The sequence below is a fragment of the Acinetobacter sp. 228 genome (assembly GCF_048147885.1).
Window position 1 is genome coordinate 1 of the sequence record NZ_JAYWYV010000022.1, and the last position, 49,787, is coordinate 49,787.

The 49,787-nt window shown below is 43.4% G+C and carries 45 protein-coding genes; 21 read left to right on the forward strand and 24 right to left on the reverse strand.

Features of this window, described 5'->3' with window-relative positions:
- Nucleotides 1-483: 483 nt before the first annotated feature.
- Both VXQ92_RS13640 and tyrS read right to left on the reverse strand, forming a co-directional pair.
- Nucleotides 484-753 carry a hypothetical protein gene (locus VXQ92_RS13640; protein WP_416682135.1) on the reverse strand — a complete coding sequence of 90 codons (270 nt, stop codon included), beginning with the start codon at nt 751-753 and terminating at the stop codon, nt 484-486.
- A 485-nt stretch (nt 754-1,238) separates the two neighbouring features.
- Nucleotides 1,239-2,453 carry a tyrosine--tRNA ligase gene (tyrS, locus tag VXQ92_RS13645; protein ID WP_044112806.1) on the reverse strand — a complete coding sequence of 405 codons (1,215 nt, stop codon included), beginning with the start codon at nt 2,451-2,453 and terminating at the stop codon, nt 1,239-1,241.
- 80 nt (nt 2,454-2,533) lie between these two features.
- Here tyrS and VXQ92_RS13650 point away from each other — a divergent pair, with 80 nt between their 5' ends.
- A complete protein-coding gene (locus VXQ92_RS13650) occupies nt 2,534-3,661 on the forward strand; it encodes an anhydro-N-acetylmuramic acid kinase (RefSeq protein ID WP_005094877.1) in 1,128 nt (375 codons plus the stop codon).
- 103 nt (nt 3,662-3,764) lie between these two features.
- Here VXQ92_RS13650 and VXQ92_RS13655 read toward each other — a convergent pair whose 3' ends face one another.
- The 4 genes from VXQ92_RS13655 to VXQ92_RS13670 all read right to left on the reverse strand — a co-directional run bounded on the left by VXQ92_RS13655 (nt 3,765) and on the right by VXQ92_RS13670 (nt 7,952).
- The gene (locus VXQ92_RS13655; protein ID WP_064095277.1) at nt 3,765-5,057 is read right to left on the reverse strand and encodes a lytic murein transglycosylase; all 1,293 of its coding nucleotides are present in this window, start codon (nt 5,055-5,057) and stop codon (nt 3,765-3,767) included.
- Between the two features lie 705 nt (nt 5,058-5,762).
- A complete protein-coding gene (locus VXQ92_RS13660; protein WP_416682138.1) occupies nt 5,763-6,884 on the reverse strand; it encodes a 5-(carboxyamino)imidazole ribonucleotide synthase in 1,122 nt (373 codons plus the stop codon).
- 15 nt (nt 6,885-6,899) lie between these two features.
- Complete coding sequence (gene purE, locus VXQ92_RS13665; RefSeq protein WP_416682167.1) at nt 6,900-7,412, reverse strand: 5-(carboxyamino)imidazole ribonucleotide mutase; 513 nt, start codon at nt 7,410-7,412, stop codon at nt 6,900-6,902.
- 198 nt (nt 7,413-7,610) lie between these two features.
- Nucleotides 7,611-7,952, reverse strand: coding sequence for a DMT family protein (locus tag VXQ92_RS13670; RefSeq protein ID WP_064095281.1), 342 nt, complete (start codon nt 7,950-7,952; stop codon nt 7,611-7,613).
- A 4-nt stretch (nt 7,953-7,956) separates the two neighbouring features.
- Between VXQ92_RS13670 and VXQ92_RS13675 the strand changes: the two genes are divergently transcribed.
- The 3 genes from VXQ92_RS13675 to VXQ92_RS13685 all read left to right on the forward strand — a co-directional run bounded on the left by VXQ92_RS13675 (nt 7,957) and on the right by VXQ92_RS13685 (nt 10,999).
- Nucleotides 7,957-8,133 (forward strand): hypothetical protein, encoded by a 177-nt coding sequence (locus VXQ92_RS13675; RefSeq protein ID WP_016806943.1) that lies wholly within the window; start codon nt 7,957-7,959, stop codon nt 8,131-8,133.
- A 61-nt stretch (nt 8,134-8,194) separates the two neighbouring features.
- On the forward strand, nt 8,195-9,559 hold the full coding sequence (mpl, locus tag VXQ92_RS13680) for a UDP-N-acetylmuramate:L-alanyl-gamma-D-glutamyl-meso-diaminopimelate ligase (protein WP_416682140.1): 1,365 nt from the start codon (nt 8,195-8,197) through the stop codon (nt 9,557-9,559).
- 357 nt (nt 9,560-9,916) lie between these two features.
- Nucleotides 9,917-10,999: a zinc-dependent alcohol dehydrogenase family protein gene (locus tag VXQ92_RS13685; protein WP_064095273.1), complete on the forward strand. Its 1,083-nt coding sequence runs from the start codon at nt 9,917-9,919 to the stop codon at nt 10,997-10,999.
- A 78-nt stretch (nt 11,000-11,077) separates the two neighbouring features.
- Here the strand turns inward: VXQ92_RS13685 and VXQ92_RS13690 are convergent, their stop codons facing one another.
- Nucleotides 11,078-11,551 (reverse strand): BLUF domain-containing protein, encoded by a 474-nt coding sequence (locus tag VXQ92_RS13690; RefSeq protein ID WP_081408796.1) that lies wholly within the window; start codon nt 11,549-11,551, stop codon nt 11,078-11,080.
- Between the two features lie 197 nt (nt 11,552-11,748).
- Here VXQ92_RS13690 and VXQ92_RS13695 point away from each other — a divergent pair, with 197 nt between their 5' ends.
- Nucleotides 11,749-12,096 carry a hypothetical protein gene (locus VXQ92_RS13695; RefSeq protein ID WP_064101903.1) on the forward strand — a complete coding sequence of 116 codons (348 nt, stop codon included), beginning with the start codon at nt 11,749-11,751 and terminating at the stop codon, nt 12,094-12,096.
- Here the strand turns inward: VXQ92_RS13695 and VXQ92_RS13700 are convergent.
- The gene (locus tag VXQ92_RS13700; protein ID WP_064101904.1) at nt 12,089-12,379 is read right to left on the reverse strand and encodes a GNAT family N-acetyltransferase; all 291 of its coding nucleotides are present in this window, start codon (nt 12,377-12,379) and stop codon (nt 12,089-12,091) included. The two genes, VXQ92_RS13695 and VXQ92_RS13700, sit on opposite strands and share 8 nt — an antisense overlap.
- Before the next feature lie 302 nt (nt 12,380-12,681).
- On the opposite strand from VXQ92_RS13700, the gene VXQ92_RS13705 reads away from it, so the two are divergent.
- Both VXQ92_RS13705 and VXQ92_RS13710 read left to right on the forward strand, forming a co-directional pair.
- On the forward strand, nt 12,682-13,875 hold the full coding sequence (locus VXQ92_RS13705) for a sugar transporter (RefSeq protein ID WP_416682143.1): 1,194 nt from the start codon (nt 12,682-12,684) through the stop codon (nt 13,873-13,875).
- Between the two features lie 331 nt (nt 13,876-14,206).
- Nucleotides 14,207-15,172 carry a TerC family protein gene (locus tag VXQ92_RS13710; protein WP_064095280.1) on the forward strand — a complete coding sequence of 322 codons (966 nt, stop codon included), beginning with the start codon at nt 14,207-14,209 and terminating at the stop codon, nt 15,170-15,172.
- Between the two features lie 37 nt (nt 15,173-15,209).
- On the opposite strand, the gene VXQ92_RS13715 is transcribed toward VXQ92_RS13710, so the two are convergent.
- Nucleotides 15,210-15,620, reverse strand: a complete 411-nt coding sequence (locus tag VXQ92_RS13715; protein ID WP_416682145.1) for a nucleotidyltransferase family protein — start codon at nt 15,618-15,620, stop codon at nt 15,210-15,212.
- Nucleotides 15,621-15,882: 262 nt separating this feature from the next.
- Here VXQ92_RS13715 and guaD point away from each other — a divergent pair, with 262 nt between their 5' ends.
- The 3 genes from guaD to VXQ92_RS13730 all read left to right on the forward strand — a co-directional run bounded on the left by guaD (nt 15,883) and on the right by VXQ92_RS13730 (nt 18,395).
- Complete coding sequence (guaD, locus tag VXQ92_RS13720; protein ID WP_416682147.1) at nt 15,883-17,202, forward strand: guanine deaminase; 1,320 nt, start codon at nt 15,883-15,885, stop codon at nt 17,200-17,202.
- Nucleotides 17,203-17,413: 211 nt separating this feature from the next.
- Nucleotides 17,414-17,941 (forward strand): hypoxanthine phosphoribosyltransferase, encoded by a 528-nt coding sequence (hpt, locus tag VXQ92_RS13725; RefSeq protein ID WP_064095267.1) that lies wholly within the window; start codon nt 17,414-17,416, stop codon nt 17,939-17,941.
- A gap of 196 nt (nt 17,942-18,137) precedes the next feature.
- Entirely contained in the window at nt 18,138-18,395 is a 258-nt protein-coding gene (locus VXQ92_RS13730; RefSeq protein WP_144724926.1) for a GlsB/YeaQ/YmgE family stress response membrane protein, read from the forward strand.
- A gap of 106 nt (nt 18,396-18,501) precedes the next feature.
- Here the strand turns inward: VXQ92_RS13730 and VXQ92_RS13735 are convergent, their stop codons facing one another.
- Complete coding sequence (locus tag VXQ92_RS13735; RefSeq protein WP_144724928.1) at nt 18,502-19,203, reverse strand: DsbC family protein; 702 nt, start codon at nt 19,201-19,203, stop codon at nt 18,502-18,504.
- Nucleotides 19,204-19,586: 383 nt separating this feature from the next.
- On the opposite strand from VXQ92_RS13735, the gene VXQ92_RS13740 reads away from it, so the two are divergent.
- The gene (locus VXQ92_RS13740; RefSeq protein ID WP_064095264.1) at nt 19,587-20,732 is read left to right on the forward strand and encodes an MFS transporter; all 1,146 of its coding nucleotides are present in this window, start codon (nt 19,587-19,589) and stop codon (nt 20,730-20,732) included.
- Between the two features lie 33 nt (nt 20,733-20,765).
- Here the strand turns inward: VXQ92_RS13740 and mnmE are convergent, their stop codons facing one another.
- From mnmE to rpmH, 5 genes are all read right to left on the reverse strand, one after another.
- Entirely contained in the window at nt 20,766-22,124 is a 1,359-nt protein-coding gene (gene mnmE, locus VXQ92_RS13745) for a tRNA uridine-5-carboxymethylaminomethyl(34) synthesis GTPase MnmE (protein ID WP_416682149.1), read from the reverse strand.
- A 92-nt stretch (nt 22,125-22,216) separates the two neighbouring features.
- Nucleotides 22,217-23,980, reverse strand: a complete 1,764-nt coding sequence (yidC, locus tag VXQ92_RS13750; RefSeq protein WP_064095262.1) for a membrane protein insertase YidC — start codon at nt 23,978-23,980, stop codon at nt 22,217-22,219.
- 5 nt (nt 23,981-23,985) lie between these two features.
- Nucleotides 23,986-24,306: a membrane protein insertion efficiency factor YidD gene (yidD, locus tag VXQ92_RS13755; protein WP_004281931.1), complete on the reverse strand. Its 321-nt coding sequence runs from the start codon at nt 24,304-24,306 to the stop codon at nt 23,986-23,988.
- Between the two features lie 9 nt (nt 24,307-24,315).
- Nucleotides 24,316-24,708 (reverse strand): ribonuclease P protein component, encoded by a 393-nt coding sequence (rnpA, locus tag VXQ92_RS13760; RefSeq protein WP_416682150.1) that lies wholly within the window; start codon nt 24,706-24,708, stop codon nt 24,316-24,318.
- A 29-nt stretch (nt 24,709-24,737) separates the two neighbouring features.
- Nucleotides 24,738-24,872, reverse strand: a complete 135-nt coding sequence (gene rpmH / locus VXQ92_RS13765; protein ID WP_000831329.1) for a 50S ribosomal protein L34 — start codon at nt 24,870-24,872, stop codon at nt 24,738-24,740.
- Nucleotides 24,873-25,535: 663 nt separating this feature from the next.
- Here rpmH and dnaA point away from each other — a divergent pair.
- The 4 genes from dnaA (at nt 25,536) to gyrB (ending at nt 31,809) form a co-directional block, all read left to right on the forward strand.
- On the forward strand, nt 25,536-26,918 hold the full coding sequence (gene dnaA / locus VXQ92_RS13770; protein ID WP_064101908.1) for a chromosomal replication initiator protein DnaA: 1,383 nt from the start codon (nt 25,536-25,538) through the stop codon (nt 26,916-26,918).
- A gap of 108 nt (nt 26,919-27,026) precedes the next feature.
- Nucleotides 27,027-28,175 (forward strand): DNA polymerase III subunit beta, encoded by a 1,149-nt coding sequence (gene dnaN / locus VXQ92_RS13775; RefSeq protein ID WP_064095259.1) that lies wholly within the window; start codon nt 27,027-27,029, stop codon nt 28,173-28,175.
- A gap of 29 nt (nt 28,176-28,204) precedes the next feature.
- Nucleotides 28,205-29,284 (forward strand): DNA replication/repair protein RecF, encoded by a 1,080-nt coding sequence (gene recF / locus VXQ92_RS13780; RefSeq protein ID WP_416682153.1) that lies wholly within the window; start codon nt 28,205-28,207, stop codon nt 29,282-29,284.
- 56 nt (nt 29,285-29,340) lie between these two features.
- Nucleotides 29,341-31,809: a DNA topoisomerase (ATP-hydrolyzing) subunit B gene (gyrB, locus tag VXQ92_RS13785; RefSeq protein ID WP_416682155.1), complete on the forward strand. Its 2,469-nt coding sequence runs from the start codon at nt 29,341-29,343 to the stop codon at nt 31,807-31,809.
- Nucleotides 31,810-32,990: 1,181 nt separating this feature from the next.
- Here the strand turns inward: gyrB and VXQ92_RS13790 are convergent.
- Nucleotides 32,991-34,154, reverse strand: a complete 1,164-nt coding sequence (locus tag VXQ92_RS13790; protein ID WP_416682156.1) for a zinc-dependent alcohol dehydrogenase — start codon at nt 34,152-34,154, stop codon at nt 32,991-32,993.
- Nucleotides 34,155-34,480: 326 nt separating this feature from the next.
- Entirely contained in the window at nt 34,481-36,412 is a 1,932-nt protein-coding gene (locus VXQ92_RS13795; RefSeq protein ID WP_191731287.1) for an ATP-binding cassette domain-containing protein, read from the reverse strand.
- Nucleotides 36,413-36,627: 215 nt separating this feature from the next.
- On the opposite strand from VXQ92_RS13795, the gene VXQ92_RS13800 reads away from it, so the two are divergent.
- The 4 genes from VXQ92_RS13800 (at nt 36,628) to erpA (ending at nt 40,555) form a co-directional block, all read left to right on the forward strand.
- Entirely contained in the window at nt 36,628-37,632 is a 1,005-nt protein-coding gene (locus VXQ92_RS13800) for a putative solute-binding protein (protein WP_416682157.1), read from the forward strand.
- Nucleotides 37,633-37,886: 254 nt separating this feature from the next.
- Nucleotides 37,887-38,897 carry a putative solute-binding protein gene (locus VXQ92_RS13805; RefSeq protein ID WP_064095253.1) on the forward strand — a complete coding sequence of 337 codons (1,011 nt, stop codon included), beginning with the start codon at nt 37,887-37,889 and terminating at the stop codon, nt 38,895-38,897.
- A 193-nt stretch (nt 38,898-39,090) separates the two neighbouring features.
- Entirely contained in the window at nt 39,091-40,098 is a 1,008-nt protein-coding gene (locus VXQ92_RS13810) for a putative solute-binding protein (protein ID WP_064095279.1), read from the forward strand.
- A gap of 121 nt (nt 40,099-40,219) precedes the next feature.
- On the forward strand, nt 40,220-40,555 hold the full coding sequence (gene erpA / locus VXQ92_RS13815; protein ID WP_004281944.1) for an iron-sulfur cluster insertion protein ErpA: 336 nt from the start codon (nt 40,220-40,222) through the stop codon (nt 40,553-40,555).
- Nucleotides 40,556-40,611: 56 nt separating this feature from the next.
- Here the strand turns inward: erpA and VXQ92_RS13820 are convergent, their stop codons facing one another.
- From VXQ92_RS13820 to VXQ92_RS13845, 6 genes are all read right to left on the reverse strand, one after another.
- Nucleotides 40,612-40,989 carry a hypothetical protein gene (locus VXQ92_RS13820; RefSeq protein ID WP_171254913.1) on the reverse strand — a complete coding sequence of 126 codons (378 nt, stop codon included), beginning with the start codon at nt 40,987-40,989 and terminating at the stop codon, nt 40,612-40,614.
- A 105-nt stretch (nt 40,990-41,094) separates the two neighbouring features.
- Entirely contained in the window at nt 41,095-42,003 is a 909-nt protein-coding gene (locus VXQ92_RS13825) for a matrixin family metalloprotease (protein WP_416682159.1), read from the reverse strand.
- Nucleotides 42,004-42,063: 60 nt separating this feature from the next.
- Nucleotides 42,064-42,903, reverse strand: coding sequence for an OXA-134 family carbapenem-hydrolyzing class D beta-lactamase (blaOXA, locus tag VXQ92_RS13830; RefSeq protein ID WP_129717326.1), 840 nt, complete (start codon nt 42,901-42,903; stop codon nt 42,064-42,066).
- A 145-nt stretch (nt 42,904-43,048) separates the two neighbouring features.
- Nucleotides 43,049-44,989: a molecular chaperone DnaK gene (dnaK, locus tag VXQ92_RS13835; RefSeq protein WP_064095249.1), complete on the reverse strand. Its 1,941-nt coding sequence runs from the start codon at nt 44,987-44,989 to the stop codon at nt 43,049-43,051.
- Nucleotides 44,990-45,108: 119 nt separating this feature from the next.
- Entirely contained in the window at nt 45,109-45,657 is a 549-nt protein-coding gene (gene grpE, locus VXQ92_RS13840) for a nucleotide exchange factor GrpE (RefSeq protein ID WP_064095248.1), read from the reverse strand.
- Nucleotides 45,658-46,422: 765 nt separating this feature from the next.
- Nucleotides 46,423-46,908: a hypothetical protein gene (locus VXQ92_RS13845; protein ID WP_416682161.1), complete on the reverse strand. Its 486-nt coding sequence runs from the start codon at nt 46,906-46,908 to the stop codon at nt 46,423-46,425.
- Nucleotides 46,909-47,125: 217 nt separating this feature from the next.
- Between VXQ92_RS13845 and VXQ92_RS13850 the strand changes: the two genes are divergently transcribed.
- On the forward strand, nt 47,126-48,196 hold the full coding sequence (locus VXQ92_RS13850; protein WP_191731291.1) for an alpha/beta hydrolase: 1,071 nt from the start codon (nt 47,126-47,128) through the stop codon (nt 48,194-48,196).
- 73 nt (nt 48,197-48,269) lie between these two features.
- Here VXQ92_RS13850 and VXQ92_RS13855 read toward each other — a convergent pair whose 3' ends face one another.
- Entirely contained in the window at nt 48,270-48,944 is a 675-nt protein-coding gene (locus VXQ92_RS13855) for an acetoacetate decarboxylase family protein (RefSeq protein WP_416682163.1), read from the reverse strand.
- 103 nt (nt 48,945-49,047) lie between these two features.
- Between VXQ92_RS13855 and VXQ92_RS13860 the strand changes: the two genes are divergently transcribed.
- Nucleotides 49,048-49,620 carry a peptidylprolyl isomerase gene (locus VXQ92_RS13860; protein ID WP_416682165.1) on the forward strand — a complete coding sequence of 191 codons (573 nt, stop codon included), beginning with the start codon at nt 49,048-49,050 and terminating at the stop codon, nt 49,618-49,620.
- The last annotated feature ends 167 nt before the right edge of the window (nt 49,621-49,787 follow it).

A 49,787-nucleotide genomic window follows, 5' to 3' on the forward strand; every position in this document is an offset into this window, starting at 1 on the left:
GGTGCATTCTAGAGGATTTCAGAATCATTGCAACCCCCAATTCACTATATTTTTCACGCATGTATCTTTTTTCTACAAAATTCATTAAAAAATCGTTTTTTTATCTAAATTTTGAGCATTTTTCTGCATTAAAAGCTGTACTCAGTGCAATTTTCTTTAATACCGCCAATCTCATTAAGACCTCCTAGCTATCAAAAATGTCTAAATTTCAAAAAAATGCCTAAACTTCAATCAGACGTTAAGTTTTCCACACTCTATATCCAGAACTTTCTAAAATTTCCTTATATCTATTTATATCTTTTTCTGTTTTCTAACTGACTTATTAGACAAATAGAGGTGGAATGCCAAATTTACTAATTTTTCTATGATCTTTTTTACTAGTAGATTTTTAAAAGCACAAATACCGGCCTGATCCCTACTGGTTCCAGATCAGTTCTAAAATTTCATTAAAGATATTTAACGATAAAAAGGGATTAAAGTAGATTAATTCGTCTTTGATGAACTACGATCTTTTATCCAATACTGCATCACTTCCTGAATAACCTCTTTTTTACCGTTATAGTCTTCAGCAGCGAATAATAATTTAGCCCGATGCGGTAATCGTTCTTTGACTAAGGAAAAAAGCAGATAATGTGAGGCAAGATCTAATTGCTGGAATAAAGCACAAGCATAGTGAAAAGACTTTCGCTTTTGTTCAGAAACGTCATATTCAAATAAAAAACGTAAAATGAAATCAACATCTTCATCAAACATCTGTTCAGTCTGGTAGTGATACACCTTATTTACCTTTCTTTTTTATAAATGAAATGAGGTTTAAAAAAGGATGAAGCTAATTTTGACTTTATTTCATTTGTTGAATACCGAAAATCGCGCTTAGACCACAGCAATAAAAAAGGAAGAGATCTCTCCCAAAATCTCTCCCTTAGAATTGAATCTTTACCCGATCCACGATGTCATTATTATAGTTATTCACTTTAAAGCTTAAAAAGAGTCTCTTTGGAAGGAGACCTTATAAATTGTGGATTTACCTTATTATTACTACCCTCTAGATGTCTAAACAAATTCTCTAGATGAATAAATCCTATACATAATATTCCCGAAAAGCAAGCAATTTGGAAAAAATTACCTATTGTTTTCATAGGGTTTTTTTTGAAGTTACTTATTCGATTTATGAATATAGGACATCAATAAAAAAGCAGGCCGAAGCCTGCTTTTATTTCAATAACTTAGCTCTAAATTTAGTCAACAAAAGTCACTTTAGCGATGGATTTTTTACTCGCTTGAATAATCAAAGTCACGTTCTCTTTCACAGAAAAAGAGGCATCAACTGGCTTCCAGTCCACTTTTACCGCACCACGACCAAGTGCATCTTTGGCTTGTGCTGCATTTTTAGTTAAGCCTGCTTCACGTAAAATTGAAGTAATAAAGATTTCGCCACCGAATTCAGCACGTGAAATGGTCACTTCAGGCGTACCTTCAGGCAATTCACCTTCAGTAATGATATTACCTGCACCTTTATGTGCATTGGCAGCTGCTTCAGCACCATGGAAACGCTCGACCAGCTCTAACGCGAGAATCTTTTTGACTTCTTGCGGATTACGGCCTTCTGCCACTTCTTTTAATAGTTGCTGAATTTCTTCAATTGACTTGAAACTTAACAGGTCAAAATAACGCTCGATCAGAGAATCCGGCATTGAAAGAACTTTTTGGTACATCGCACCTGGTGCATCAAATACACCAATATAGTTACCTAAAGACTTGGACATCTTGTTGACGCCATCCAGACCTTCAAGAATTGGTACAGTAATACAGACTTGTGGTTCCTGATCATAACGACCTTGAAGCGTACGACCCATCAACAGGTTAAAGGTCTGGTCTGTACCACCCAGCTCTACATCTGCTTCCAGTGCGATCGAGTCATAACCCTGAACCAATGGATACAAGAATTCATGAATCGCGATTGGCTGATGATTGTTATAGCGCTTGGTAAAGTCATCACGCTCAAGCATACGTGCAACCGTTTGCTGAGATGCCAGTTGAATCAGATCAGCTGCAGTTTTTTGAGCAAACCATTCCGAGTTGAACACCACTTTGGTTTTGTTTGGATCAAGAATCTTAAATACTTGTTCTTGATAAGTTTTAGCATTTTCTAAAACCTGTTCACGTGACAACGGTGGACGTGTAGCACTTTTTCCGGTTGGGTCACCGATCATCGCAGTATAGTCACCGATCAGGAAGTACACCTCATGACCCAAGTCTTGGAATACTTTTAACTTATTAATGAGAACCGTATGACCCAGGTGTAAGTCAGGCGCAGTCGGGTCAAAACCCGCTTTAATTTTTAATGGGCGATTCTGTTTTAATTTCTTGAGAAGGTCTTCTTCAGAAATAATTTCGTGGGTGCCTCGTTGAATGAGGGCAAGTTGTTCTTCAGCCGGCAGGAAATTTGACATCACAAAATCCAATACATCAGTTACTCAATTTGTGCGATATACTAACACTTTTTCAGCATATTGCAGGCTTAAGAATAACCATGACAGCGATCTATATTGGGGTAATGACCGGCACGAGCATGGATGGTGTCGATATTGTTGCTGCTTCTTTTGATCCACTCCAGCTTCATGCCACACTCACTTTGGCATTTGATCCCGACCTTCGGGATGAGCTGATGGCACTAACCTTGCCAGATGACAATGAAATTGACCGCATGGGTAAGGCCGATGTTGCACTGGCACAAATGATTGGTCATGGTATTAATGCGCTGATTGAAAAAAATAACCTGGATAAATCCAGAATTAAGGCGATTGGCTCGCATGGCCAGACTATCCGGCATCGTCCTGAACATGGTTTTACCCTGCAAATTGGTGACCCGAATATCATTACTGAAATTACCCAGATTCCGGTAATTTCAGATTTCCGTCGTCGTGATCTGGCGGCAGGTGGTCAGGGAGCGCCTTTAGTTCCGGCATTTCATCAGGATATTTTCCAGCATGACAGCATTCACCGGGTCATTTTAAATCTGGGCGGTATTGCCAATGTCAGCCTGCTGCCTGCCGGCAAGCCTGAAGAGGTGTATGGTTTTGATACCGGACCGGCCAATATCTTGATGGATGCCTGGTGTTCCCGTTATACCGGTCAGCCTTTTGATGAAAATGGTAACTGGGCAGCCTATGGCACCCCGATTCGCAGCTTGCTGGATCGCTTGCAGTCACACGAATTCTTCTCCAAAGAGCCTCCGAAAAGTACCGGTCGTGAAGATTTCAACTTGGAATGGCTGGATGAACAGATTGCTGACTGGCGCAATGACCTGCAATACGATGAACTGGAAGATACTCCAGAAAATGTACAGGCGACTTTATTAAAGCTCACCACCCGTGCCATTAAAAAAGCCATTTACCGCTCCGGCATGGATACCGGACAGGTTTTTGTTTGCGGTGGTGGTGCCTACAACTCACATCTACTGGAGCAGTTGCGTTGGCGCCTGCGCAAACATGAATGGAGCGTACAGACTACCGCCGATCTGGGCCTCAGTCCGACCTGGGTAGAAGCTACTGCCTTTGCCTGGCTGGCCATGCGTTTTATGAATCAGCTAAATGGCAACCTGCCTGCAGTCACTGGTGCTGCTGGCTATCGCGTCCTCGGCACCATTACTGCTGTTTAAATTCAGCGAATTACTATTATCTTGCATGACTATATAGCTACTCAAAAACAGTCATCAAAAAAGGTCTGCAAAAATGCAGACCTTTTTCAGTTTTCAATATTCTTTATTGCATCATGCGTTTGGCATTTTCATTTCTAAAGGCCCGCAAAATCTGCTGACCGGCACGACCTGTAGGGCTTAAGCCCAAACGCTGCTGTTCCTGACGAATCGCCTGACGGGTTTTATCTCCAATCAGGCCATCCACCGCACCAATGTCATAACCTCGATTCAATAAAAATTGCTGGATCTCACGACGTTCTGCACGAGAAGTTCCCGGATCATCAGTAGGCCATGTGGCCATAAACGAGCCTTTACCTTGCAGGCGATCGGATAAATGTGCAATCGCCAAGGCATAACTTTCTGCCGCGTTATAGCTATAAATGGCATCAAAGTTTTTAAAGACCAGGAACACCGGGCCATTCGGCCCCGCAGGCGCAAGTAATCCGGCTTGAGAGGATTGTGATAAATTTCCTTGAATTAAAGGCGAACCGTCGGCACGCACCACCCCCTGATTAAGCCAGTTACTCAAGGATTTTTTATTACGACGGCCTTCACCAGAAACCGACATGCCTTGCGGAATCTTGACTTCAAAACCCCAAGGCTGGCCGCTCTGCCAGCCTCGCTTGCTTAAAAAATTTGCCGTCGACGCCAGCGCATCAGGAATGCTTGAAACCAGATCACGTCGGCCATCACCATCAAAATCAACTGCAAGTTCATCATAAGTCGATGGCATAAACTGGGTATGACCAAATGCGCCTGCCCATGAGCCACGCAGCTGCTCTTCACGCACATCACCACGCTGCAGCAGTTTCATGGTGGTAAAGAACTCACCACGGAAATAACTTTGACGACGACCTTCACAGCTCAAGGTACCCAAAGCCTGCAATAAAGGGTAACGACCCGAAATATCACCGAAATTACTTTCTACTCCCCATACCGCCACGATGGTTTCTGCAGGCACCCCATAAACGGCACTAATACGGTTTAACACTTCACGATGCTGCTGCAGTTTTTGCCGGCCCAGTTGGACACGCTCTTCATCAACCAAACCTGACAAATAATCCCAGATCGGTGTTGAAAACTCAGGCTGATAGTTCAGGCGCTCGATCACAGAATAATCGGGTGTTAAATTTTGGGTATAGCGATCATAAGTTGACCCACTTACTCCTTGGGCAACTGCCTGACTGCGTAAATTGGCAAGACAGTTCTGAAAATTATTTTGGGATGCATAATTTGGACTACTTGAACTAGCAGGCAAATTAGTCGGTGTGACACGCTGGCCATTAATAATAAGTTCTGCCTGTGCCTGAGTGACAGCCAAAACCACAGAACCAACAAAAAGTGCAAGCCGTTGCATAAGACCCCTGAATATTTAGATTTCGAATTATGTTTTTACCTTAGCAGCTCATGATGAAAATTAAAGCGCCAATACGTAAATTTAAATTCATAATTTCTACACTTTTGAATTCATTTTGTAGTTTTAAATTTAAATATTTATCCACAGGTTGTTTTTTAAATTCAAAATGTGCGCGGTTTTGAATTTAAAGTTATAACTTGAGTCCAATTTTATGAATTTAAAAATTAATTGTGGATAACTTAAGTTGATAATAGAGTGCTTTAAACCGTCAGAGCTTCTGGCTGACACGATGCTGGTTTTAAATTCATTAAAATGACGAGCCAGTTTTAAATTCAGAAACTTTGAATTTATTTATTGGATTTTAAATTTGAATTCATACTTTTAAATTTAAAAGTACAGATTTGAATTCAAAGTTGTTTTAAATTTGAATTTATTTTTATGAATTTAAATTCAAACCCATATCCTAGTTTTAAATTCAAATATTGATTCAGGCTTATCCATAATTGAATAGTACACAATCCCGCGCAAAATCGGCTTGAATGAGATGATGATATTTATAATCAATTGACCGGTTTATAATCAATTCATCCACAAAATGATCCGACCAATGGCAGGTATTTTTGAAGAGGCGCAATCATGCCTGAAAGCAGGCAAATAAAAAAGCGATCACAGTAGTGATCGCTTTTTTTATCAGCAGGTTACAACTTAGATGGTCATATCTTCGCTCAATGCCAATGGATTCGGTAAAATTTTCGCCAGTTGACGGCAAAGTATAGACAATTGCGTACTGTCATTTGGCATCAGGGTAATATGACCAATCTTGCGGCCTTCGCGCTCTGACTTGTTGTAAAGATGCAAATGCGCACCTTCTAATGCCAGTACATCTTCAGACTTTGGATACTGCCCAATGATGTTCACCAAGACAGTTGGACGGATCACTTCAGTTGAACCTAAAGGTAAACCTGCCACTGCACGTACATGATTCTCAAACTGTGAACATACGGCGCCTTCAATCGACCAGTGCCCCGAGTTATGCACGCGTGGCGCCATCTCGTTGGCATATAAGCCTTTGTCTGTCACAAACAGCTCAAGGGTCAGCACACCAACATAGTTCAGATGATTCAGCAGGCGAGTGATGTAGTCCTGCGCCACAGGCTGCAAATCTGCACTGTGTGGTGCAGGCACAATCGAATGCGACAGGATCCCGTTATGATGATGGTTTTCTGCCAAAGGCCAGGTTTTGACATCGCCATTCTGGCCACGTACTGCAATGATTGAGACTTCACGTGAGAAAGTTACAAAACTTTCAGCAATCAGTTCACCCGCAGGACCCAATTCTGCCCAGGCCTGATCCATCTGGTCTGCCGAACGTAAAACGAATTGGCCTTTGCCATCATAACCGCCACGCGAGGTTTTCAGTACGATCGGCAAGCCCAGTTCCGCTACAGCTGTTTTTAAACTTTCCAGTGAAGTGACCGCTTTATACGGTGCAACCGGAATAGCCAGTTCATCAAACAAGGCTTTTTCAGACAGACGATGCTGTGCAATCGCCAAAGCCTGACGTGGCGGATGCAGTTGCTTGCTTTGCGTCAGTACGTCAACATCTGCAAGGGGCGTGTTTTCAAACTCCAAGCTAAATACATCTGCACTGTTAATAAAGTCTTGCAGACCATTTTCAGCCTGGCTCGAAATCACCGGACCCAAAGCAGCAGAAGGGCAGTCTGTGCTGGCTTCAAAAAATGTACATTGAATATTTAATGGAAGTGCCGCTTGCGCCATCATACGACCCAGCTGACCGCCACCAAAAATACCGATGGTTTTATCCATAATCTGTATCTCGACTTAAACCTGGCCTGGAATATTGTTGCTTGCCACTTTATCTGTTTGCGCCATACGGAAATCTGCAACATTTTTTGCGATCTCTGGACGAGTCAAACCCAGAATTTGCGCCGCCATAATGGCAGCATTCGTGGCACCGGCAGGACCAATCGCCAAGGTACCGACTGCAATACCGGCTGGCATTTGCACAATAGACAACAATGAATCAACACCGTTTAAAATCGAAGATTTCACCGGCACACCCAGTACTGGCAAATCAGTTTTCGCTGCACACATCCCCGGTAAATGCGCTGCACCGCCTGCACCGGCAATAATCACCTGAATACCACGATCACGCGCTTGCTCGGCATATTCAAACAGGCGGTCTGGGGTACGATGTGCAGAAACGACTTCGGCTTCAAATGGGACACCAAGCTGTTTAAGCATATTGGCAGTGTGTTCGAGAGTTGCCCAATCTGATTGAGAACCCATGATAATACCTACGAGAGGAGTATCTTGTGCAGCAGCCGCATTCATTGCAAATTTTCCAGAGATTAAAGTAAGAAAAGATAAATCTCGACGAGAGAGCCAAGCTTGAATAGGAGTACTCATTATAGACTGAAAATTCAGCTTCATAAAATTTAACGGTCAAAGCAAGACTCGATTTTTCTTATTTTTTTATTGAATTCTTAAAAACTGGAATAAAAATAGGGGAGTTGTCGTAGTTACTGCCATTTAGGAACTGCGGAATACAAAATAGATACATCCGCACAGACACAAAGCGGCCCAGAGATAATCCAGTCTAAGCGGCTGTTTAAACATGAAAATCATAAAAGGTACAAATACCAGTAAGGTCACCACTTCCTGGGTAATTTTCATTTGGCCGACAGCCAGTCCTTGCTGTGCCAGTAATTTGGTCGCCGGAATCATCAGGCTATATTCAAACAGGGCAATGATCCAGCTGAATAAAATCGCCTGCCAGAGCGGTGCATCATGTGGCAAAAACTTTAAATGCCCGTACCAGGCCAGTGTCATGAAACAGTTGGCAATCACCAGAAGAAATAGAGCCTGGAGCATCTGCATGCACTCTGCAAAAAAGTCGAACTTATTTTACGGTTTATTTGGCGAAAAGATATTGCATCGCTTTGAAATTTTCTTTGAATTTATCCGTGAAACAGGATTTAAAAAATCCCACAACAAGGCCAGAATTTTCACTATCTTTTCAGCTAAAGCCTTGCTATCGTTGCTTGCAAATTGAATAAATCATGACAACAGCACCAATATAAAGTGATGGGTCAGACAGGAACGGAGTGAAGTAGATGCATCTGCATATTTTGGGTATTTGTGGCACCTTTATGGGCTCGTTAGCGCTACTTGCACGAGATCTGGGCCATCAGGTAACAGGTTCTGACCTGAATGTATATCCGCCGATGTCGACCCAACTTGAAAATGCAGGCATTACTTTAATGCAGGGCTATGATCGTAGTCATTTGCAGCCTCATCCGGATCTGGTGATTGTCGGTAATGCCATGAAGCGCGGCATTGATGCTGTGGAATACATGCTGAATGAAGGTCTGCCTTATATTTCGGGTCCGCAGTTCCTGGCCGATCATGTGCTGCAGGGCAAACATGTTTTAGGTGTTGCCGGAACACATGGCAAAACGACGACGACCACCATGCTGGCCTGGGTCCTGGATCAAGCCGGTCTGGAGCCGGGTTTCCTGATTGGTGGTGTACCCCTTGGCTTTTCGGAAAGCGCACGTCTGGGCGGTGGCAAATACTTCTGTGTCGAAGCGGATGAATATGACTCTGCTTTCTTCGACAAGCGTTCCAAGTTCGTACATTACCATCCTAAAACTGCAATTTTAAATAACCTGGAATTTGACCATGCCGATATCTTCGATGATCTGGCAGCAATTCAAAAACAGTTCCATCATTTAGTCCGTACCATTCCCAGCGAAGGCCGGATTATCGCACCAATTACTGAAAGTAATATTGATGAAGTCTTGGAACAAGGCTGCTGGACACCGGTGGTGCGTACCAGTCTGGATGCCAATGAAAAAGCTGAGCTGTATGCTGAGCAGTTATCGGAAGATGGTTCCCATTTCAAAGTGCTGCAACATGGTGTGGTCAAAGGTGAAGTGCTGTGGAATATGACCGGGCAACATTCAGTTGCCAATGCACTTGCGACAATCGCAGCCGCTGAACATGTCGGGGTATCCATTGCAACAGCCTGTGAAGCGCTATCGAATTTTGGCGGAGTAAAACGCCGTATGGAGCTGCTAGGCACAGTCCGTGGTATCGAGGTGTATGATGATTTTGCCCATCATCCGACAGCGATTGACACGACCCTGGAAGGCGCACGTAAACGTCTGGGTGAACGCAAACTCTGGGCGATTATCGAACCGCGCTCCAATACCATGCGTATGGGCAGCCATAAAGATGGTCTGGCCCATTCTGCTCGTCTGGCGGATGAAGTGATCTGGTATCAACCTGAAGGGCTGGACTGGGATCTGCAACCGGTCATTGATGCTGCACCCAACAAAGCCAAGGTTGCACGCACACTGGATGACATCATTCAGACTGTGGTCGCTGAAGCAGGCGAGGGTGATGCCGTAGTGATTATGTCGAATGGTGGTTTTGGCGGTTTGCATCAGAAGCTAATGACTGTTTTAAAAGCATAAATTAATCTAGATTCAGTAAAAAAGCCCGCTTAGCGGGCTTTTTTAACAGGTTAAAATATTCATTGAGCACAAGTGTATACCTGTGCTGATCTTGAAATACCATGACTTAGATATTGATCCAAACAGCGGATTCCTGCCTAAATCTCCCCTGATGATTTTTTGTTGCAATCTATACATAAGACTCATTGTAGCCCCATAACACGCAAGGCATAATCGGGAAGAATACAGGTATTTATAGACCTGAAAGCTAGATCATGAATCAGCCCATTGCTGCCACTCTAATAAAAGCGATCAAGGCATTCACCATTCTGGCTAAGCCAGGTCATTCTCACTCCTCACTCCCTTAGGAGATGTGTCATGACAAGTATGAAAGCGATGGTCTATTACGGCGAAAATGATATCCGCTTTGAAGACCGCCCTGTTCCCACCCTTTTGCATCCTGGCGATGCCATCATCAAACTAGAAAAAGTCACGATTTGTGGTACCGATCTCGGGATATGGAAAGGTAAAAACCCGGAAATTGAGCAGGAAGCCGTACGAAAAGAAGGTAGTTTTAATGGCCGGATTCTGGGCCATGAAGGCATTGGCATAGTGGAAGAAGTCGGTGCGGCAGTCAAGAACTTCAAAAAGGGTGACCGGGTCATTATCTCCTGTGTCAGCCGCTGTGGAACCTGTGAAAACTGCCAGAAACAGCTGTATGCCCATTGTCGCAATGACGGCGGCTGGATCATGGGTTATATGATTGACGGCACTCATGCCGAATATGTGCGTACTCCCTTTGCCGACACTTCACTTTATCATTTACCTGAAGGCCTGGATCAAGACGTGGCCGTGTTTCTCTCAGATATTTTGCCTACTTCCCATGAAATTGGGGTGCAATATGGCGATGTCAAACCCGGTGACAATGTCGCTGTGGTCGGCGCAGGGCCAATTGGCATGAGTTGCCTGTTGACTGCACAATTCTACTCACCTGCCAATATTATTATGGTGGATACGGATGATAACCGGCTGGAATTTTCCAAAACTATAGGGGCGACTCATACTGTCAACTCCGCCAAGGAAGATGCCATCCAGAAAATTTTAGAGATTACTGATGGGCGCGGTGTGGACTGTGCCATTGAAGCAGTAGGGATAGAACCTACCTGGAATATTTGTCAACATATCGTCAAAGAGGGTGGACATGTCGCCAACGTCGGCGTGCACGGCAAACCTGTCAGCTTTGAACTGAACAAACTCTGGATTAAAAACCTGACGATTACTACAGGTCTAGTCAATGCCAATACAACCGGTATGCTGCTTAAAACCTGCTGTTCCGGCAAACTGCCACTGGAAAAACTGGCAACCCATCATTTTAAATTTGCCGATTTTGAAAAAGCCTATGATGTATTTAAACATGCAGCTGATGAAAAGGCATTAAAAGTCATGATTGACATGAACTGATACCTGTCAGATTAAAAAAGTCCGCCATGCGGACTTTTTTATTTTCTACTTTTATCTACAAATCAATCGATCAATAGATCAGAAGTAGGGGACATACCCGCGTTGCTTATAACCTTTGGGTGATGCCAGACTGGCCTGATTTTCCTCCAGACGATACAGCACTTTCAAAAATTCAGAAATTCCTGACTGCTGTAAAGCATGCGGTTCAAACTGCTTGAAACCTAAACGTGAAAATAAAGAAGAAATTTCACTATGTTTATGCACATATTTCATTGACCATTCCGAGAAATGGGACTGTTCTACAAACGCATCTTCAAAACGCAGGACATTGTGATGGCGGGCATCTCGAGAAATGCGCAGAAATAAGCTTTCCACTATTTCAGTCTGGCCTTCCAGACATTGGAAAAACTTGCCATGGGAATAATATAAAACGCCATGAATTTGATGCTGTTGATTAAAATTCCGGGCAGTCGCCAAAATATCGCTCAACTCTTGTAACAACTCTTGTTCAGATTCTATCCGTTCACTGGCATAGCAAAGTTGTAGCATCATGCGTCTTACTCAGAGGAGGAATTAAAACTGCAGTTTAATCAATTATTTTACCTTAAGTCGACTATTTTTTAAGCAAATATCCGTTTTTGCTTACAAGCATTTCTGTTTGCATTTTAGATTTGAACTTTTAACAATAGCCTCTAAATTATTAAACGAATATTTTCATACACCTACCATAAACATAAGGACACAGCCTGATGTTAAAAGATCTGATCTTAACCCTCGGCTTACTATGTGGGTGTTTTGCCCTGATGATCACTTTAAATAATTTGGCCTTCAGTACTCAAACCAATCTGCTCATCAGTTCGATTTTTATCAGCTGGACCATTTTACAATTTGTCGGTCATCACATTTATTTCCATGCCAGTTATCTGCTGATTATGGCAATTTTGTTGATGCTGCAACAATTTGAAGAAATTTTTTGGGCCATGACCGGTATGATGGCAGGCTTTGGTATATATACCCTGTTACAGGGTGTAGTTCTGCCTGTTTTAAAAGAAAAACTAGGCCGATCTTTTGAAAATTCTCCCTGGATAGTCAAATAGCCGTTGCTGCGACATCGGCCAGACTAGAATCACGTTTAAACATGACATCCACATAGGAACATTGCGGAATAATTTTTAACTGTTTCTGGCGGGCAAAATCCACCAGCACGTCCAGCATTTTGCGTGCAATCCCCTGACCGCGCAAGGAATTGTCTACCCAGGTATGATCGGCCACAATGGTTGACGCATCATGCCACTGATAGGTAATTTCGGCCAGACGTCGACCATTTTCTTCCATAAAAAATACACCGCCGCGTTTTGAATCCTGATGTTGAATATCCATACTGAAAGCTGATCCTGTGTAAAATTGCTGGTTCTTTCAATTTAAAACATCTTGCTGAATTAACAATATGAATTATTGTTAAGTTTTTAATAGGTGATGAAATTTTTTATTTCACTCCCTTATTTATTTTAAATTTTCCTGCCCTCTATCAGGTTTTATTGCTGTCTTAATTGCAGGGATAATCTCGCTTAAATCATCACAGTTTTTTCTACATTTTTTTTCTTTCTTGAATTTTAATTTTTATCTACTTCCTGATTAAGAGACAGGATTAGAATACTGCATCTTTTTACAGGCAATCCCTTATGTCTGATTCAGCTTCTGCTTCTTCTGTCACCCAGCAATGGATTGGGGTAATTGCCTTAGCCTGTGCAGCTTTTATTTTTAATACGACTGAATTTATTCCTGTGGCCTTACTGAGCGGAATCGGCCATAGCTTTGCCATGTCTGCGACCCAGGTCGGCATCATGCTCACTATTTATGCCTGGGTCGTGGCATTACTCTCACTTCCGATCATGCTACTCACTAAAACCGTAGAACGGCGTTTTTTGCTGATGCTGGTCTTTGCAGTATTTATTTTGAGTCATGTCCTGTCTTATTTTGCCTGGAGTTTTAGTGTACTACTAGTTAGCCGGGTCGGGATTGCCATTGCACATGCCTTATTCTGGTCGATTACTGCCTCACTCGCGGTTCGGGTGGCACCTAAAGGCAAAGAATTTCAGGCATTGGGCTTGCTGGCCACAGGAACAGCCATGGCTATGGTACTGGGCATTCCATTTGGCCGGATGATTGGTGAAGCATATGGCTGGCGTAACAGTTTTGCCCTGATTGCCTGTGCTGCACTTATTATTTGTCTGATTCTGGCTAAAGCCTTGCCACTTCTGCCCAGTGTAAATTCAGGCTCCTTGAGCAGCCTAAAAGTCCTGATCCGACGTCCAAGCCTGATGCTGGTCTTTGCTTTGACCATTCTGATGATTACTGCGCAATTTACCGCCTATAGCTATATTGAGCCATTTTCTCTGAATATCGCCGGATTTACTTCTGAACAGACTACGACCTTACTGCTGGTCTATGGCGGAGCGGGTTTTCTGGGTTCATATCTGTTTGGCCGCTTTGCTGCACAATTCCCGAAAATGACAATTCCTGCTTTTAGCTTGGGTATGGCCATTTCAATGTTACTGCTCTTGCCACTCTCTGCTACGGTCACAGGACTGTCTGGATTAACCTTGCTGTGGGGCTTGAGTATTATTGGCTTTAGTTTGGCCTTACAATCCAAAACCCTGAATCTTGCGGCAGATGCTACCGATGTCGCCATGGCCATTTATTCAGGACTATATAATGTCGGTATAGGTGCAGGTGCCTTACTTGGTGGTATCATCACCAGAAAGATCGGTTTAGACAGCATAGGCTGGGTAGGGGCCGGGCTGGCAATGCTTGGATTTCTACTCAGTGTCTATCTGGTCAAACGTCCAGATTTTCTGTCCAAAGCTGCTGATTAAACGCTGCTTTTTTGTAAAATAAATTGTGATTTCCAGTCAGATCTGTCATGCTCCTTGCATATTGAGCAATCGCTCAAACAGAATTGAGTTTGAACAAGGGGAGTAGCCTCCTCCAAACGTTTAAGAATGAAATTTCAGTTTTTGAACGTGTCAGAATATCGTCATTACACTTTGCAAAAAGTCGGTATCTGAGCATCTTTAGGTCACACTTGATATAAAAAAGTGAAACACCAAGATGTAGGCAAGACCTTGATCATGTTGTTATAGATGTTTTTCATCTGGCAGCTGGTCAAGGTTTTTTATGGCCAGTCGTCCGATGTGGAGAATTCACATGGAAACAATTGGTACGCTCTGGCTGTATCTTGTCTTTTTCGCAATTGTCGCCGTCATGCTGGTGATCGATTTTATCGGCTTTAAGCATCAGCATGGCCAGGAAGTAAAAGTCCGCACTGCGGCCTACTGGAGTATCGCGTGGGTCAGTGTCGCCACCTTATTTGGTGGCGGTTTATGGCTGTATCTGGAACAGACTGCAGGTGTGGCAATTGCCAATACCAAGGTCATGGAATACTTTGCCGGTTATCTGCTGGAAAAATCCCTGGCAATTGATAATGTTTTTGTCTGGCTGATGATCTTCGCCGCCTTTGCCATTCCACCGGCACTACAACGTAAATTGCTGTTATATGGTGTACTGGGTGCGATTATACTCAGAACCATCTTCATTTTTATTGGTGCCTGGTTTGTACAGGAGTTCTCCTGGATTCTGTATATCTTCGGTGCGTTCCTGGTGTATACCGGCTTCAAGTTTCTGCGCGGTCAGCATGAAGAAGACAGTAATATTGAAGATATGGCCATCCTGAAATGGCTACGTAAACACATGCGCATTACCCCGAAACTTCAGGGTGACAAATTTTTTGTACGTCAAAACGGATTGCTCTGGGCAACGCCGTTGTTCCTGGTCCTGATTCTGGTCGAAGCCTCTGATGTGATCTTTGCCGTCGATTCTATTCCAGCTATTTTTGCTGTCACTACCGATCCCTTTATTGTTCTCACTGCAAACCTGATGGCGATTTTAGGCCTGCGCGCCATGTTCTTCCTGCTCTCAGGTGCAGCCTCAAAAATGCATTATCTACCTTATGGTCTCGGGATCATTCTGGTCTTTATCGGCTTTAAGATGCTGATGCTGGATGTATTCCATATGCCGATCTGGATTTCCTTAAGCTTTATTGTGCTTGTCTTGACTATCACTGCAATCTTGTCGATTCGACATAGCAAGAAGCATAACGAAACCACCCTGTAAAATTAATCATTAAAAAGCCTGCATCAGCAGGCTTTTTTTATTGTTCTATCAGGGATAATTTGGTCCATTTTTGCAAAAACTGTTTGCTCAATATGCGTTGATCGAACACGGCATAGCTGACTAAATTTGGATTCCAACGCAGCTTTAACTCAAATAAATCGGTCAAACTGAAAGGGGTGATCCACTCTAACGCATTATCATCTTGCAGGCGCAGTGCCAAAGCTATGGCTGTTTCTGGCCAAAGAGATAGTACCTGTTCAATTGAAATCAAAGATGCAATCCTTTTATTTTGATCGCTCTGGTACCACTCATGTACAAAAGCTTGATTGGTCACATCCCAAATAATATCTAGAAAATAGTTCTTTAGCTGATCTGCCAGTTGCCACGCTAAAGGACGGACCTGCTCATTGGGAGCAAAGAAAATCACGTCGACCTCAGTATGATTCATTTCATATTCCCAGCCATGTAAATGCGCCCAGATCACATGAGGTAATCATCTGCTGCGATATAGGTATGGGGATGCAACAGAGCCAATGTCTGCAAAATTTTCATCCATACAGGTTGCGCACGCACACTCTAATAAAATTGATCAAGAGCATTTTGGGAGGTCATGGCAAATTAAGATCACCCTTTAAATATGAATGTTCATACAAACATGGCAATTTTTTCAGCTACAATCAATCGAAAAAATCAAAAAGCGTAGGTTTAAAATGTCTTCTGTAATTGCAACGACAGCGATCCGTGGTCGCTTCCTCGACATTCAGAATACAGTTGCCCAAGCACGTGATATACACGACCAAGTGCGATATGTAGAAGATGGTTTACTCATCATAAAAAATGGAAAAATCCAGTGGTTTGGCTCCTGGCAGGAAGGACAGCATCAACTTGCTGCAGGGCTAACGGTGACCCACTATCCTGAACAGCTCATTATTCCCGGCATGATTGATACCCACATCCATTTCCCGCAAACTGAAATGGTCGGGGCTTATGGTGAACAGCTGCTGGAATGGTTAAATACCTATACTTTTCCCACTGAAATCCAGTTCCAGGATTCATCCTATAGCGAAAAAATTGCCGAATTTTTCGTGCAGGAATTGCTTAAAAATGGCACTACGACGGCATTAGTCTTTTGTACTGTGCATCCTGAATCTGTAGATGCTTTGTTCAATGCGGCGACCACGCGCAATATGCGCCTGATTGCAGGTAAAGTTCTGATGGATCGTCATGCGCCAGATGCCCTGATGGACACTGCAGACAGGGCTTATTCTGAGTCTAAAGCCCTGATCGAGAAATGGCACGGTAAAGGACGAAACCTGTATGCCATCACACCGCGCTTTGCTCCGACCTCAACACCTGAACAACTGCAAAAAGCCGGCCAGCTCAAAAGTGAATATCCGGACGTGTATGTACATACCCATCTCAGTGAAAATAAAAACGAAATTGCCTGGGTAAAAGAGCTCTTTCCAGAACATGAAGGTTATCTGGATGTTTACCATCATTATGGTTTAACCGGCAGCAAATCCATCTTCGCACATTGCGTACATCTGGAAGAGGGGGAGTGGGACTGTATGCAGCAGACCGACTCTGCGATTGCTTTCTGTCCAACCTCCAACCTGTTCCTTGGCAGTGGTTTATTTCCCCTGAAGAAAGCCTGGAGTAAAGGAGTTAAAGTCGGTTTAGGTACAGATATTGGAGCAGGAACATCCTTTAACCAGCTGCAAACCCTGAATGAAGCGTATAAAGTTCAACAGCTGCAGGGAGAAAAACTATCAGCTTTTGAATCGCTGTATCATGCCACTTTAGGTGGTGCTAGAGCTTTAAGTCTGGATGACCGGCTGGGTAACTTCAACATTGGCAAAGAGGCAGACTTTGTGGTTCTGGATCTGAATGCGACTGCCTTACAAACACTGCGGCAGAGCAAGGCGAGGAATATTGAAGATACCTTTTTTGCACTGACCATGCTGGGGGATGACCGTAATATTGCAGCTACTTATGTTGCTGGACAAGCTGTCTATGTCAAAGCCCAATAAACCGCGTCAGCGCCGGATCATTTTGACTGCAATCGTTGCTCTCTGTGCTTTTGCACTGAAACGAGACTCCCGGCAGCCAAAAAAATGATTACATTTACCGCAGGTAAAACAGGTGCATCTCAGCTAAGGATGTATTAAAATTACCGCAATTCAGGTGTTGCAGGTCAACACCTTTTTTATTTTGCTATTTTTACTTTTTAGGTATCTACCCATGACCGTTCAAATGAGCGTAATGATTTCCGCTGAAGAAATTCAAGCTAAAGTCAAAGAGCTTGGTGCTCAAATCGATGCACACTATGCCAATAGTGACAAAGAACTTGTGCTCATCGGTTTATTACGCGGTTCAGTGATTTTTATGGCTGACTTATGTCGTGCCATTAACAAGCCGCATGAACTCGACTTCATGACTGTATCCAGCTACGCGGGCGGTACGGTATCAAGCCGCGATGTTAAAATCCTGAAAGATCTGGACGGTGAAATTCATGGTAAAGATGTACTGGTCGTTGAAGATATTATCGACTCGGGCAATACCTTGAGCAAAGTACTGGAAATCCTGCAGACCCGTAAACCTAATTCTATTCAGTTATGTACGTTGGTAAGCAAACCTTCACGTCGCGAGATTGAACTTGAGGTGAAATTTTTGGGCTTTGAAGTTGAAGACAAGTTTATTGTCGGTTATGGCCTGGATTATGATCAGAAATACCGTCATATTCCTTTTATTGGTGAAATCGGTCTTTAAGATTGGGTTAAATCGATAAGCACTGTTTAGAAAGTGGCCTTGTGCCACTTTTTTTTATTTCTTGAATAATTTCAGTAACACAGGGAACAAAAACACAACAGCCCGTTTCAGGATTCAACTTTTTATCCACCCGACTTTATTTCAATAATATGAGTGAACGATGTAAAACAAAGACATGACAAGAAGGAGTATGCATATGTGGACAATTATTATGGCTATTGTCATCGGTTTTATAGCAGGTCTGATTGCTCGTGCCATTCATCCCGGTAACGATAAGGCAGGTTTTATTATGACGACCTTGCTAGGTATAGCAGGCTCCTTGTTGGCAACTTTTGCTGGCCGTATGCTGGGTTTGTATTCTGCGGACTCAGCTGCCGGTCTGATCGCTTCGGTGATTGGTGCAGTGATTATTCTGTTTATTTATAATATGATCAACAAACGCCATACCGTCTAAAGCAATTTGCTATTCCGGTTAGGCCAGGCTTGATTGCCGGCATATAAAAAAAAGCACCTGATCAGGTGCTTTTTTTATATTGCATAACGGATCACCTGATTGGATATTATAGCTCGAATTCTTTAAAGATCTGTTCAATCTGTTCTGCCGGATAGGCACCCATCACCTTAAAACCATTTGAAAATATAATCGCTGGTGTTCCATTCACACCTAAAGATTGCGCCAGTTTGTTATTACGCTCAATCGGATTGGTACAGCCTTTTTTAGAACCCGGCTGAATTCCTTTAGCAATCAAATCTTCCCAAGCCTGGGCTGGATTGGACTCGCAGTACACCTGTTTTGAAGGAGCCACAGATTGCGATTTTAATGGCAGGATAAAAGTATAAATGGTTACATCATTGAGTTTTTTCAGCTCTAGTTCAAGTTTTTTGCAATACGGGCAATTTGGGTCAGAAAAGATCGCAATCTGACGTTTACCCGTACCTCTTACACTTTTCAGTGCATCCTGAAGCGGTAATTTTTTCCAGTCGATACTATTTTGTTTTAGCATTAAATCGCGGGTCAAATTATGCTGATCCTGAATCCGCAGCATCGGGCCGGCAATTACATGCTTGGCATCTTCATTCAGATAAACCACCTGGCCCTGCATGGAGCCGCTATAAATGCCTTGCATTTCTGTGGTCTGAATATTTTCAATTTTTAAGTTAGGACTGTTTTTGGCCAAATTCGTTTTCACCGTATCAATATTGGCGAATGCAAAGCTTGAAACGAAGGCACTTAAACTCATGATCAGTATTTTTTTTAACATGAATGTTCTACATGAATTAGATAAAAATGTGCTTCGATTCTAGTCGCTCTGCTTTTAAATTTCTCAAGCATTTATGTTACTGCGTATTCTGGCTTAAATGCTCTTGCGATGTTTCACGTGGAACAAAAAAGAAGAATTACATTTAATTCAACCACATCAAAACCAGAATAAAAACAAATAAGTATTTGTATTTTATTATTAAATTATGATTTAAATTATTTCCACCAAAGATCTGGGCAATTCAGCCTTGACCATTTTTCTCTATCCATTCTAAACTGCAGACACTTTCTATATTCCTCGCTATGCCCTGACATGGATTGGCCAAGGATGAATACTAAAATGGCATTTTCATGACAATAACGACCAGCTGGCGACCGTTCTTGATGGTTAGCCTGGCTTTAATGATGGGAACGCTTGGCACAGCTTTGGCGAGCCCTCTTTATCCCATCTATCAGCAACTCTGGCATTTACTGCCCAGTCAGATTACCTACATTTTTGTTGCCTATATGTTGGGCTGTCTCTCGACCCTGTTATTTTTGGGCAGGACCAGCAATAGCATCGGATTTTTACGCACCCTGCAAATTGGTCTGGCACTGATCACACTGGGACTTATTGTTTCGGTCTTTGCCCAGAATGCACTCATACTATCGATTGGCCGTTTTATTATTGGGATTGCCTCAGGCCTGATGACTACTTCTGCCATGATGGGTTTGCTGTATACCATTCCAGAAAGCCATAAACATACAGCACCGCAACTGATTTCAATCATTACCGCAATGGGGTTTGGTTTGGGACCTCTGGTCGGGGGAGTGATTGCACAGTTTTCCGCTGCACCTTTGGTGATGCCATATTTACCGGTTATTCTGGGCGCTATGTTCTGTCTGTTTGGTCTGTTCTGGATCAAGGTGCCCAAGGTTGAGCTGCAGCCCTTTAGTATGGCACCCAAACTGCAACGACCTGAAGCAAAGTTTCATCTGGTGTTTATGATTATTGCAGTAACGGCTTTTAGTGCTTTTGCTGCCTTTAGCCTGTTTGCTTCTCTGTCCCCCTCCTTTGTCCGCAATATTTTACCTTGGCATGGTCCTCTGGTCAGTGGCCTGGCCATTACCAGTATTCTGGTGGTCTCGGTGATCGTGCAGATGATGGCCAAAACGGTCGCAGCTTCAAAATGTCTGAATATTGGCCTGATGATGATGGGTTTAAGCATGATAATTCTGGCGCTCTGTATGTACGCAAAAATCAGCCTGCTTTTTTTTATCAGTGATCTTTGCTTTGGAATCGGCCATGGTTTTGCCCTGATGGGGGCTTTTGCAATGATTCACCAAATCACCAGCATGAACAACCGTGCAGCCGTCATGTCGACCTATCTGTTTATTGCCTATCTGGGCACCATTGTGCCCATTATTGCTGTGGGTTATCTGGCCGATCACTGGGGGCTGGATTTCGCCGTAATCAGCTTTTGTATCGCGATCAGTCTGTTGTGTTCTGCACTGTGGTGGACTTATCAAAAAGCCCCTGTAGCTGCCTAAAAAAATCCCTCAATTGAGGGATTTTTTAAATAATTATTTACCAATACAGAACGATCCGAAGATCTTGCCCAGCAGATCATCGGCACTAAAATCACCCGTGATTTCGCCCAAGGCATTTTGTGCCAGACGCAAGGACTCTGCCACCAGTTCCCCCGCGTTATACACCACCAGCTGTTCACGCGCTTCAGCCAAGTACATTTGAGTGCGCTTCATTGCGTCTAAATGACGGGTACGGGCAATAAAGGTGTCTTCCTCAGGCTGGAAGCCTGCATGCGCTGTAATCGCTTCTATGAGCGCCTGAACGCCGGTTTCCTGTTTGGCGGAGACGGTGATATGGCGAAAGCCATTTAAATCCCCAATCTTGGCTTTAGTACCGGTCAGGTCGCATTTATTGCCAATCAGCATCAAACGTTTCGGTTCGATATATTCGGCAAAATATTCCTGAGCAAGTTGCAGCGGATCTTCCCCCTGGCTTAAATCATAGACCAGTAGTAATAAATCAGCCTGTTCAATTTCTTTAATCGCGCGGCGGATTCCTTCTTTTTCAACAATATCGCCGGTTTCACGCAAACCTGCGGTATCGGTGAGGGTAATTGGCAGACCATTTAAGGTAATTTTTTCATGCAAGACATCACGTGTGGTACCGGCAATATCGGTCACAATCGCACGTTCAATTCCGGCCAGCGCATTCAGCAGAGAGGATTTACCGGCATTCGGTTTACCTGCAATTACGACTTGCAAGCCTTCACGTAATAACTGACCTTGACGTGCAGATTGCTGTACTTGAGTGACTGCACTGGATACGCCATCCAGCAGATTTAAAATCTTGCCATCCGCCAGAAAATCAATTTCTTCTTCCGGGAAATCAATCGCGGCTTCCACATGCAAACGCAGGTGAATCAGCTGCTCAAGCACTGCATTGACTTTGGTCGAAAACGCGCCTTGCAAAGAACGTACCGCAGAACGGGCGGCTGCTTGCGAGCTTGCATCAATCAGGTCGGCAATCGCCTCGGCCTGCACCAGATCCAGCTTGCCATTCTCAAAAGCACGCATGGAAAACTCACCCGCTTTGGCCGCAGTAGCGCCCAGCTCAAGCAAACGGCCGAGCAGGGCATTCTGAATTACCGGCCCGCCATGACCTTGCAGTTCCACCACATCTTCACCGGTAAATGAGTTTGGATTCGGAAAACAGATGACCAGTCCTTCATCCATGACCTCACCGGCTGCATCATAGAACTGGCGGAAACCGGCAAAACGCGCTTTAGGCAGCGCTTTTTGGGTCAGTTGCTGGGCAATCTCATAGGATTTTGGACCAGACAGGCGAATCACCCCAACGCCGCCACGTCCTGGTGGAGTTGCAATCGCAGCAATAGTTGTGGTTCGGTTGAGCATAAAATTCACCTGCAAAGACTCAAAAGTACAGCCAAAAAAAATCCGCCTAAGATTACCATCTTAAGCGGATTTATTCAGCCTATCCGTACAACTTAGTTGACTGGAGTGGCCTCATCACGTTTAGCACGATCTTTGGCAACAGACTTGTTAATCAAAGTTTGTTGCAGAATCGTGATCAAGTTGTTGACGATCCAGTATAAAACCAAGCCTGCCGGGAAGAATAACAAGAATACCGTAAAGATAATCGGCATAAACTTGAAGACTTTCGCCTGCATTGGATCGGTCGGCTGCGGATTTAACGACTGCTGGATATACATGGTCAAGCCCATCAGCAATGGCAGGATGAACCAAGGATCCATTGAAGATAAATCCTGAATCCACAGAATCCATGGGGCATGACGCAGTTCAACCGATTCCATCAATACCCAGTACAAGGCCAGGAAGATTGGCATTTGCAATAATAGCGGTAAACAGCCCGCAAGCGGATTGACCTGTTCACGTTTGTACAATGCCATCATTTCTTGAGAGAAGCGCATCCGGTCTTCACCGAATTCTTCTTTCATGCGCTGCATTTCCGGGGCAATCAAGCGCATTTTCGCCATCGAGCGATAGCTCTTCGACGACAATGGCCACAGGATCAGTTTCACCAGAACGGTCAACAGAATAATTGCCCACCCCCAGTTACCTACCAAGCCATGGAAGAATTCAAGACCCACGAACAGCAATTTTGCAATTGGCCATAACCAGCCATAATCAACGGTCTGGTTTAAACCTGGAGCCAAATCTTTCAGTTCTGACTGGATTTTTGGACCTGAATAGAAAGTCGCATCTACTTCAGCCACGGTACCTGCAGGCACATTGAAAGTCGGTGAAGTAAAACCGATGATGTTCATGTTATCGGTTGATTTGCGTGATTCAAGCTTGGCGCTATAGGCTTCACCATCGCCTTGAGTCAACTTCAGATGACCTGGTACCCATGCACTCACAAAGTAATGCTGCACCATTGCCACCCAGCCGCCTTTGGCTTCAGTACTGACTTTCTCTTCAACAAAGTTGTCGAATTTAAGTTTGTTATACTGCTCGTCCGGAGTACCCCATGCACCGCCCAGGAATGTTCCCAGCGTGAAGATACCCTGATCGGATTTACCCGGATCTTCCGAGTTATCCCGTTTGATCTGACCGAACATCTGACCTTGCCAGGTCTGGCCACTGCGGTTAACCACTTTATGGTTTACCACGACCGGATATTCACCTTCAGTGAAATTGAAGGTCTTGATGATCTCGACACCATCAGCGGTTTTAAACACCAGCGGTACAGACAAGACTTTCAGGTTTTTACCGTCTTTGCTCTTGACTGTCTTTGCATCTGCCAGAGTATAAGCGGTTTTTTCCATTTCATAGGTTGGACGGCCGTTACGGCTGCTGTCCGGTCCATTCAGACCGATCAGGCCAGACTGGGCGACATAGGTCCGTTTCGCATCGCTTTCCAGCATGACGAAAGGTTCATCGCTGTCTTTGTTCTTGTCATGATTGAGTAATTCAACACGAACAATATCACCACCCTTGGGATTAATCCAAAGATGATAAAGGTCAGTTTGTACTGAAATAAGCTGCTGACTTACAGGTGCTGTGGCATCCGTGGCTTGCTGCGCTGGCACATTTGCTTGTGGCAGATCAGAGGCAACTGTAGCCGTCTGACCATTTGGCAAATCTGCAGATACGTCATGCGAAACAACAGCAGTTTCCTGCTGCGGTTTTGTTTCAGCATTTCCATAATCTTTTTGCCACGCCAAAATGAGCAAATATGCGACAACAAACATGGCTCCGAGAATTGCAATCCTGGCCCATTGTTGCATATGTATTACCCCAAGTGGTGAGAGTGATTTTGGTTCAATAAACGATCACGAAAGGGTACAGCAACGTGAAGCGTTTGAGAATCTATTTGCTGAAATGAAATAAAACGAATCGCTTTTGAGGGAACAGGATCATATCCCGAGCCCCCCCACGGATGACAACGGCAAATACGTTTAGTAGCCAGCCACACTCCACGCCCAGCGCCATGCATCTGGACTGCTTCCAAGGAATATTGAGAACAAGTTGGAATATAACGACAGCGCGGTCCAAGAAGAGGACTAATCGCAATCTGATAGAAACGGATCAACCAATGCAGTAAACGTACCATTGGCCAACTCTACTTTTGTGGGAAGGGGGCTATTTTTGAATGCTTTTTGGCAAGACGGTTAAGTTTTTGCCAGGCAAATTGTAATTGCTGGTGCAATTCTGCATTAGGTACTGTCTCAATACCAATTTTCGGCATGATTACAATATCTAAGTCATCTAATTGCTGTTGATGCAGGCGAAAACTTTCGCGAGCAAGTCGTTTTACTCTATTTCTTTCGTGTGCGCGTCGCACTTTCTTCTTGGCAACAACTAAACCCAAACGGCTATTTGGCAGTTCGGAATGTTTTGCAAGAAATAAGAAATGGGGTTGATGCACTTTAAAAAGCGCACCATCAAAGACACCTTTATAATCGGCAGCACAGCGTAATCGCAACTCTGTGCCAAAACTATAAAGTTTTGTCATAACACCCAAAATCGTCTTAGCGTAACTGATTAAACAGTTAAGCTATGACGACCTTTTGCACGACGGCGAGCTAATACTTGACGACCAGCTTTAGTAGCCATACGAGCACGGAAACCATGAACACGCTTACGCTTTAATTCAGACGGTTGGAATGTACGTTTCATATTGAAACTCCAAAAAATGATCTTTCTGTGAAGGTCCGCGATTTTAGTGCTCATTGCTTGAGCTGTCAATGCAAAAGCACTTTTCTTTTCAAATAACAGCAAAAAAGAGAGAAGGTGTATTTTTTATGCAGAACTGGATAACACTATCTCGATTTGAGTTAACCACAAATCAAGTTATTGTTATTTAAATAAATATAAGTTATAAACAACTCTATCAACAAAGTTATCCACATGTTATCCAGAGTTTAAATTTGAACTCCGAGTTTTGAATTTAAATTTAATGCTTTATGAGTTATCCACAAAAACTCGCGATCTTATAAGTAAATTCAAATTTATAAATTTAAATTTATTACTATTAGGGAGCACTTTTTCTATGGATAAGCTATTTTTTATTTATATAAACATTGAGTTATGTTGTGGATAAAACTGTTGTTATTAATTTTATACTTTGTGGATAACTTTGTGATATATTTTATCCACAGCTTGCGGATAAACTTATCCACACCGGGTTTTAAATTTAAATTTATGCACCTTGATTTCTTTTTGCACAATTTTTGTGGAAATTGCCATGACAGATGTGGATAACTTGGTTAGAATGGCGACCCGCTTTTGGTCGCGGGCAGCTTTTTTTCGAATGAACAATGGAATGAATAGGGGATTCACATGCTTTGGACGGACTGCTTAAATCGCCTGCGACAAGAGCTCTCTGGAAATGTCTTTACCATGTGGATTCGGCCATTGGTTGCAGAAGAGCTGGAGGATACCTTGCGTCTTTATGCACCGAATCCTTACTGGACGCGCTACATTCAGGAACATCATCTGGAACTGATTTCAATTCTGGCAGAACAGCTGTCTGAAGGTCGTGTGCGTAAAGTTGAAATTCTGGTAGATTCTCGCCCGGGGGCAATCCTGTCTGCGAGTGAACAGCCGGCCACCACGACTGCTGCACTAGAATCCGCACCTGTTGTCGCGCCATCCCCGCGTCCCAAGAAAGAAAAAGAAGATTCAGGCAAAAATAGCCGTAAACGTCAGTTGAACCCCTTATTCACCTTTTCGCTGTTTGTGGAAGGTCGTTCTAACCAGATGGCAGCAGAAACCTGTCGTAAGGTACTGACCCAGCTGGGTGCTTCCCAGCATAACCCCTTATTTTTATATGGTCCGACCGGTCTGGGTAAAACCCATTTGATGCAGGCAGTCGGCAATGCACTGTTGCAGGCCAAACCGAATGCCCGGGTCATGTACATGACCGCAGAAAGTTTTGTGCAGGATTTTGTCAGCTCTTTGCAGCAGGGCAAGGTTGAAGAGTTTAAAAAGAACTGCCGCTCTCTGGATCTGTTACTGGTTGATGATATCCATCTGCTGGCGGGTAAAGAAGCCAGTCTGGTGGAGTTTTTCTATACTTTTAACGCACTGCTGGACGAGTCCAAGCAGATTATCCTGACCTCGGATCGTTATCCTAAAGAGCTGACCGAACTGGATCCACGTCTGGTTTCACGTTTTTCCTGGGGCTTATCGGTAGGTGTTGAACCACCGGATATTGAAACCCGGATTGAAATTTTGCTGAAAAAAGCAGAAAACACCGGAGTGGATTTACCACGTAACTGTGCGCTGTTTATTGCTCAGCAGGTCGTGGCCAATGTACGTGAGCTTGAAGGTGCGCTGAATAAAGTGGTGGCGATTTCACGTTTCAAAGGCACGCCGATTGATCTGGATGTAGTGCGTGAATCTTTGAAAGATGTGCTGGCGATTCGAGCGCGTACCATCAGTACTGAAAACATTCAGCGTGTGGTCAGTGAATATTTCCGTATTCCGTTAAAAGAGATTGTTGGTCCAAAACGTACCCGGATTTATGCCCGCCCCCGTCAGCTGGCGATGGGCTTGGCCCGTGAACTCACCGGCGACAGTTTTCCGGAAATTGGCATGGCTTTTGGGGGGCGTGATCACAGTACCGTGATGCATGCCTGCGAGAAAGTACAGAGCCTGCGCGAAGAAGATCCGATCTTTAACGAAGACTATAAAAACCTGCAACGTCTGTTGCAAAGTTGACCGAAAACGCTCAAATTCTATTCTTGCTATGCGGCTGCTTTTGCCGCATAGTAAACCGTCAAAAAATCACTTTTTCTATATTAATCTTCAGCTTTAGAGGAATGCACCGTGCGTTTAAAAATCGCGAAAGAAAGCTTACTGAATGTTCTCTCACATGTCGTAGGAGCGGTTGAACGTCGCCATACCTTGAATATCCTGTCTAATCTGAAAATTCAGGTGACCGCACAAGCATTGACCGTAACCGGTTCGGATCTGGAGGTTGAGCTGGTGGCGAGTACGGCGCTGGCTGAAGGTGCCTGTCTGCAGGAAGGTGAGACCACAGTTCCTGCACGTAAACTGATTGATATCTGTAAGTCACTTCCTTCAGCGGCATTGATCGATTTGCATATTACTGAAGACCAGCGCTGCATTCTTAAATCAGGTAACAGCCGTTTTGTACTGGGTACCTTGCCTGCTGATGATTATCCATTACTAAATACTGAAAACACGCAAGGCACGCAAGTGACAGTGACACAGCGTGAACTGAAACGCCTGTTTGAAAAAACTGCTTTTGCCATGGCGGTTCAGGATGTGCGTTTTTACCTGACCGGTACCTTGCTGGAAATTGATGCCAATCAGCTTCGTGCAGTGACTACCGATGGTCACCGTCTGGCACTGTGTGAAACGACAGCACAATCTACAGCAACCCAGCCGATTCAGGCGATTGTGCCACGTAAAGCCGTTGCAGAATTACAGCGTCTGCTGAGCGTTGAAGATGAGCAATTATCTTTATTGATTGGCCGTGAACTGCTCAATGTGACCATTACCATGCCAAGCCGTGACAAGGAACAGGCGGATATTACCGTACGTTTCACGACTAAACTGATTGATGGTAAGTTCCCGGACTACCGCCGTGTAATTCCACGTGGTGGCGACAAAGTGGTGATGATCGCACATGACGTGTTCAAGCAGTCTTTGCAACGTGTGGCGATTTTAAGTAATGAAAAACTTCGCGGTGTGTTTCTGAACTTCAATGCCGATTCCTTGCAGCTTCGCGCCAATAACCCGGAGCAGGATGAAGCAATTGAAGACCTGGCAATTCAATATTCAGATTCCCCGCTAGAAATGTCATTTAATGCGCAGTATCTGATTGAAGTGCTCGGGGTGCTGGATGGCGATGATGTGTCGATGACCATGACTGAAGCGAACCAGTCTGTCTTGGTACAGGACCCGGCACATACAGATCAAGTCTATGTTGTCATGCCGATGCGTGTTTAAGCCGCGGCTTTTTGATACTCAGATAAGCTATGCATATTACGCGTTTACATATTGAGCGTGTACGGAATTTAAAGACGGTTGCTCTCCACGGATTGCAGCCGTTTAATGTTTTTTATGGCCAAAATGGTTCAGGTAAAACCTCGATTTTAGAGGCGATTCATTTACTGGCTGCCGGACGTTCCTTCCGTACCCATATTCCCAAAAATTATATCCAGCATGGCGCACAGGATGCGATTGTGTTTGCACAGTCCGCGACTGAAAAAATAGGCATGCAAAAAATGGCTGGCGGGGAGCAGTTGATTAAGGTCAATGGTGATCTGGTCGCGACTCAGGGTCAGCTGGCCAAACTGCTACCCTTGCAGCTGATTGATCCGCAAAGTACCGATATTATTGATCATGGTGCCAAACCACGGCGTCAATTGCTGGACTGGTTGATGTTCCACGTGGAACCGGAATTTTATCATGCCTGGCAATATTATTCACGTGCACTGAAACAGCGGAACAGCCTGCTCAAAAGCAAACGCTTTCTCAGTCTTTCCGATCTGGAACCGTGGAACCAGATGCTGAGTGAATATGGAGAAATCCTGCATTCGCAGCGTGTCGGGATCGTAGAACAATGGAAGCCATTTTTTGAAGATGATCTGAAACAGTTGTTACCTGACGTACAGGTCAGTCTGGAATACAGTCCAGGCTTCCATAGTGAAAGCGGTCTGTTGAATGACCTGACCAATCATCATGAAAAAGACTGCGAGCGACGCTATACCGAATATGGTCCACATCGCGCAGATTTGCGTTTAAAGACCCCGATGGGGGACGCAGATGTAATCCTGTCGCGCGGGCAGAAAAAGCTGCTGATGATCGCATTAAAACTGTCGCAAATCACAATGCTACATTCTTGTAATAAGGAAACTGTGGTATTATTAGATGATGTGACAGCAGAATTAGATTTAACCGCACAACAACGTTTAATTGAGCGATTGAGCCAACTTGGTAGTCAAGTTTTTATTACCACCTTAGACCATGAAGCAGTACAGAAGCACTTACATGATTTGTCTATCTCATATCAGTTATTCAGTGTTGAAAACGGTACTGTTCAAGTTGTGCAATAATATTTTTTGAGTTTTACCCATCTTTGGATAGACCTATTTTTCACTAGGGAGAAACCATGAGTTCAGAAGATCAAGCTGCTTCTCAAACAGAACAAACCATTGAAAAGGCTTATGATTCCTCTAGCATCAAGGTATTACGTGGTTTAGACGCAGTCCGTAAGCGTCCGGGCATGTATATTGGTGACACAGATGATGGTACAGGCCTGCACCACATGGTGTTCGAAGTAGTCGACAACTCGATTGACGAAGCCTTGGCGGGCCACTGTGATGAAATTATAGTCACCATCCATGAAGATGAATCGGTTTCAGTTTCTGATAATGGCCGTGGTATTCCGACCGATATTCACCCTGAAGAAGGTGTGTCTGCAGCAGAAGTAATTTTAACGATTCTGCATGCCGGTGGTAAGTTCGACGATAACAGTTATAAGGTCTCTGGCGGTCTGCATGGTGTGGGTGTTTCCGTAGTCAACGCACTGTCTGAAAAATTACTACTGAATATCAGCCGTGCCGGAAAAGCCTATGAACAAGAATACCGTCATGGTGATCCTGTTTATAAATTACGCGAAACAGGCACAACAGATCAATCGGGTACTACCGTTCGTTTCTGGCCAAGTGCAGAAACCTTTAGCCAGACCATTTTCAATGTTGATATTTTAGCGCGTCGTTTGCGTGAACTGTCCTTCCTGAATGCTGGCGTACGCATTGTGCTTCGCGATGAGCGCGTGAATCTTGAAAATGTTTATGACTATGAGGGTGGCCTGTCCGAATTCGTTAAATATATTAACGAAGGCAAAACACACCTGAATGATATCTTCCATTTCACCACACAGGCTGAAAATGGCATTGGTGTGGAAGTAGCATTGCAGTGGAATGATTCTTATCAGGAAAACGTGCGCTGCTTTACCAATAACATCCCGCAAAAGGATGGCGGTACACATCTGGCTGGTTTCCGTGCTGCTTTGACCCGTGGTTTAAATAACTACATGGACAGCGAAAATATCCTGAAAAAGGAAAAAGTGGTAGTCTCGGGTGATGATGCGCGTGAAGGCCTGACTGCCATCGTGTCAGTCAAAGTACCTGATCCAAAATTCTCTTCACAAACCAAAGAAAAACTGGTGTCAAGTGAAGTGAAGACTGCGGTTGAACAGGCCATGAATAAGTCATTCTCTGAGTACTTGCTGGAAAATCCGCAAGCAGCGAAAGCTATTGCCGGCAAGATTATTGATGCAGCGCGTGCCCGTGATGCAGCACGTAAAGCGCGTGAAATGACACGTCGTAAGAGTGCGCTGGATATTGCCGGTCTTCCAGGTAAACTGGCTGATTGTCAGGAAAAAGATCCGGCACTGTCGGAACTATATCTGGTCGAGGGTGACTCTGCAGGTGGTTCAGCCAAGCAGGGCCGTAACCGTAAGATGCAGGCGATTTTACCGTTGAAAGGTAAGATTTTGAACGTAGAGCGTGCCCGTTTTGACCGGATGATTTCTTCTGCTGAAGTGGGTACTCTCATTACTGCGCTCGGCTGTGGTATTGGCCGTGAAGAATATAATCCGGACAAGCTGCGTTATCACAAAATCATCATCATGACCGATGCTGATGTGGATGGTTCGCACATCCGTACGCTGCTCTTGACCTTCTTCTTCCGTCAAATGCCGGAACTGGTCGAGCGGGGTCATATCTATATCGCGCAGCCACCATTGTACAAGCTGAAAAAAGGCAAGCAGGAACAGTACATCAAGGACAATGATGCACTGGAAACTTACCTGATCTCCAATGCGATTGATGAGCTGGAACTGCATATTAGCGCAGAGGCTCCCGCGATTCGTGGTGAAGCTTTGGCACAAGTCATTGCAGATTATCAAACCTCGCAAAAGAGTTTGGCGCGTTTAACTGTACGCTATCCTGCAACGGTACTTGATGGCTTGCTTGCTCTTGATGCGTTCAAACTTGATCAAGCCAATGATTTGGATTATGTAGAAACTTGGGCTAAGCAAATGCGTGACCATGTTGAAAACATGCAACCAAGTTTGCGGCCTGAACTCAGCATTGAAACCTTTGAAAAAGAAGATGCTGAAGGTAATAAATCAAATACCTATTTACCACGTATCACGATTTATATTCATAACTTACCGCATTCTTATTTGCTGGATGCAAACTTGTTGGGTTCAAGTGAATACGCACGTTTGTTGAAAAACTCGAAGAGTTGGTTCACCTTGCTTGAAGAAGGGGCTTACCTACAAAAAGGCGAGCGTAAAATCCCTGTTTCAAGCTTCCATCAAGTGTGGCAAAACATCCTGGCTGACTCACGTCGTGGCATGATGATCCAGCGTTATAAAGGTCTGGGCGAGATGAATGCAGAGCAGTTGTGGGAAACGACCATGGATCCAGACAATCGTAACATGCTGCAAGTGACGGTCACAGATGCGATTGAGGCAGACCGTATGTTCTCTTGCTTGATGGGCGATGATGTAGAACCACGTCGTGCCTTCATTGAAGAAAATGCCTTGAATGCTGACATTGATGCCTGATCCTTCAGGATAAACTCAAACATAAAAAAGCGCCTTTCGAGGCGCTTTTTTTAGATCAATTTTTTACTCATATCCTGTGGACTAGGCAGAATAGAGTAAATATGGACAGATTTTTAGATATCGAACTGGTTCATTTTAGTTTTAAAAAGCCGGCTTGAGTGAGCCAGTTTGATTCTAGGAAAGGGGTTAGGTATAGATCCACCAGCTTGGAGGAATACAGGAAATTTGGAATGAGTATCTCATTATAAAAATGAACTGCATCAGAACTTTCAAGAGAATTTTTTGAATAATAAGGTGAGGGAGAAGGACGCTCTTTATATGATGAGGAGTATCTATGCAGTCCAAAATGCTGGGTGAACACTGTATCGGTCAAAATGGAATTAAAGGAATATAAATACAATAAGGACTGTTCAAACACTTAGTATGGAATTGGCTAAAAATAAAAAATAGCTTGTTCAAAAAAATCCAATATCCCAAAAAGAAATGAAAAATTGTTGAATATAAACTTTTAAATTTTCAATAACTTGTAAAAAATTTGGTGTAAGAAGTTAAATAATACGTGAATGGTATTGCTTTAATCGTGTAGTAAACCTGATTAAATATGTGGATAACTCTGAAGTTATCCACGATTTTTATGTGAATAAGATAGTATTTTGCAATAAGTCTTAACTCACTTCTTAATTCCTTTTTCTAAATTCAAAGTTAAACTTTATGGTCTTGTGGATAAGTGTTTTTAAATTTAAAATAGCACTTTAAATTTAAAAATGGATTTGGCGAGATATTCGTAGAGTGTCCAGACTATTTTCTATATGGGTTTTAAAATAATAAATTATTATAAATTATGTACTTGTTGGTATAGTGTAGTTTATCTAATCATTGGCGTGGAACATATTTTTTAATCAAAATTCAGGGTGTAGTTAAACTACATAGTTAATTTAATAATCAAGTGAACTTTCATTTTTATTTAAAATCATACTTTTATCGCTTTTTGCTTAATTTTTTCTTTTTTCTCTTAGGGCTTATTTTTGACTTCATTATTGAAAATCGAACATCTCTTTCGTTTCTAGAGAAAAAAGGGAGGGGATTGCTGAAGTGTGATGATGAGGAGTAGAAAAAAGAGAAGTGATAAAATAACTATAAAAATAAAAAAAGCGCCTGACGGCGCTTTCCTTTAATCATCTTTATGGCGTCAGGATGACTTTACGGCAATCTTCTTCCCGTTTATCAAAGATACGATAACCTTCTGCGGCTTCTTCCAGTTTCATGCGATGGGTAATGATCACATCAGGAGAAAGATCCCCATTTTCAATATATTCTAGTAACTGCGGCAGGTATTTATGCACATGGGTTTGTCCCATTTTAAAGGTCAAACCTTTGTCGAAGGCATCCCCGAACAGGAAGCCATGAATTGGGCCGGCATAAACTCCCGGTACACTCACCACACCACCACGACGGACTGCCGCAATACATTGTCTCAATGCAGAGCCACTCGAACCTTCTAGTTTCAGATTGGTCATTACAGTTTCCAGAACGCTACCTTTAGCTTCAAAACCAACAGCATCAATGACTGCATCAACCCCACGATAACCTGCGGTATTTTGAATAATAAACTCAGCAGCATCGACTTCATCAAAATTGACCGGAATCGCCCCATAAGTTTGATGAGCAAATCGCAAGCGGTAAGGATGGTGATCGACCATGAAGATCTGTTCAGCACCGAGCATCCGTGCACAGGCAGCAGCAAGTAGACCCACTGGTCCAGCTCCATAAATGGCGATACTGGAACCTCGACCAACTTGGGCATTGGTGACCGCCTGCCAGGCAGTCGGCAGAATATCGGTCAGGAACAATACTTTTTCATCCGGCAAGGAGCCGGGTACCTTAAACGGGCCCACATTGCCTTTGGGAATTCGTACATATTCGGCTTGACCACCTGGCACACCACCATACAGGTGGCTATATCCAAACAATGCTGCACCGGGTGGAATCTGCTTTTTATTCAGGATGGCACCACGGCCTGTATTGGTATTCTCACAGGCAGCCATGAGTTCATGCTCACAGAAAAAACAGTGTCCGCATGCAATCACAAACGGAATAATAACCCGGTCACCTTTTTTTACTGAAGTGACTTCAGGACCGACTTCTTCAACCACCCCCATAAATTCATGACCAAAAATATCCCCTTGTTCGGTTGCTGGAATTTTCCCCCGATAAAGATGCAGATCTGAGCCACAGATGGCAGTGGCCGTTACTCTAAGGATGACATCATCTGCTTCCTGAATGACTGGATCAGGAACGGATTCAACTCGTACATCGCGAGTACCGTGATAAGTAAGAGCACGCATGCGGATTTCCTCTCTAGTTCAACATTAAACAGACTTGAATTTAAGGCTGCCAAAAATTAAAAGTACTTGTATTAGAGTCTTAGGAGGTAAACTGGCGCTGTAAATTAATGTATGAAAAAAGCCACTCAACTGTTTAAAAAATAAACTTATATAAGAGTTGCGTAATTCGCATACAAAATGTGTCAATTAATCAATAAAGAGGAAACTTGAAAGCACGGGGGAATAAAATGGGTAAAAAAATATTGAAACTAGACTATTCAAATAAAAAAAGAGACGAGTAACGATTGTTACCCATCTCTCAGCTAATGAATGGGATAGAAACAGCTTTAGAAGGATTGTTCCAGATTTTCCAGTTCCATCATCAGTTCCAGCATCTGTTCTTCGGCTGTTTCCAGCTTGGTTTTCAGCTCGGTTTGCTCATTCATCAATTTCAGTAAGTCGTTTTTACGTGATGCTTCATATAAAGCGCTGTCACCGAGTAAGGTTTCAATTTCAGCCAGACGCGGCTGAAGCTTTGCAATCTGTGCTTCGCATTTTTCAATATTTTTACGAATCGGACGACTGAGTTCCCGCTGGCGCGCAGCTTCTTTACGTTGAGCTTCTTTATCCAGTTTGGAAATGGTCGGTTTGACTTCAACCTGGGATTTCACCGGTTCGGCCGGCTTTTGCCCGTTTTTGATCATCTCGCTCCGGGCCTGGCGTAACCAGTCCGCATAAGCAGCGAGATCACCGTCAAATTCACGGCATTGACCATTATGAACCAGTAACAGTTCATCACAGACACTGGCAATCAGCTGGCGTTCATGCGAAACCAGTACCACGGCACCCTGGAAATCCTGCAAGGCCATAGTCAGTGCATGACGCATATCCAGATCTAAGTGGTTGGTTGGCTCATCCAGAATCAGTACATTGGGACGCTGCCAGACAATCAGTGCCAAGGCCAGACGTGCGCGCTCACCGCCAGAGAAGCTTTCACTTGGCGTATCCATACGTTCGCCACTAAACCCAAAACTACCCAGGAAAGAACGCAGGCTGGCTTCACTGATTTTTTTATCGGCAATACGTGCCAGCTGTAACATCGGGCTGGCATTGCCATCCAGTGCGTCCATCTGATGCTGGGCAAAATAACCGATATTGAGCAATTCTGAATCTTTACGCAGACCTTGAATCAGTTTTAAGTCACCGACCAGTGATTTGATCAGCGTGGATTTACCAGCGCCATTCATCCCGAGCAAACCGATCCGGCTGTTTGGCGTGATCTGTAAATTTACATTGGTCACAATCAGCTTGTCACCATAACCGATATCGGCATGTTCCAGTTGCAATAATGGCGAACTCATTTTGGTCGGTTCACGGAAACTGAAAGTAAATGGCGTATCGACATGTGCAGCGGACAGTTCCTGCATACGTTCCAGTTGCTTGATCCGGCTTTGGGCCTGTTTGGCTTTGGTCGCTTGTGCTTTGAACCGGTCAATATATTTTTGCAGGTGCGCGCGGGTTTCCAGCTGCTTTTCATAAGCTTGCTGCTGCTGTGCCAGACGTTCACTACGGGTGCGCTCAAAGGTCGAATAGTTACCGGTATATAAAGTCAGTTCCTGATTTTCGATATGTAAAATATGGTCGGTAATCGCATCGAGGAAATCCCGGTCATGCGAAATCAGTACCAGCGTACCTTCATAGGCTTTTAGCCAGTCTTCGAGCCAGAGAATCGCATCCAGGTCCAGATGGTTGGTCGGTTCATCAAGAAGCAGTAAGTCTGACCGGCTCATCAGGGTACGTGCCAGATTCAGGCGCATACGCCAGCCACCGGAAAAACTTGAAACATCCAGTTGTGATTGATGTTCAAAGAAGCCCAGACCGGCCATCAGCTGCGAGGCTTTGGCAGGAGCCGAATAACCTGAAATTTCATCAAAACGGCCATATAAATGTGCCAGTTCTGCATCATCAAGTTGATCCGGCTGATCGAGTTTCTGCTGAATCTCCCAGTATTCTTCATCGCCCGACAACACGAAATCAATGGCTTTCATATCCAGGGCTTTAATTTCCTGAGCCATATGCGCCACAGTCCATACCGCAGGTCGGGTCAGTGAACCACTGTCCGATTCCATACCACCGAGCAAGGCTGAAAACAGGGTCGATTTCCCGGCACCATTGACACCGGTTAGGCCAATTTTCCATCCTGGGTGTAACTGCATCGACGCTTTTTGAAATAAAACACGTCCACCGCGACGTATAGATAACTGGTCTAACTGAATCATTGAGAAATCAAGGCTAAGCAATAAGATGTGCCTATTCTAAAGGAAAGCCCCAGGAAAATGAAAAATCTTGCAGTTTTTACTGAAATGAAAGGTTTTGACCTCTGTTCCCCACTAGGAGGTAAACGCTCAAGTTGAGTAAAAACTCTATTTTTACTGTGAGTAGTCGTTTATAGTTCATATGGTTAGAACAATAAGTACGATAGAGTCAAATAAAAATGAAAAAGGGATATTTAATTTTGTCTGCGCTGGGTCTGTTGGTGTCGACTTCGAGTCAAGCCAGCGTGAATGTCTGTGTTTTCGATTTGCTGGGAAAATCGGGTGAGTCCTATAAGTTACTGGAGGAATGGGCACTGGCAGCAAAAAGCTGGGGGACGCAGGTCCAGTTGAGCGCCTATCAGGATGAAGCCAAGGTAGATCAGGATGTCAAAGCTGGAAAGTGTGATGCTTTTTATATGACCTCCATGCGCTCCCGGGCCTATAACAAATTTGCTGGATCAATTGATGCGATTGGTGGCGTGCCGAATAATGACATTGCCATGAAAGCTATCAGTTATGTACTGGATAAACGCAACAGCAAACGCCTGATGACCCAAATTGGCAAGGAAAAATTTGAAGTCGCAGGTATCGGCCAGATTGGTCCGGCTTATATTTTTGTTCGTGATCGCGGACTCAATAAACTGGAACAGGTCAAAGGCAAGAAATTTGCCGTATTGCATTATGACTATGCACAAAAGATCATGGTGAACCGGATTGAAGCGGTACCGGTAATGTCGGAAATTTCCAATTTTATCCGTAAGTTCAATCAGGGTGAAGTCGATATTGTGGCTGCACCGGCCTATGCTTTTAAACCGCTGGAGCTAGAAAAAGGCTTAGGTTCTAGAGGTGCCATGATCAATTTTCCGGTAGTGAATGTCACTGCAGACCTGATTATTCGACCAGATAAGTTCCCGGCAAGCTTTGCAGCGCAATCCCGAAGCTGGTTTGTCAGACAGTTACCGCGCAGCTTTGCCATGGTCAAGCGCATGGAAGCTGAAATTCCAAGCAAATATATTTTAAATCTCAGCCGTGAAGACCGTGTGGCTTATCAAAAGATTTTGCGTGACGGCCGACTCGATTTAACCAAACAGGGGATTTATGATTCAGGCATGATGACCGTGTTGAAACGTGCACGTTGTACGGTAGAAAGAACCAATTTTGAATGTTCAATTAGTGGTGAATAAAACTGTAATCATGTATATCTTTGTAACTATGACGAGCTAAATGTAATTATAAGCAAGCAGTATTTAAATTTAAATTACTGATAATTAACAATATATTTAAAAGTGGCTTGGGCAGCTTAAATGAATTTATCTTTAGAGGCCAAAATGCGGCTTTTGAATGGAGTAAATGCTCTATTTTTTTTAATTAAACTTGCTTAATATTTGTTCCGTGTACGGACACTCAGCAAATAACAAGATTTCAAAGGATCACTACAATGAAAAAAACACTCTTATCATTGGCTGCATTTTCTGCATTTGGTTTTGCAAGTGTGGCACATGCAGAAAAAGTCGATATCTGTGTGTTTGACTTACTGGGTAAATCCGGTGAGTCTTTCCAGATGGCGCAAGAATGGGCACTGGCTGCAAAAGGCTGGGGCGCAGACATCAATCTGATTGCGCGTCAGGATGAAGCGGTTGCTGACAATGACTTTAAGGCAGGCAAATGTGATGGCGTATTTATGACTGCCATGCGTGCCCGTCAATATAACAAGTTTGCCGGTTCCATCGATGCCTTGGGTGGTGCACCGAATAATGCCATCGCCCAGCGTGCCATCAGTTTTGCCTTGGATAAACGTAATGCAGGCAAAATGGTGACCAATATGGGCGGCAAAAAATATGAAATCGCCGGTATTTCTCCGCTGGGTTCGGCATTTATTTTTGTTCGTGATAAAAATATCAATTCGATTGAAAAAGCCGCAGGTAAAAAATTCGCAGTACTTGGCTACGACGATGCCCAGAAAATCATGGTACAGCGTGTCGGTGCGCAGGCAGTAATTTCCGATGTTTCCAACTTTGTGGCCAAATTTAATAATGGTCAGGTAGATATGGTCGGTGCACCTGCCTATGCTTATAAGCCGCTGGAAATCTACAAGGGCCTGGGTAATAACGGCGCGATGTTTAATTTCCCGGTGCTGCATGTGACTTCTGATTTTGTGATTCGTCCGGAAAAATTCCCGGCAGGTTTTGGACAAAAATCGCGTGACTGGTTTATCAAAAACCTGCCAAAGAGCATGGGAATGATCAGCCGTCTGGAAGCAGGTATTCCGTCAAAGTATAAAATGAATCTGAGTGCTGAAGATAAAACCAAGTATCAGAAAATGTTACGTGATGGCCGGATGGATATGACCAAACGCGGAATCTATGATGCCAGCATGATGTCGGTATTAAAACGTGCACGCTGTTCTGTCGATAAAGCCAACTTTGAATGTTCACTTTCTGGCGAATAATTTGATTTTTAAAGAAAAAAGCTTAGAGTCATCTAAGCTTTTTTTATGGATGCCTCGGTCAGATCTGCCATTGTGCAGCGAATAAAATAGCTTAAGCTTGATCTAAATATTAAATTCACATGTTTTATATAAAAAACAGTCACATGTGACTAAAACTGCAATAACAAAAACAAGCAATAAGGAAATGAGGATGATGCATAGAGGATGGAAAGCACTGGCATTGGCTACGGCGACACTGGCTGTTTCAGGTCTGGCCCAAGCTAAACAGGTGATTTGCGTATTTGATCTGGTCGGTAAAAACGGTGATGTCTATAGTGTGATGAAAGACTATCAGTTGGCGGCCAAAAACTGGGGAGCAGATGTCGAACTGCGAGTAAATACCAATGAAGCCGTGGTTGCAGAAGATTTTAAAGCTGGAAAATGTGACGGGATTAGTGTGACCGGTATGCGTGGCCGACAATTTAACAAGTTTACCGGTTCTCTGGATGCAATTGGGGCTATCACCGATCTGAATCTAGCGGTTAAAGTCATGCAGGGCCTGGCCAGTCCCACCTTCGCCAAACAAATGCTGCAAGGTAAATATGAAATTGTCGGCGTGATTCCGGTGGGGGACGCTTATCTGCTGGTGAATGACCGCAGTATCAATACTGTTGCCAAAGCAGCCGGCAAGAAAATTGCGGTACTGAGCCATGACGAAGCACAAAAAATCATGGTACAGCAGGTCGGTGCACAAGCGGTGAGTGCCGAAATCAGCAATTTTGCCAGTATGTTTAACAATGGTCAGGTGGATATTATCGGTGCACCAGCTGCAGCATTTAAGCCTTTAGAATTACATAAGGGGTTAGGTAGTAAGGGTGCGATTGTGAATTATCCGGTGTTGCAGGTTACCGGTAATATTATTATCCGTCCCGATAAATTCCCGGCCGGATACGGACAAAAATCACGTGAGTGGGTCAAGAGCCAGTTACCGCGTGCCTTTGGCATTTTGGGTAAAATGAAATCAGATATTCCATCAAAATACTGGATGGATATTCCTGCGGCAGATAAACCGGGTTATCAAAAAATGATGCGGGATTCCCGAATTGACCTGACCAAACGCGGCGTTTATGACAAACGTATGATGAAACTGCTGTGGCAATTCCGTTGCAAACAGAATCCGACAAATTTTGAATGTGCCTTACAGGATGAGAACTACAAATAATCCTGATAAAATTACTCTGATTTGACTTTTAATCTGTAGAGACTGACCATATATTGAGTGTGTTATACTTAAATATGGTCTTTTCTTTCTAAAGACATTCCATTCAACAGAGGAATCCGCCATGAATGCCCAAGCGCTTGTGCTCACCGACAATGCCGCAAATAAAGTACGCCAGTTGCGTGACAGTGAAGGTAACCAAGACTTAATGCTCCGTGTTTATGTCACCGGTGGCGGCTGTTCAGGTTTCTCTTATGGCTTTAACTTTGCAGAAAGCCAGAATGAAGATGATGCAGAATTTGCCAATGGTGATGTTAAAGTCCTGGTCGATTCACTGAGTTATCAGTATCTGGTCGGTTCAGTTGTGGATTATTTAGAAGGTCTGGAAGGTTCACGTTTCGTAGTACAAAACCCGAATGCTACTACCACCTGTGGTTGTGGATCTTCATTCTCGATCTAAATCCATGCACAAAAAAAAGTCCTCTTAATGAGGACTTTTTTATATCTGGATAAAGTTTAGCTATCCAGTTTAACCGCTTCAAGCAGGTCAAAGATTACGGTAGTAACATCCTGACTCAACTCGCGGTTATTAAAAATTTCATAGGCGCTAATAGTAATATCGGTATCGCTTGGCAACAGACGCTGTTCTTCTTCAATCAGGTCATTGATCGGTAATAAAGTCTGTTTGATTGCCAGATGCAGAATATCTTTGTATTCCAGATTTTCATCGTCGAGTTCAATCAGTTGTTCATTAAAATAAGGCAATAAAATCGAATGAAGATAGGGTTGGATGTCCTCGATATCAAAGATTTCGATATCACGGGTTTCATCAATCGTACTAATGTGGTCATTTACTTCAATTAAAATATGGTAGTAACTCACACGAATCTCCAAAGATGGCCTGAACAATGTAGCCGTTCACAATAACATGAAATCAGAATGGAGTCTTTTTTATAATACTTATACACTTAAATTAACTAGGGGATTCAGACTGATTAACTAACGGTTATATAGCAGGGTTTTATCTGCAGGGCGTAGCTGGAAGTGTTGCAGATTCTGTTTGCCCAGTACAGGATACATCAGCGCTTCCGGGTCATTATGATGATACAGCCCCAAGGCATGTCCAAGTTCATGGGCTAAGGTCAGACGCAAATCATCTTCTGCATCAAACTGATAAACCTGAATTTGATCACCCATAAAAACACCCTTATGAAATTCGCGGGCAGGAAAACGCTGTTGAGCCTGAATGATATTCTGCTGATGGTTCTGGAGGCCATGCTGATGCATGGAAACATTCATATTAAAGGAACTTTGCTGTTCCTGCAGGTACTGAAACTCCCGTTGAAAAGTTGCCGATTTACGCTGTAAAGCCAAGACTTCATATTCAATCTGTTCGCGTTCATATGCGGATAAATCTGACTGCTGACGGCGGTGCTGTAAGGCTTGAAATTCACTATTGATCTGGTTTTTTTGCTGAATGAGGCGTTGCTGCTGACTTTCCAGATGTTGATAGGAGGCTTGCAGATTTTTGACCTGACGCTGATACCTGGCATCATCTGCCAGTAACTGTTTTTCAATTTTCTTTAAGGCATTGTAGTCTTGCTGGCGTTGATCATAGATCAGGCGAATACTTAGTCTGGCATTTTCATCATATACCAGCAGATCATCACGATTTGTACCCTGATGCCAGATCTCGACTGCTTCCTTGCTCAGCTGAATGACCTGATCTTTACTCATTCCAAAGCCTGAATCGACCTGATCAATGCGAAAACGTAAGCGGGTGTCGAAAGGATGCGTCAAGCGATCAGCCAGTGAGTTATAGCGCAGTTGTGGATGGGTTTTGGTCTGCATATGTAGATAGGCAGACACGATCAATCCCATAATGAACAGGCAGAGCAAGAGACGCATATTTTTATTTAAATGGTTATTTTTTAAAAATATAACTTAATTTTAATACTTTTCCCATGCCTATTTGCTTTGCTGCTCCGCTTTTGGGTAAAGCCCTAATTCGCCTAGAGCCTGCTGTAGAATTTCAAGGCGAATGGCTGGATTCATATTGGTTTGCATTTGCATATTCAGGGAAAATGCCACGATTTCCCCCTGAGGGGTCTCGACCCACCCGGTCAGCCAGCCGACTTGCGGTTCTACATCCATGCCCCAACCGGATTTAGCATACAGGCGATAAGCTTGCCGTTCCTGTAAAAGTAACATGGCTTTAACTTGCTGCTGGACTTGAGGATCAAAGGCAAGTTCTCCTCGAGCAAGAGCAGAGACAAATTCGACTTCCTGTTTCGGACTAATTTTTAGAGGCCCGACCAGCCAGAAGTTATCGACCTGCTGCCCAATCTGCTGATTGCCGAACCGGATGCGTTGCACTTCCTGCTGCATCAATTCCAGACCGATACGGCGTGCCAGTTCCTGATAGACCGGTACCGCAGAAGCTTGCATGGCCTCGCCGAGCGTCATATCTTTTTCCCAGGTGGCAAAACTGCGTTTCTTGCCATCCCATTTAAAGATTTCATTGGCTGTGGCTTTGCCATGTTGCAAGCCAATCAGGGCATTCACTATTTTAAAGGTTGAAGCAGGAACATATTCGGTATCTGCTCGGCTCAAATCATTGCCATAGACCTGTAACTGTTGACCACGCTGAATCACTAGAACGCCAGAGCTTTGTGCTTGATCAAATAAGCTGGCGATGGCTTGGGTGGATTGAGTCAAAGTGCTTTGAGATGGGGAAGATGAAACGGGCAGGCTACATGCTGTCAGGCCCAAGCAACTCAGTAAAGGCAGCAAAATCAGAATTTTCATGGGTTCAAGGTATTTTAATGATTGATTTAACTTAAACAGCTTTTCCTGAAAATACGATCAAATTTTAGTAATTTTTATTTTATTCCCTCAATTCGAGACATAAAAAACCGCGCTTTCGCGCGGTTTTTTCAGTTAAAGCGACAAATTATTTTTTGTCATCTTTCACTTCAGTGAACTCAGCATCTACAACGCCGTCATCCGCTTTTTGAGCTTGGCCTTCGCCACCTTGGAATGCATTCGGGTCGAAACCTTGTGCACCGCCTTGGCCTTGTGCTGCTTCATATGCACGTTGTGTGATCGGCATGATGATGTTTTGCAATGCTTCAGTTTTAGACTTAATCACTTCAGCGTCATTTTCTTTAGTTGAAGCTTCAAGTTCAGAAACCGCAGTTTCAACCGCAGTTTTCTCGTCCGCAGTCACTTGTTCACCAAGATCTTTCACTGCTTTTTGAGCAGAAGCAATTAATGCATCAGCTTCGTTACGTGCTTTTGCAAGCTCTTCAAACTTACGGTCTTCTTCAGCATTTGCTTCAGCATCTTTGATCATCGCTTCAATTTCAGCATCGCTCAAACCAGAGTTTGCTTTAATTTGAATAGATTGCTCTTTACCTGTGCTCTTATCTTTCGCAGATACTTTCAAGATACCATCAGCATTGATGTCGAACGATACTTCAATTTGTGGCACACCACGTGGAGCCGGTGGAATATCGCCTAACTGGAAGTTACCCAACAATTTGTTTTGTTGAGCCATTTTACGTTCACCTTGGTAAACCGAAATGTCTACTGCAGGCTGGTTGTCAGCAGCTGTAGAGAACACTTGGGATTTTTTCGCCGGAATCGTAGTGTTTTTCTCGATAATTGGAGTTAACACACCGCCCATTGTTTCAATACCAAGAGTCAATGGAGTTACGTCAAGAAGAAGTACGTCAGTTTTATCACCAGACAATACTGCACCTTGAATCGCTGCACCAATCGCTACTGCTTCGTCAGGGTTTACGTCTTTACGTGGCTCTTTACCAAAGAATTCCTGAACTTTTTGTTGTACCAGTGGCATACGTGATTGACCACCGACCAAAATCACATCAGAGATGTCAGAAGTCGAAAGACCTGCATCTTTAAGTGCAGTCTTACATGGTTCAATCGTACGCGCTACCAGATCAGCCACCAAACCTTCAAGTTTTGCACGGGTAACGTTGATCACCAAGTGTTTAGGACCAGTCGCATCCGCGGTAATGTATGGAAGGTTGATTTCAGTTGCATTAGAAGATGAAAGTTCGATCTTCGCTTTCTCAGCAGCTTCTTTCAAACGTTGTAACGCTAAAGGATCTTGCTTCAAGTTGAAGTTCTGTTCTTTCTTGAACTCTTCAACCAGGTACTCGATTAACGCGTTATCGAAGTCTTCACCACCCAGGAATGTATCACCGTTGGTAGATAACACTTCAATTTGCTGGTCGCCATCAAGGTCTGCAATTTCAATGATTGATACGTCAAAAGTACCACCACCCAAGTCGTAAACTGCGATTTTACGATCGCCTTCTTTCTTGTCCATACCGAACGCAAGTGCCGCAGCAGTTGGTTCGTTGATGATACGTTTAACTTCTAGACCAGCAATTCGGCCTGCATCTTTGGTAGCCTGACGCTGTGCATCGTTGAAGTAAGCAGGGACAGTAATAACTGCTTCAGTCACTGTCTCGCCCAGGTAATCTTCAGCAGTTTTCTTCATCTTTTTCAAGATTTCAGCAGAAACCTGTTGTGGCGCAAGTTTTTTGTCGTTGACCTCAACCCAAGCATCACCATTATCCGCTTTGATGATCTTATAAGGTACCAGACCGATATCTTTTTGTACCGCTTGGTCTTCATAACGACGACCGATCAAACGTTTGATCGCGAATAGTGTATTTTTCGGGTTAGTTACGGCCTGACGCTTTGCAGATTGACCCACAAGAATCTCGCCATCTTTATAGGCAATAATAGATGGCGTAGTCCGTGTGCCTTCAGCATTTTCAATTACTTTAACTTTGTCGCCTTCAAGTACTGCAACACATGAGTTGGTAGTACCTAAGTCAATACCAATAATTTTAGCCATTTGGATGTTTCCTCAAAAATTTTCTTGTGATTTCCACTTGTTATCTGATATGAGAGTCATTCATTTTTTTTCAAGTAACATTTTTGAAAAAAATGTACAAACTCCCTAATTTATTCAGCTTAAGCGCCAACCATCACCATTGCAGGACGCAATAAGCGACTGTTTAACGTATAGCCTTTCTGCAAAACACTACCAATTTCATTGGCCTTAGCATTTGCATCAATGCCTACAGCCTGATGAAGCTCAGCATTAAATCCGCTACTGGTATCTACAACCACAACACCAAATTTTTCCAGTGTAGTGAGTAATGATTTCAAGGTAAGTTTGACGCCCTCAAGCAAAGGAGATTCTTCTTCATTCGCAGCATTAATTGCGCGCTCAAGATTATCAACCGTATCCAAAAGCTCTTTGGCGAATTTTTCTAATACTGTATCTTTATGTTTTTCAGATTCACGCTGAATACGTTCCACGCTTTTCTGTGCTTCATAGACTGCATTGGCCGTACGTGCTTTCTCTAGCTTTAAGTCGCCTTCAAGCTGCGCAATCTGTTCTTGTAAAGACTCAACAGAAACTTCTGCCTGCTCGGATTCAGCTTGAGTTTGCGCTATATCTTTTTCCGCTTGCTCTTGCTCAAATTCTTGAGCTTGCTCATTTTGCTCAGTCGCCATTGATTTACTCCGTTTGAATGGGTTCTTAAACATGTACAGTCTACAGTCCTTGGCCCTTAGTGTTCATCGTATTAAGATGGAACTGCCAAGGTTGAAATAGTCAATTACCTTAAGAAATCGGGGCGGGGTATAAAAATTCAAGCATAAGCCCAGATAAATTTTATGATTTATGCAAAATCCCGAATACAGAAGGGAGAAGATTTTATAATTGTGAAAAAAATACAGCGGAAAAATCTTAAAAAGATAGCTCGTCTTTATGTGCCTAAGTCCAGTATCCTGATGTAAATATGTTGTATTTATTAGAATATAAAAAAGAAAAATCCACTAAATATTAAAATGAAAATAATAATAATCGTATTTTTAAATTAAAATGGCAGTCTTGATTTATTTTAAGTCACTATAAAAAAGTAACCTTGCACTTTTACTTATCCTAGTGGCCTTAATTAGAAAAATGCACTAAGTCAGCCTCATAATATCCTGTTTTTAATTTACTTTTCTCGGCTACACCTCTCCCAAAAACTCAGCTTTTTTAGCTGCTTATTTATTAGACACAAAAGCGATTAATATTTAACTAATAAAGTATTACACAAAAAATAAGCAACTCGGTATGATTCATTTTAGATTCTATCGCTGTAGTTTCTTCTTATTTTGAATGTGTTTTCGTGGCTTATCCTATTCTCTAGATAAGCCTTTTTTTTGCCCGATATTTTCTCGCATTCAAATAAAAAGCCCGATCCGGGCTTTTAGTGAATACAATGACAGATCTTAATCACGACGATCGCGTGAGCGTTGCTCCTGATGGCGTCGGTTATCATTCCAGCGTGGATTAGAACGATTTTGCTGGACTTTTTTCGTGCGCTGATCTGTGGCACGTTTACGATCCAGCTCCTGACGACGCTTATTACGATCTGCTTCTGCCTGTTTTTGCCGTTGCGTCATCAGATTTTTACGCTGCTGTTCCTGGCGTTGCCGTTCTAGCTGGTTTTTACGTCGATCCTGATCTAACTGTCTTTTGCGATCCTGTTCCCAATTACGACGCTGTAATTCCTGTTTACGTCGATCCTGTTCAATATGTTTGCGCTGCTGTTCATATTCCCAGCGTTGCCGGTCATAGCGACGATCCTGTTCATAACGACGGTCATAACGCTGATCATAGCGACCGTCATAATAGCCGCCATCTTCAGGAAATGCGACGCAGCCTACAGCTAAAAATGCAGTCGCCAAAGACAAAGCTATAATTTTAATAGCCATAGGCATTCTCCCGATTTTTAATAAAAAATATACTTAACCATGCAAAATTACGTCAAAAATAACCTTTAACCGGTCAATGACATCTTCTATAAATGAGGATAACGTATCGGGTAAAAGCTATCTGTACATAGATATTAAGACTTCTATAAGAATATGGTCACTGAAACGCTAATCGTGTAGAAACTATGAAGAATTAAGAGAATAAGGACTAAAAGTAATGACAGTGAATCATCCGGTTCTGCAACGTTTGATGGAAAAAGGACAGGGAACTGCAGCCCGTATGCTGGATCGCTTACCCGGTATGGCCCAGGAGGCAGTAGTGAAGGCTTTGGATTATCCTCATGTCTATCCTGATTTAGACCCTTTGGTAAAATGCCTGATGGCCATCCAGATCAAACAGGGGCACAGCAGTTTTATCAGTAAAGATGTTGTACATTCACGTGCCCTGTTTGACGCACGCATGAAAGCCATCCGGGCCAGACCGACCGCGGTCAAATTTGTCGAAGAGCTCCGCCTTCCTCTACAGAGTGGCAGTATTTTTGCACGACATTATCATCCTGCACCGCAAAAGAAGTTACCGATGGTAATTTTTTATCATGGCGGTGCCTTTATGGTCGGCGGTCTGGATACTCACGATGAATTTTGTCGCTTGCTGGCAGTGCATGCCAAAGTTCAGGTATTAAGTGTAGCCTATCCGCTGACGCCAGAATTTAGCCCCTTGCAGATGGTACAGGTGTGTGAAGATGCCTTGGCGTGGGCACATCAGCATAGCAAGCAACTGAAAGTCTATAAAAACCGTATTGCCGTGGCAGGGGATAGTGCCGGCGGAAATCTGGCAGCTGTGGTAGCGCAGCGCAGCGCAGGAAAATCTTATGCCGCACGGGCACAACTTCTGCTTTATCCTGCGGTTGACTTCAAAAGTCGCCATCCATCTTTTTATGCCTATAAAGATGGACTGGTACTTTCAGAGCAGGATATTGATCTGGTGACCTTCATGTATGCCCAAACCCATCAGATTGAACTGGATGACCCACTGATTTCGCCGACCTATGGCGAGCTGAAAAACTTGCCGCCAAGTTATGTGATTACAGCACGTCATGATGTCCTGCATGATGAGGGTTCAATCTATGCACACAAGTTGCGTCAGAATGGTGTAGCTGTTCATTATGATGAATATACCGATCAGGCCCATGGTTTTATCAATCTGACGCCGATTTCCCGTCGTGCCAAAAAATATGTGATTGAGATCAGTAAGAACTTCCGCAAATTTTGGGACAAAAACAGTTAAGCCGAAAGCATGAAGAAAAAGGTGTTTCTTATGAAACACCTTTTTTATATTTATAGCTAAATTTAAATGCAGGTTATGGCTTGTTACTGATCTGTGCTTCAGGAAAGATCAGATTAAATTGGGGGACATAAAAGCTTTGCAGCAATTTGGCTTTGGAAAAATCTGGAAATATATCCTCAGCATCTTGCCACTCTACTTGTGAAAGTGTGGAGAGGTGTCCACGAAACTGGGGACTAAACTGAAAACGTTGACCTTTCCAGGCCTGCTGAATCTTGAGCATAGATGCTGGAATATGGTGACTATTAATATAAAATTGACGTGCAGATTTGGTTTTCTTCAACCGAATCGTCATCTGCTGGTTCTGATGCTGAATCTGACACAGAATTTCCTGATCCTTTTCTTGCCATTTAAATTGTGCATATTGTTTGGGAATTCCCCATAAATGCTGACCATGTATGACAGATTCATGGGTAGACACATAAATTTTAGGAATCGAGCTGAGACGCCGTTTATTGATTAAAGGATGATCCAGAATTAGTAACTCATCATAGGGACCAATCGGTGAAGTTTGATAGCGTACCAGCATCACTTGAACCATACGACCCAGCGGAGAGGGTGCGATACGGAACTGTTTTGCTTGTTCAATAAAGCTGGGGGTCAGCCAATAGTTCAGAATAAAACCTTCACCCTGCAAGCGCCAAGGTGGAAACTGATGGATATTTTGCTCCTGTAATAATGCATGTTTCATTCTTATTCTCTTGTCTTTAGTCGGCAGATCACTGCAATATAAATCATAAAAGATTAATATATAGTCATTCACAACCATTACTTCTAAGTAGATGAGTTAATAAATGTTAAAGAAATCATTATGTGTGATCGCGCTTGCCGCGACCAGTCTGCCAAGCTTTGCTGCAAATACGATTATTGAGATGAATACTTCAATGGGAAATATTGAAATTGAACTCTTTAATGATAAAGCTCCCATCTCGGCAAAAAATTTTGAAAATTATGTAAAAAGCAATTTTTATAAGGACACCATCTTTCACCGGGTCATTCCCGGCTTTATGGTTCAGGGTGGTGGCTTTGATGTGAACATGCAGGAAAAAGCCAATACCAAAGCACCGATTAAAAACGAATCGTCAAATGGCCTGCATAACAAGCGTGGCACTTTAGCCATGGCACGTACCAATCAGCCGGATTCTGCTCGCGCACAATTCTTTGTGAACTTGGTCGATAATGATTTTCTGGATCGTTCTGCTAGAAATGCCGGCTATGCGGTATTTGGTAAGGTCACTAAAGGTATGGATGTAATTGATCAGATTGCTAAAGTACCCACTAGAAACTATGGAATGCATCAAAATGTGCCAGTAAACCCTGTAAAAATCACCAGTGTGACGATTAAAGCACCAGTTGTGAAAAACTAGACATAGAATAAACCAGAAATATTTAATTTATATTTCTGTTTTAAAAATATGTACTTATGTAATGATTTGCATAAAATTGAACCAATTTGGTGCATAAAAATAAAACACTCGTGATTCTTGTGCGTTAAAAGCGCTTGCACGTGTAAGAAATTGCCCTATAATGAGCA

Excerpts from the sequence above, each read along its gene's own strand:
- VXQ92_RS13640 (WP_416682135.1), bottom strand. The coding sequence starts at position 753 with ATGTTTGATGAAGATGTTGATTTCATTTTACGTTTTTTATTTGAATAT.
- tyrS (WP_044112806.1), bottom strand. The coding sequence starts at position 2,453 with ATGTCAAATTTCCTGCCGGCTGAAGAACAACTTGCCCTCATTCAACGA.
- VXQ92_RS13650 (WP_005094877.1), top strand. The coding sequence starts at position 2,534 with ATGACAGCGATCTATATTGGGGTAATGACCGGCACGAGCATGGATGGT.
- VXQ92_RS13655 (WP_064095277.1), bottom strand. The coding sequence starts at position 5,057 with ATGCAACGGCTTGCACTTTTTGTTGGTTCTGTGGTTTTGGCTGTCACT.
- VXQ92_RS13660 (WP_416682138.1), bottom strand. The coding sequence starts at position 6,884 with ATGGATAAAACCATCGGTATTTTTGGTGGCGGTCAGCTGGGTCGTATG.
- purE (WP_416682167.1), bottom strand. The coding sequence starts at position 7,412 with ATGAATGCGGCTGCTGCACAAGATACTCCTCTCGTAGGTATTATCATG.
- VXQ92_RS13670 (WP_064095281.1), bottom strand. The coding sequence starts at position 7,952 with ATGCTCCAGGCTCTATTTCTTCTGGTGATTGCCAACTGTTTCATGACA.
- VXQ92_RS13675 (WP_016806943.1), top strand. The coding sequence starts at position 7,957 with ATGCACTCTGCAAAAAAGTCGAACTTATTTTACGGTTTATTTGGCGAA.
- mpl (WP_416682140.1), top strand. The coding sequence starts at position 8,195 with ATGCATCTGCATATTTTGGGTATTTGTGGCACCTTTATGGGCTCGTTA.
- VXQ92_RS13685 (WP_064095273.1), top strand. The coding sequence starts at position 9,917 with ATGACAAGTATGAAAGCGATGGTCTATTACGGCGAAAATGATATCCGC.
- VXQ92_RS13690 (WP_081408796.1), bottom strand. The coding sequence starts at position 11,551 with ATGATGCTACAACTTTGCTATGCCAGTGAACGGATAGAATCTGAACAA.
- VXQ92_RS13695 (WP_064101903.1), top strand. The coding sequence starts at position 11,749 with ATGTTAAAAGATCTGATCTTAACCCTCGGCTTACTATGTGGGTGTTTT.
- VXQ92_RS13700 (WP_064101904.1), bottom strand. The coding sequence starts at position 12,379 with ATGGATATTCAACATCAGGATTCAAAACGCGGCGGTGTATTTTTTATG.
- VXQ92_RS13705 (WP_416682143.1), top strand. The coding sequence starts at position 12,682 with ATGTCTGATTCAGCTTCTGCTTCTTCTGTCACCCAGCAATGGATTGGG.
- VXQ92_RS13710 (WP_064095280.1), top strand. The coding sequence starts at position 14,207 with ATGGAAACAATTGGTACGCTCTGGCTGTATCTTGTCTTTTTCGCAATT.
- VXQ92_RS13715 (WP_416682145.1), bottom strand. The coding sequence starts at position 15,620 with ATGAATCATACTGAGGTCGACGTGATTTTCTTTGCTCCCAATGAGCAG.
- guaD (WP_416682147.1), top strand. The coding sequence starts at position 15,883 with ATGTCTTCTGTAATTGCAACGACAGCGATCCGTGGTCGCTTCCTCGAC.
- hpt (WP_064095267.1), top strand. The coding sequence starts at position 17,414 with ATGACCGTTCAAATGAGCGTAATGATTTCCGCTGAAGAAATTCAAGCT.
- VXQ92_RS13730 (WP_144724926.1), top strand. The coding sequence starts at position 18,138 with ATGTGGACAATTATTATGGCTATTGTCATCGGTTTTATAGCAGGTCTG.
- VXQ92_RS13735 (WP_144724928.1), bottom strand. The coding sequence starts at position 19,203 with ATGTTAAAAAAAATACTGATCATGAGTTTAAGTGCCTTCGTTTCAAGC.
- VXQ92_RS13740 (WP_064095264.1), top strand. The coding sequence starts at position 19,587 with ATGGTTAGCCTGGCTTTAATGATGGGAACGCTTGGCACAGCTTTGGCG.
- mnmE (WP_416682149.1), bottom strand. The coding sequence starts at position 22,124 with ATGCTCAACCGAACCACAACTATTGCTGCGATTGCAACTCCACCAGGA.
- yidC (WP_064095262.1), bottom strand. The coding sequence starts at position 23,980 with ATGCAACAATGGGCCAGGATTGCAATTCTCGGAGCCATGTTTGTTGTC.
- yidD (WP_004281931.1), bottom strand. The coding sequence starts at position 24,306 with ATGGTACGTTTACTGCATTGGTTGATCCGTTTCTATCAGATTGCGATT.
- rnpA (WP_416682150.1), bottom strand. The coding sequence starts at position 24,708 with ATGACAAAACTTTATAGTTTTGGCACAGAGTTGCGATTACGCTGTGCT.
- rpmH (WP_000831329.1), bottom strand. The coding sequence starts at position 24,872 with ATGAAACGTACATTCCAACCGTCTGAATTAAAGCGTAAGCGTGTTCAT.
- dnaA (WP_064101908.1), top strand. The coding sequence starts at position 25,536 with ATGCTTTGGACGGACTGCTTAAATCGCCTGCGACAAGAGCTCTCTGGA.
- recF (WP_416682153.1), top strand. The coding sequence starts at position 28,205 with ATGCATATTACGCGTTTACATATTGAGCGTGTACGGAATTTAAAGACG.
- gyrB (WP_416682155.1), top strand. The coding sequence starts at position 29,341 with ATGAGTTCAGAAGATCAAGCTGCTTCTCAAACAGAACAAACCATTGAA.
- VXQ92_RS13790 (WP_416682156.1), bottom strand. The coding sequence starts at position 34,154 with ATGCGTGCTCTTACTTATCACGGTACTCGCGATGTACGAGTTGAATCC.
- VXQ92_RS13795 (WP_191731287.1), bottom strand. The coding sequence starts at position 36,412 with ATGATTCAGTTAGACCAGTTATCTATACGTCGCGGTGGACGTGTTTTA.
- VXQ92_RS13800 (WP_416682157.1), top strand. The coding sequence starts at position 36,628 with ATGAAAAAGGGATATTTAATTTTGTCTGCGCTGGGTCTGTTGGTGTCG.
- VXQ92_RS13805 (WP_064095253.1), top strand. The coding sequence starts at position 37,887 with ATGAAAAAAACACTCTTATCATTGGCTGCATTTTCTGCATTTGGTTTT.
- VXQ92_RS13810 (WP_064095279.1), top strand. The coding sequence starts at position 39,091 with ATGCATAGAGGATGGAAAGCACTGGCATTGGCTACGGCGACACTGGCT.
- erpA (WP_004281944.1), top strand. The coding sequence starts at position 40,220 with ATGAATGCCCAAGCGCTTGTGCTCACCGACAATGCCGCAAATAAAGTA.
- VXQ92_RS13825 (WP_416682159.1), bottom strand. The coding sequence starts at position 42,003 with ATGCGTCTCTTGCTCTGCCTGTTCATTATGGGATTGATCGTGTCTGCC.
- blaOXA (WP_129717326.1), bottom strand. The coding sequence starts at position 42,903 with ATGAAAATTCTGATTTTGCTGCCTTTACTGAGTTGCTTGGGCCTGACA.
- dnaK (WP_064095249.1), bottom strand. The coding sequence starts at position 44,989 with ATGGCTAAAATTATTGGTATTGACTTAGGTACTACCAACTCATGTGTT.
- grpE (WP_064095248.1), bottom strand. The coding sequence starts at position 45,657 with ATGGCGACTGAGCAAAATGAGCAAGCTCAAGAATTTGAGCAAGAGCAA.
- VXQ92_RS13845 (WP_416682161.1), bottom strand. The coding sequence starts at position 46,908 with ATGGCTATTAAAATTATAGCTTTGTCTTTGGCGACTGCATTTTTAGCT.
- VXQ92_RS13850 (WP_191731291.1), top strand. The coding sequence starts at position 47,126 with ATGACAGTGAATCATCCGGTTCTGCAACGTTTGATGGAAAAAGGACAG.
- VXQ92_RS13855 (WP_416682163.1), bottom strand. The coding sequence starts at position 48,944 with ATGAAACATGCATTATTACAGGAGCAAAATATCCATCAGTTTCCACCT.
- VXQ92_RS13860 (WP_416682165.1), top strand. The coding sequence starts at position 49,048 with ATGTTAAAGAAATCATTATGTGTGATCGCGCTTGCCGCGACCAGTCTG.